Annotated in this window: 52 protein-coding genes and 1 tRNA gene (1 of these 53 cut by a window edge); 30 read left to right on the top strand and 23 right to left on the bottom strand. The window is 69.1% G+C overall.

The window, feature by feature from the left end:
• The 6 genes from AC4GYY_RS00265 to AC4GYY_RS00240 form a co-directional block, all read left to right on the top strand.
• A protein-coding gene (locus tag AC4GYY_RS00265; RefSeq protein ID WP_491117672.1) for a type II secretion system F family protein crosses the window boundary here: on the top strand, positions 1-695 show its 3' portion. It extends 280 nt beyond the left edge of the window; only the last 695 of its 975 coding nucleotides appear in the window; its start codon lies off the left edge, out of view; the stop codon is at positions 693-695.
• Positions 696-711: 16 nt separating this feature from the next.
• Positions 712-1,710 carry a type II secretion system F family protein gene (locus tag AC4GYY_RS00260; RefSeq protein ID WP_491119259.1) on the top strand — a complete coding sequence of 333 codons (999 nt, stop codon included), beginning with the start codon at positions 712-714 and terminating at the stop codon, positions 1,708-1,710.
• 73 nt (positions 1,711-1,783) lie between these two features.
• Positions 1,784-2,140, top strand: a complete 357-nt coding sequence (locus AC4GYY_RS00255; protein ID WP_491117670.1) for a hypothetical protein — start codon at positions 1,784-1,786, stop codon at positions 2,138-2,140.
• A 377-nt stretch (positions 2,141-2,517) separates the two neighbouring features.
• Positions 2,518-5,715 (top strand): efflux RND transporter permease subunit, encoded by a 3,198-nt coding sequence (locus AC4GYY_RS00250; RefSeq protein ID WP_491117668.1) that lies wholly within the window; start codon positions 2,518-2,520, stop codon positions 5,713-5,715.
• Positions 5,708-6,850 carry an efflux RND transporter periplasmic adaptor subunit gene (locus AC4GYY_RS00245; protein WP_491117666.1) on the top strand — a complete coding sequence of 381 codons (1,143 nt, stop codon included), beginning with the start codon at positions 5,708-5,710 and terminating at the stop codon, positions 6,848-6,850. The genes AC4GYY_RS00250 and AC4GYY_RS00245 overlap by 8 nt, the downstream gene beginning before the upstream one ends.
• A 1-nt stretch (position 6,851) precedes the next feature.
• Positions 6,852-8,267 carry an efflux transporter outer membrane subunit gene (locus AC4GYY_RS00240; protein WP_491117665.1) on the top strand — a complete coding sequence of 472 codons (1,416 nt, stop codon included), beginning with the start codon at positions 6,852-6,854 and terminating at the stop codon, positions 8,265-8,267.
• Positions 8,268-8,273: 6 nt separating this feature from the next.
• Here the strand turns inward: AC4GYY_RS00240 and AC4GYY_RS00235 are convergent, their stop codons facing one another.
• Entirely contained in the window at positions 8,274-10,106 is a 1,833-nt protein-coding gene (locus tag AC4GYY_RS00235; RefSeq protein ID WP_491117663.1) for a M2 family metallopeptidase, read from the bottom strand.
• A gap of 173 nt (positions 10,107-10,279) precedes the next feature.
• On the opposite strand from AC4GYY_RS00235, the gene AC4GYY_RS00230 reads away from it, so the two are divergent.
• Entirely contained in the window at positions 10,280-10,978 is a 699-nt protein-coding gene (locus AC4GYY_RS00230; RefSeq protein WP_491117661.1) for a hypothetical protein, read from the top strand.
• On the opposite strand, the gene AC4GYY_RS00225 is transcribed toward AC4GYY_RS00230, so the two are convergent.
• The 9 genes from AC4GYY_RS00225 to AC4GYY_RS00185 all read right to left on the bottom strand — a co-directional run bounded on the left by AC4GYY_RS00225 (position 10,975) and on the right by AC4GYY_RS00185 (position 20,117).
• The gene (locus AC4GYY_RS00225) at positions 10,975-11,619 is read right to left on the bottom strand and encodes a glutathione S-transferase family protein (protein WP_491117659.1); all 645 of its coding nucleotides are present in this window, start codon (positions 11,617-11,619) and stop codon (positions 10,975-10,977) included. The two genes, AC4GYY_RS00230 and AC4GYY_RS00225, sit on opposite strands and share 4 nt — an antisense overlap.
• A complete protein-coding gene (locus AC4GYY_RS00220) occupies positions 11,616-12,446 on the bottom strand; it encodes a class I SAM-dependent methyltransferase (protein WP_491117657.1) in 831 nt (276 codons plus the stop codon). Before AC4GYY_RS00220 ends, AC4GYY_RS00225 begins: the two co-directional genes overlap by 4 nt.
• Before the next feature lie 298 nt (positions 12,447-12,744).
• A complete protein-coding gene (gene recA, locus AC4GYY_RS00215; RefSeq protein WP_491117655.1) occupies positions 12,745-13,827 on the bottom strand; it encodes a recombinase RecA in 1,083 nt (360 codons plus the stop codon).
• 125 nt (positions 13,828-13,952) lie between these two features.
• Complete coding sequence (gene mltG, locus AC4GYY_RS00210; protein WP_491117653.1) at positions 13,953-14,921, bottom strand: endolytic transglycosylase MltG; 969 nt, start codon at positions 14,919-14,921, stop codon at positions 13,953-13,955.
• A complete protein-coding gene (gene fabF / locus AC4GYY_RS00205; RefSeq protein WP_491117651.1) occupies positions 14,921-16,180 on the bottom strand; it encodes a beta-ketoacyl-ACP synthase II in 1,260 nt (419 codons plus the stop codon). The genes mltG and fabF overlap by 1 nt, the downstream gene beginning before the upstream one ends.
• A gap of 121 nt (positions 16,181-16,301) precedes the next feature.
• Positions 16,302-16,538: an acyl carrier protein gene (locus AC4GYY_RS00200; RefSeq protein WP_019515010.1), complete on the bottom strand. Its 237-nt coding sequence runs from the start codon at positions 16,536-16,538 to the stop codon at positions 16,302-16,304.
• A 71-nt stretch (positions 16,539-16,609) separates the two neighbouring features.
• Complete coding sequence (gene fabG / locus AC4GYY_RS00195) at positions 16,610-17,350, bottom strand: 3-oxoacyl-[acyl-carrier-protein] reductase (protein ID WP_491117648.1); 741 nt, start codon at positions 17,348-17,350, stop codon at positions 16,610-16,612.
• A gap of 256 nt (positions 17,351-17,606) precedes the next feature.
• Positions 17,607-18,566: an ACP S-malonyltransferase gene (fabD, locus tag AC4GYY_RS00190; protein ID WP_491117646.1), complete on the bottom strand. Its 960-nt coding sequence runs from the start codon at positions 18,564-18,566 to the stop codon at positions 17,607-17,609.
• 51 nt (positions 18,567-18,617) lie between these two features.
• The gene (locus AC4GYY_RS00185) at positions 18,618-20,117 is read right to left on the bottom strand and encodes an ArnT family glycosyltransferase (protein WP_491117644.1); all 1,500 of its coding nucleotides are present in this window, start codon (positions 20,115-20,117) and stop codon (positions 18,618-18,620) included.
• 188 nt (positions 20,118-20,305) lie between these two features.
• Between AC4GYY_RS00185 and AC4GYY_RS00180 the strand changes: the two genes are divergently transcribed.
• From AC4GYY_RS00180 to AC4GYY_RS00160, 5 genes are all read left to right on the top strand, one after another.
• Entirely contained in the window at positions 20,306-20,674 is a 369-nt protein-coding gene (locus tag AC4GYY_RS00180; RefSeq protein WP_491117642.1) for an RcnB family protein, read from the top strand.
• Positions 20,675-20,835: 161 nt separating this feature from the next.
• A complete protein-coding gene (rpsF, locus tag AC4GYY_RS00175) occupies positions 20,836-21,276 on the top strand; it encodes a 30S ribosomal protein S6 (RefSeq protein ID WP_491117640.1) in 441 nt (146 codons plus the stop codon).
• On the top strand, positions 21,276-21,500 hold the full coding sequence (gene rpsR / locus AC4GYY_RS00170) for a 30S ribosomal protein S18 (RefSeq protein ID WP_491117638.1): 225 nt from the start codon (positions 21,276-21,278) through the stop codon (positions 21,498-21,500). Before rpsF ends, rpsR begins: the two co-directional genes overlap by 1 nt.
• Before the next feature lie 11 nt (positions 21,501-21,511).
• Entirely contained in the window at positions 21,512-22,108 is a 597-nt protein-coding gene (gene rplI / locus AC4GYY_RS00165) for a 50S ribosomal protein L9 (protein WP_491117637.1), read from the top strand.
• 622 nt (positions 22,109-22,730) lie between these two features.
• The gene (locus AC4GYY_RS00160; protein ID WP_491117635.1) at positions 22,731-23,087 is read left to right on the top strand and encodes a hypothetical protein; all 357 of its coding nucleotides are present in this window, start codon (positions 22,731-22,733) and stop codon (positions 23,085-23,087) included.
• A gap of 537 nt (positions 23,088-23,624) precedes the next feature.
• On the opposite strand, the gene AC4GYY_RS00155 is transcribed toward AC4GYY_RS00160, so the two are convergent.
• Together AC4GYY_RS00155 and mutL are read right to left on the bottom strand one after the other, a co-directional pair.
• On the bottom strand, positions 23,625-23,981 hold the full coding sequence (locus AC4GYY_RS00155; protein ID WP_491117634.1) for a DUF6984 family protein: 357 nt from the start codon (positions 23,979-23,981) through the stop codon (positions 23,625-23,627).
• 121 nt (positions 23,982-24,102) lie between these two features.
• Complete coding sequence (mutL, locus tag AC4GYY_RS00150; protein ID WP_491117632.1) at positions 24,103-25,938, bottom strand: DNA mismatch repair endonuclease MutL; 1,836 nt, start codon at positions 25,936-25,938, stop codon at positions 24,103-24,105.
• A gap of 141 nt (positions 25,939-26,079) precedes the next feature.
• Between mutL and AC4GYY_RS00145 the strand changes: the two genes are divergently transcribed.
• The 7 genes from AC4GYY_RS00145 to AC4GYY_RS00115 all read left to right on the top strand — a co-directional run bounded on the left by AC4GYY_RS00145 (position 26,080) and on the right by AC4GYY_RS00115 (position 32,768).
• Positions 26,080-27,126, top strand: coding sequence for a rod shape-determining protein (locus AC4GYY_RS00145; protein ID WP_491117629.1), 1,047 nt, complete (start codon positions 26,080-26,082; stop codon positions 27,124-27,126).
• Between the two features lie 53 nt (positions 27,127-27,179).
• A complete protein-coding gene (locus AC4GYY_RS00140; protein WP_491117627.1) occupies positions 27,180-28,088 on the top strand; it encodes a rod shape-determining protein MreC in 909 nt (302 codons plus the stop codon).
• Positions 28,085-28,600: a rod shape-determining protein MreD gene (gene mreD / locus AC4GYY_RS00135; protein ID WP_491117625.1), complete on the top strand. Its 516-nt coding sequence runs from the start codon at positions 28,085-28,087 to the stop codon at positions 28,598-28,600. The genes AC4GYY_RS00140 and mreD overlap by 4 nt, the downstream gene beginning before the upstream one ends.
• On the top strand, positions 28,597-30,705 hold the full coding sequence (gene mrdA / locus AC4GYY_RS00130; RefSeq protein WP_491117623.1) for a penicillin-binding protein 2: 2,109 nt from the start codon (positions 28,597-28,599) through the stop codon (positions 30,703-30,705). Before mreD ends, mrdA begins: the two co-directional genes overlap by 4 nt.
• Complete coding sequence (rodA, locus tag AC4GYY_RS00125; protein WP_491117622.1) at positions 30,702-31,814, top strand: rod shape-determining protein RodA; 1,113 nt, start codon at positions 30,702-30,704, stop codon at positions 31,812-31,814. Before mrdA ends, rodA begins: the two co-directional genes overlap by 4 nt.
• Positions 31,815-31,893: 79 nt before the next feature.
• Positions 31,894-31,969 (top strand) — tRNA-Lys (locus AC4GYY_RS00120).
• A gap of 130 nt (positions 31,970-32,099) precedes the next feature.
• Positions 32,100-32,768 (top strand): acyl-CoA dehydrogenase family protein, encoded by a 669-nt coding sequence (locus tag AC4GYY_RS00115; RefSeq protein WP_491117620.1) that lies wholly within the window; start codon positions 32,100-32,102, stop codon positions 32,766-32,768.
• Here the strand turns inward: AC4GYY_RS00115 and AC4GYY_RS00110 are convergent.
• From AC4GYY_RS00110 to AC4GYY_RS00075, 8 genes are all read right to left on the bottom strand, one after another.
• The gene (locus AC4GYY_RS00110; protein ID WP_491117618.1) at positions 32,756-33,904 is read right to left on the bottom strand and encodes an acyl-CoA dehydrogenase family protein; all 1,149 of its coding nucleotides are present in this window, start codon (positions 33,902-33,904) and stop codon (positions 32,756-32,758) included. The two genes, AC4GYY_RS00115 and AC4GYY_RS00110, sit on opposite strands and share 13 nt — an antisense overlap.
• 45 nt (positions 33,905-33,949) lie before the next feature.
• Positions 33,950-36,160 carry an aldehyde oxidoreductase molybdenum-binding subunit PaoC gene (gene paoC, locus AC4GYY_RS00105; RefSeq protein WP_491117616.1) on the bottom strand — a complete coding sequence of 737 codons (2,211 nt, stop codon included), beginning with the start codon at positions 36,158-36,160 and terminating at the stop codon, positions 33,950-33,952.
• 3 nt (positions 36,161-36,163) lie between these two features.
• On the bottom strand, positions 36,164-37,111 hold the full coding sequence (locus AC4GYY_RS00100; protein WP_491117614.1) for an FAD binding domain-containing protein: 948 nt from the start codon (positions 37,109-37,111) through the stop codon (positions 36,164-36,166).
• Complete coding sequence (gene paoA / locus AC4GYY_RS00095) at positions 37,108-37,737, bottom strand: aldehyde dehydrogenase iron-sulfur subunit PaoA (RefSeq protein ID WP_491117612.1); 630 nt, start codon at positions 37,735-37,737, stop codon at positions 37,108-37,110. Before paoA ends, AC4GYY_RS00100 begins: the two co-directional genes overlap by 4 nt.
• Positions 37,738-37,881: 144 nt before the next feature.
• Entirely contained in the window at positions 37,882-39,183 is a 1,302-nt protein-coding gene (locus tag AC4GYY_RS00090; protein ID WP_491117610.1) for a lipopolysaccharide biosynthesis protein, read from the bottom strand.
• The gene (locus AC4GYY_RS00085; RefSeq protein ID WP_491117608.1) at positions 39,180-40,019 is read right to left on the bottom strand and encodes a glycosyltransferase family 2 protein; all 840 of its coding nucleotides are present in this window, start codon (positions 40,017-40,019) and stop codon (positions 39,180-39,182) included. The genes AC4GYY_RS00090 and AC4GYY_RS00085 overlap by 4 nt, the downstream gene beginning before the upstream one ends.
• On the bottom strand, positions 40,009-41,355 hold the full coding sequence (locus AC4GYY_RS00080; protein WP_491117606.1) for an O-antigen ligase family protein: 1,347 nt from the start codon (positions 41,353-41,355) through the stop codon (positions 40,009-40,011). Before AC4GYY_RS00080 ends, AC4GYY_RS00085 begins: the two co-directional genes overlap by 11 nt.
• A gap of 115 nt (positions 41,356-41,470) precedes the next feature.
• Positions 41,471-42,574 (bottom strand): acyltransferase family protein, encoded by a 1,104-nt coding sequence (locus AC4GYY_RS00075; RefSeq protein ID WP_491117604.1) that lies wholly within the window; start codon positions 42,572-42,574, stop codon positions 41,471-41,473.
• Positions 42,575-42,622: 48 nt separating this feature from the next.
• Here AC4GYY_RS00075 and rfbB point away from each other — a divergent pair, with 48 nt between their 5' ends.
• Positions 42,623-43,681: a dTDP-glucose 4,6-dehydratase gene (gene rfbB, locus AC4GYY_RS00070; protein ID WP_491117602.1), complete on the top strand. Its 1,059-nt coding sequence runs from the start codon at positions 42,623-42,625 to the stop codon at positions 43,679-43,681.
• Between the two features lie 10 nt (positions 43,682-43,691).
• Positions 43,692-45,881, top strand: a complete 2,190-nt coding sequence (locus AC4GYY_RS00065) for a hypothetical protein (protein WP_491117600.1) — start codon at positions 43,692-43,694, stop codon at positions 45,879-45,881.
• On the opposite strand, the gene AC4GYY_RS00060 is transcribed toward AC4GYY_RS00065, so the two are convergent.
• Together AC4GYY_RS00060 and AC4GYY_RS00055 are read right to left on the bottom strand one after the other, a co-directional pair.
• Entirely contained in the window at positions 45,878-47,353 is a 1,476-nt protein-coding gene (locus AC4GYY_RS00060) for a hypothetical protein (protein ID WP_491117598.1), read from the bottom strand. The two genes, AC4GYY_RS00065 and AC4GYY_RS00060, sit on opposite strands and share 4 nt — an antisense overlap.
• The gene (locus tag AC4GYY_RS00055) at positions 47,350-47,790 is read right to left on the bottom strand and encodes a hypothetical protein (RefSeq protein ID WP_491117596.1); all 441 of its coding nucleotides are present in this window, start codon (positions 47,788-47,790) and stop codon (positions 47,350-47,352) included. The genes AC4GYY_RS00060 and AC4GYY_RS00055 overlap by 4 nt, the downstream gene beginning before the upstream one ends.
• Before the next feature lie 124 nt (positions 47,791-47,914).
• On the opposite strand from AC4GYY_RS00055, the gene AC4GYY_RS00050 reads away from it, so the two are divergent.
• From AC4GYY_RS00050 to rfbA, 4 genes are all read left to right on the top strand, one after another.
• Complete coding sequence (locus AC4GYY_RS00050; RefSeq protein ID WP_491117594.1) at positions 47,915-48,997, top strand: acyltransferase family protein; 1,083 nt, start codon at positions 47,915-47,917, stop codon at positions 48,995-48,997.
• An 86-nt stretch (positions 48,998-49,083) separates the two neighbouring features.
• Positions 49,084-49,683, top strand: a complete 600-nt coding sequence (gene rfbC / locus AC4GYY_RS00045; protein ID WP_491117592.1) for a dTDP-4-dehydrorhamnose 3,5-epimerase — start codon at positions 49,084-49,086, stop codon at positions 49,681-49,683.
• A complete protein-coding gene (rfbD, locus tag AC4GYY_RS00040; protein WP_491117590.1) occupies positions 49,652-50,572 on the top strand; it encodes a dTDP-4-dehydrorhamnose reductase in 921 nt (306 codons plus the stop codon). Before rfbC ends, rfbD begins: the two co-directional genes overlap by 32 nt.
• Complete coding sequence (gene rfbA, locus AC4GYY_RS00035) at positions 50,569-51,432, top strand: glucose-1-phosphate thymidylyltransferase RfbA (RefSeq protein WP_491117588.1); 864 nt, start codon at positions 50,569-50,571, stop codon at positions 51,430-51,432. Before rfbD ends, rfbA begins: the two co-directional genes overlap by 4 nt.
• Positions 51,433-51,435: 3 nt before the next feature.
• Here the strand turns inward: rfbA and AC4GYY_RS00030 are convergent, their stop codons facing one another.
• Positions 51,436-51,996: a YqgE/AlgH family protein gene (locus AC4GYY_RS00030; protein WP_491117586.1), complete on the bottom strand. Its 561-nt coding sequence runs from the start codon at positions 51,994-51,996 to the stop codon at positions 51,436-51,438.
• Positions 51,997-52,108: 112 nt separating this feature from the next.
• Between AC4GYY_RS00030 and AC4GYY_RS00025 the strand changes: the two genes are divergently transcribed.
• From AC4GYY_RS00025 to AC4GYY_RS00005, 5 genes are all read left to right on the top strand, one after another.
• Entirely contained in the window at positions 52,109-52,588 is a 480-nt protein-coding gene (locus AC4GYY_RS00025; protein ID WP_491117584.1) for a peroxiredoxin, read from the top strand.
• 44 nt (positions 52,589-52,632) lie between these two features.
• Positions 52,633-52,911 (top strand): hypothetical protein, encoded by a 279-nt coding sequence (locus AC4GYY_RS00020; RefSeq protein WP_491117582.1) that lies wholly within the window; start codon positions 52,633-52,635, stop codon positions 52,909-52,911.
• Between the two features lie 91 nt (positions 52,912-53,002).
• Complete coding sequence (locus tag AC4GYY_RS00015; RefSeq protein ID WP_491117580.1) at positions 53,003-54,433, top strand: AMP nucleosidase; 1,431 nt, start codon at positions 53,003-53,005, stop codon at positions 54,431-54,433.
• A 58-nt stretch (positions 54,434-54,491) separates the two neighbouring features.
• Positions 54,492-55,007, top strand: coding sequence for a hypothetical protein (locus AC4GYY_RS00010; RefSeq protein ID WP_491117578.1), 516 nt, complete (start codon positions 54,492-54,494; stop codon positions 55,005-55,007).
• A gap of 61 nt (positions 55,008-55,068) precedes the next feature.
• The gene (locus AC4GYY_RS00005; RefSeq protein ID WP_491117576.1) at positions 55,069-55,488 is read left to right on the top strand and encodes a cupin domain-containing protein; all 420 of its coding nucleotides are present in this window, start codon (positions 55,069-55,071) and stop codon (positions 55,486-55,488) included.
• Positions 55,489-55,711 lie beyond the last annotated feature (223 nt).

The raw sequence follows: 55,711 nt of genomic DNA, 5'->3' as shown, positions 1-55,711 counted from the left end.
TCGGGCAATATGGCACTGCGAGCGTCGTGCTCCTGATCGGCGTCGCGGGGATCGCCTTGCTCCTGGGCGCGCCGATCGCGCTCACCGTTTTCGCCGGTCTGCTGGTCGGCGCGGGGTTGCCGCACGCAGCCGTCGGCTACGTCATCAAGAAGCGCGTCGGCAAGTTCACCGCCAAGTTCCCCGACGCGATCGAGCTGCTGGTCCGCGGGCTGCGCTCCGGGTTGCCGATCTCCGAGACCATGGCGGTGGTCGGCACCGAGGTTCCGGGCCCGGTGGGCGAGGAGTTCCGCTCCATCTCCGACAAGATGAAGATCGGCCGCACGATGGACGTCGCGCTTCAGGAGACCGCGGACCGGCTCGGCACGCCCGAGTTCCAGTTCTTCGTCATCTCGATCGCGATCCAGCGCGAGACCGGGGGCAACCTGGCCGAAACGCTCCAGAACCTCGCGACCGTGCTGCGCCAGCGCGGCCAGATGAAGCTGAAGATCCGCGCGATGTCCTCCGAGTCGAAGGCGTCGGCCTATATCATCGGCGCGCTCCCCTTCATCGTGTTCGGGCTCATCTGGTTCATCAACGGCGCGTACATGCAGAAGTTCTTCATCGACCCGCGACTGATCGTCGCCGGGTTGGGCGGTATGGTGTGGATGGGCATCGGCGCGCTGATCATGCGCAAGATGATCAACTTCGAGATCTAAGAAGGCGCGCGCGATGATGGAGACCCACGGACCGAGGCTTCTGGGCTTTGACGTGCTGCTCGTGGCGACCGTGCTGACGGCGGTCGCGACGCTTGCGGTGCTGGTCGCGATCTACGCGGCGTTGTCGGTCCGTGATCCGATGACCAAGCGCGTCAAGGCGCTCAACGATCGTCGCGAACAGTTGAAGGCCGGCATCACCGCCTCGACCAGCAAGCGCCGGGCCAAGCTCGTCGCCAAGAACGAGACCGCCGACCGCATCCGCAACGTCCTGAGCTCGCTCAAGGTGCTTCAGGAAAGCCAGCTGATCGTCGCGCAGAAGCTGCTGATGCAGGCGGGCATCCGCAAGAAGGAATGGGCGCCGGCGATCATCTTCGGCCGCCTGGTCCTGCCGATCGTCTTCGGCGCGGTCGCGCTCTACGTCTTCTACGGCAGCGAGATGTTTCCCGCCTGGGGGCCGCTGAAGCGTTACATGGCCGTCGCGGCGTCGTTCATCATCGGCTACAAGGCGCCCGACATCTGGCTCAAGAACAAGATCACGAAGCGCAGCCACGCGATCCGCAAGGGACTGCCAGACGCGCTCGACCTGCTCGTGATCTGCGCCGAGGCCGGGCTGACGGTCGATGCCGCGTTCCACCGGGTGTCGAAGGAGCTGGGTCGCGCCTATCCCGAACTGGGCGACGAATTCGCGCTGACCGCGATCGAGCTCGGCTTCCTCACCGATCGCCGATCCGCATTCGAGAATCTGGCGACCCGAGTCGATCTGGATTCGATCCGCGGCGTCGTGACGACGATGGTACAGACCGAGAAATACGGCACGCCTCTCGCCTCGGCGTTGCGGGTGCTGTCCGCCGAGTTCCGCAACGAGCGCATGATGCGCGCCGAGGAAAAGGCGGCGCGGCTGCCGGCGATCATGACGATCCCGCTGATCCTGTTCATCTTGCCCGTGCTGTTCATCGTCATCCTCGGGCCGGCGGCCTGCTCGATCAAGGATGCGTTCATCGGCGGCTCCGCCTGAGCGCAAGGGCGGAGCGCGCCAAGGAACGCTCCGTCCGGCCTTTCGTTGAGGCTGCGTAACAGGAGCCTTGTCGATGCTATTCACGACAACCACGCAATATGTCGCACTGGCCGTCGCGCTGGTTGCGGGATGGCTGTTCGGACTGGCGAGCCATCCCGGCGGCGCACGCTGGAAGCAGCGCTACGCCGACGAGCGCGAAGCCCATGCGGCGGCGAGGCGAGAGCATGACGCGCGACTGGCGGAGTCGAGCGCGCGCAACGCGGAGCTGGAGCGTGAAAACGCGCGGCTCGCTCGTGCGGCGCCGGTTACCGCCGCGACGATCGCCCCGGCGGCGAACACGCGCGTCGAGTCCGCTCCCGTGCCGACCTATCCCGCCGCAAGCGGGCGCGGATGGTTCGACTGGCGGAACCGGGCGACGACGAACCGATAAGGCCCCGCGTCAAACGGCGCGACGGGCGACGATCACGATTCCGCCCAGTGTCGCGATCGCGCCGACTCCGCCGATCAAACCGACGACTACATTCGCTAGGTCCACCGCCACTCTCCTGTCCGCCGCCAGATCTCCGCCGGGCGTGTTTCAGCAATGATTGCTGATTGAAAACGGTGGTGCGCGCAACCCTGTTTCGTGCCGATGCCAGAACAGCTGCGATGACCGACGCTGGGGTCGCTGCGGGGCGGGACATCAGCTCATCGCTTTATGGAAGGAGCATTGTCCCTTGCATTAAGGTGTTGCGGTGCGGCAAGGGATGCGGCGGCAACGACCGACGCGACGACGCCTGGCGGCGCCCGAAACCGGAGACCAGGCCCGTGATCGGCATCGTCCGGGTCGCGCTTGCGCGGCCCCTCACCTTCGTCGTCATGGCGATCCTGATCGCGATCGTGGGCGTGCTGGCTGCGATCCGCACGCCAGTGGACATCTTCCCCGACATCCGCGTGCCGGTGATCGCCACCGCCTGGCAGTACCAGGGCCTCTCGCCCGACGACATGAGCGGGCGCATCATCACGCCGTTCGAGCGGGTGCTGACCACTACCGTCAACGACATCGAGCATATCGAGAGTCAGTCGATGCCCGGCATCGGCGTCGTCAAAATCTACTTCCAGCCCGGCGCCGACATCCGCACGGCGACCGCGCAGGTCACCTCGGTCTCGCAGAACGTGCTCAAGCAGATGCCGCCCGGGATCACTCCGCCGCTGATCCTGAACTACAATGCCTCGACCGTGCCCATCCTCCAGCTCGCGCTGTCCGGAAAGGGGCTGTCGGAGGGCAAGATGTTCGATCTGGCGGTCAACCAGATCCGCCCGGGTCTGGTCACGGTGCCGGGGGCGGCCCTGCCCTATCCGTCCGGAGGGCGCCAGCGGCAGGTGCAGATCGACCTCGATCCGCAGGCACTTCAGTCGAAGGGGTTGAGCGCGCAGGACGTTGCCAACGCGATCGCCGCGCAGAACCAGATCAACCCCGCCGGATTCGCGAAGATCGGCGGCTTTCAATACGCCGTGCGGCTGAACAACGCCCCGGACTCGATCGAGGGGCTGAACGCGCTGCCGGTCAAGGTCGTGAGCGGCGCGACGATCTACATGCGCGACGTCGCGCATGTCCGCGACGGATCGGCACCGCAGACCAACGTCGTCCACGTCGACGGCAGCCGGTCGGTGCTCATGACCATCCTGAAGAACGGATCGACGTCGACGCTGGCGATCGTCCAGGGCATCAAGGACGCGCTTCCGAAGATTCAGGAGACGCTCCCCTCGACCCTCCGGATCGTGCCGATCGGCGACCAGTCGCTGTTCGTGAAGGCGGCGGTCGAGGGCGTGGTGAAGGAGGGCGCGATCGCGGCGGTGCTGACCAGCCTGATGATCCTGCTGTTCCTCGGATCGTGGCGATCGACCGTCATCATCGCCATCTCCATCCCGCTCGCTATCCTCGCCGCGATCGTCGCGCTGGCCGCGACCGGCCAGACGCTCAACGTGATGACACTGGGCGGGCTGAGCCTCGCGGTCGGCATCCTGGTCGACGACGCGACCGTTACGATCGAGAACATCAACTGGCACCTCGAGCACGGCAAGCGCGTCCGCGAGGCGATCCTCGACGGCGCCGCCCAGATCGTGACCCCGGCATTCGTCTCGCTGCTCTGCATCTGCATCGTCTTCATCCCCATGTTCTTCCTGCCCGGGGTCGCGGGATTCCTGTTCGTGCCGCTGGCGCTGTCGGTGGTGTTCGCGATGGTCGCGAGCTTCATCCTGTCGCGCACCCTCGTCCCGACGATGGCGATGGCGCTGCTGCGCCCGCACGATACGGAGCACGCGGCGGGATCATCTGCGTCACGCAACCCGCTGGTACGGTTCCAGCGCGGGTTCGAGGCGCGGTTCGAGGCGATCCGCACCGGCTATGGTCGGCTGCTCGAGCGGGCGCTCGCGAGCGGGCGGCCGTTCGTTCTCGGCTTCCTGGCGGTGGTCGCGGCGTCGTTCCTGCTGGCGCCGGTCCTGGGCCAGAACTTCTTCCCCACGGTCGACGCAGGGCAGATCACCCTGCACGTCCGCGCACCCATCGGAAGCCGGATCGAAGACACGTCGGCGCAGTTCGACCGGATCGCGACCCGCATTCGCCAGATCATCCCGAGGGACGAGCTTGTCTCTCTGGCCGACAACATCGGTCTGCCGGTCAGCTCGATCAACACGACCTACAACAATTCCGGGACGATCGGGCCGCAGGACGGCGACATCCTGATCCAGCTTGCAAAAGGCCATGCGCCGACCGCCGACTACATCGAGCGACTGCGCGAGACGTTGCCGAAGGCGTTTCCGGGCACGACCTTCGCGTTCCTGCCCGCCGACATCACCAGCCAGATTCTGAACTTCGGCGCCCCCGCGCCGATCGACGTTCAGATCACCGGCAAGGACGCCGCCGCGAACGGGACGTTCGCACGGCGGCTGCTCCGTCGTATCGCCGTCATCCCCGGCGTTGCCGACGCGCGGATCCAGCAATCCTCGCGCTATCCCGAATTGCGCGTCGACGTGGATCGCAGCCGGATCGGACAATTGGGGCTGACCGAACGAGACGTGACCACCAGCCTGGCCGCCTCGCTCGCCGGAACGGGCCAGACCGCGCCGGTCTTCTACCTCAATCCGGAGAATGGCGTGTCCTATTCGGTCGTCGCCCAGACCCCGGAATACCGGGTCGGCTCGATCGGCGACCTCGCCAATATCCCGGTGACGGGCACGACGTCGGGCGCGAGCCAGGTGCTCGGCGGCGTCGGCCGGATCGGTCGTGGAGGTGCCGCCGCGGTAGTGTCGCACTACAACATCCAGCCCGCGATCGACCTTTACGCGACCCCGAACGGGCGAGACCTGGGCGCCATCTCGGGCGACATCTTGCGGGCGATCTCCGACCTGAAGTTACAGACTCCGAAAGGGGTGACGGTGACGCTGCGCGGTCAGTATCAGACGATGCGCACCGCCTTCTCCGGCTTGTTGCTCGGGCTGATCGGCGCGGTCGTGCTGATCTACCTCTTGATCGTCGTCAATTTTCAGAGCTGGCTCGACCCGTTCGTGATCGTCACCGCGCTGCCCGCCGCGATCGCGGGAATCATCTGGATGCTGTTCCTGACGGGTACGACACTGTCGGTGCCCGCGCTGACCGGCGCGATCATGTGCATGGGCGTCGCGACCGCCAACTCGATCCTGGTCGTCAGCTTCGCCCGCGAGCGGCTGGCGGAGCACGGCGACGCGGTGAAGGCGGCGCTGGAGGCCGGGATGACGCGGTTCCGCCCGGTGCTGATGACCGCCCTGGCCATGATCATCGGCATGCTGCCGATGGCGCTGAGCCTGGGCGAGGGCGGCGAGCAGAACGCGCCGCTCGGCCGCGCCGTGATCGGCGGGCTGATCGTGGCGACCATCGCCACGCTGATGTTCGTCCCCGTCATCTTCAGCCGCGCGCACGCCCGCGACCTCGCAAGGGCGCGCCGCCGAGACGACCGCGTGCACGAACTGGAGGAAGCGCATGTCTGAGCCTCGCCGCTGGTCGCTCAAGACCGCGGGCATCGTCCTCGCCGCCGTCGCGATCGTGCTGGTCGCGATCGGGCTCATGACCCGCATGCGACACGAGCGTTCGCTCGCGTCCTGGACACAGGCGAACGCGACCCCGGTCGTCTCAGTGATCCGCCCCACCCGCGTCGGCAGGAGCGGCGACGGCCTGACCCTCCCGGGGAACCTCCAGGCGTACAATAGCGCTGCGATCTACGCGCGAACCACGGGCTATATCCGCCGCTGGCTCGTCGACATCGGCGATCCGGTCCGCAGCGGCCAGACGCTGGCATTGCTCGATGCTCCCGAGGTCGAACAGCAGGTCGCGCAGGCGCGCGCGCAGCTTCAGACCGCGCGCGCCAACCGCGCCCTCGCCGCATCAACCGCGACCCGTTGGCGCGACCTGCTGGCGAAGGATGCCGTGTCGAAGCAGGAGACCGACGAGAAGATCGGCGACCTCGCCGCCAAGAGCGCGATCGCCGACGCCGCTGCGGCAGAGCTGCGTCGCTTGGGCGCTCTCCAGGGCTTCACCCGGCTCGACGCGCCGTTCGCGGGCGTGGTCACGAGCCGTTCGGCGCAGATCGGCGCGCTGGTGACGGCGGGGACGAGCGCGTCGACGCCGCTGTTCACCGTCGCCGACCTCGCCCGCATCCGCGTCTATGTGCGCGTGCCACAGGCCTCTGTCGGCGAGGTTCGCGACGGAATGCACGCTTCGCTGACGGTCCCCGAACACCCCGGCCGCAAGTTCGACGTGGTGCTGGTCCGCTCGGCGGGCGCGGTCGATCCGCAATCGGGGACGATGCTGGTCGAACTCCAGACCGACAATCCCGACCGGGCGCTGAAGCCCGGCGGCTACGCGCAGGTGACCTTCCCGGTCGGGAACGCCGGTTCCGGCATCCGGCTGCCGGCGAGCGCGCTGATCGTCGGGTCGGACGGCACGCGGGTGGCGACGCTCGGCGCCGGGAACAGGGTCGTGATGAAGACGGTGACGATCGGCCGCGACGAAGGTGAGACGGTGACGATCAGCGCGGGCCTGTCGCCCCGCGACCGGGTGATCGACAACCCGCCGGATTCGCTCGACAGCGGCGACACGGTTCGTCTGGCCGCGGGTGGGAAGTAACGTGCGCCGCTCGCGTCCCGTCCTCAGTGGCGTGCTGATCGCGGCGCTCGCGGGCTGCTCGCTCGCGCCGCCCTATGCCGCGCCGCCGCCGGTGCCGACGGCCGCAGCGTACAAGGAGCTCGGCCCGTGGCAGCCGGCGATGGCGAACGTCGCCCCGCGCGGCGAGTGGTGGATGGCGTTCGACGACGCGACGCTGACCGACCTGGAGAACCGGATCGAGCGGGCCAATCCCGATCTCGCCGCGGCGGTCGCGCGCTACGACGCGGCGCGCGCGGCGATCGGCGAGGCGCGGGCGGCGCGCTATCCGCAACTTGATCTGGGCGCGAGCGTCAGCCGCGAGCGGGTGTCGGCCGACCGCCCGCTCGCGCAGGGCAAGGCCGCGACCTACACCGACTACGCGGTCGGTCCGTCGCTCGCCTACGAACTCGACCTGTTTGGTCGCGTCCGCAACTCGGTCCGGGCGAGCGCGGCCGAGGCCGAGGCGAGCGCGGGCGATCTGAACGCGGTGCGGCTGTCGCTGCAGGCGAACCTCGCCGACACCTATTTCCAGATGCGGGGACTCGACGCGCGGATCGTGCTGCTGCGCCAGACCGTCGCCGCGTTCCAGCGCGCCTACGACCTCACCGACACGCGGCATACCGGCGGGATCGCCAGCGGGATCGACGTCAGCCGCGCCGCCGCCCAGCTCGGCAGCGCGCGCGCCGAGCTGGAGGGCGTGGCGGGCGACCGCGCCGCGTTGGAGCACGCGATTGCCGCGCTGGTCGGAGAGTCGCCGTCGACCTTTGCGCTGCCGGTCGCGAGCGCGCTGCCCGCCCCGCCGCAGGTACCGGTCGGCGTCCCCTCCGAACTGCTCCAGCGCCGGCCCGACGTGGTCGCCGCCGAGCGCCGCATCGCCGCCGCCAACGCACGGATCGGCGTGACGCGCGCGGCGCTCTACCCGTCGCTGACGCTCGGCGGCACGGTCGGCGTCGAAGCGACCGGCGGCAGCATCTTCAGCGCGTCCAACCTGTTCTGGGCGCTCGGGCCGGTGCAGGCGGCGCTCTCGGTCTTCGACGGCGGCGCGCGGCGCGCGCGGGTGAAGATCAGCCGCGCGCAGTATGAGGAGGCGGCGGCCAACTACCGCTCGACGGTGCTGGCGGCGTTCCGCGAGGTCGAGGACGACCTCGCCCGCTCGCGCGCGGCGCTCGCGCAGGAGCGCGAGCAACGGGCGGCCACCCGCGCCGCCGAAAGGACCCGCGACCTCGCGCTGATCCGCTACCGCGACGGCGCATCGGACTATCTCGAGGTCACCACCGCCCAGGCGGCGGCGCTCGATGCGGAGCGCGCGTTGCTGGAGGTCGGGACGCGGCGGCTCCAACTGGCGGCAGACACGGCGCGGGCGGTGGGGGGAAGCGCGCCGACCTCTCCCCTGCCCTGACACCCCTCACCAGCCCGTCGGCTTGCCCTTGTTCTGCCGGTCGAGCCAGGTCTTGAGCGGCGCGAAGTAGGCGACGAGCGCCGCACCCGACATCTCGCGGCTGCCGGTGAACGCCTGCAGCGCGTCGGGCCAGGGCTTCGACTGCCCCATCTTGAGCATCGCGTTCAGCTTCTCGCCCACCGCCTTGTTCCCGTAGAAGGAGCAGCGGTGGAGCGGGCCCTTCCAGCCGGACTGCTTGCACGCCGCCTGGTAGAACTGGAACTGGAGGAGCCGGGCGAGGAAGTAGCGGGTGTAGGGCACGCCCGCCGCGACGTGATACTTCGCGCCCGCATCGAACTTGGTCTCGTCGCGCGCGACCGGCGCGACGATGCCCTGATACCGGAGCCGAAGCTTGTCCCAGCCCGCCTGCAGGTGACCTTCGGGGATCGCGCCCGAATAGACACTCCAGCGGTACTTATCGACCAGCAGGCCGAACGGCAGGAACGCCACCTTGTCCATCGCCTGGCGGAGCAGCAGTCCGATGTCCTTGTCGGCGGCGGGGACTTTCGCCGGATCGAGCAGGTTGATCTTCACGAGATAGTCGGGCGTGATCGACAGCGCGACGAAATCGCCGATCGCCTCGTGGAAGCCGTCGTTGGCGCCGTTCTTGTAAAGGAACGGCTGAGTGTTGTAGGCGCGCTGATAATAATTGTGACCCATCTCGTGATGGATGGTAACGAAATCGTCGCTGTTGACCTTGGTGCACATCTTGATGCGCAGGTCGTTCATGTTGTCGACGTCCCAAGCCGAGGCGTGGCACACGACCTCGCGGTCGGCGGGCTTGACGATCTGCGAGCGCGTCCAGAACGTGTCCGGCAGGGGAGCGAAGCCCAGCGAGGAGTAGAACCCCTCGCCGGTCCTGAACATCTTTACCGGATCATAGCCCTTGGTCTTGAGCAGATCGCCGATGTCGTAGCCGAGGTCGCCAGCACCCGCCGGCGCGACGAGATCGTAGATGTTGCCCCATTCCTGCGCCCACATGTTGCCGAGCAGATCGGCGCGGATCGGGCCGGTCTTGGGCTGGACGGCGTCGCCGTACTTCGCGTTGAGCTTCCAGCGGACATAGGTGTGGAGCGCGAGGTAGAGCGGCTCGACCTGCTTCCAGAGCGTGTCCGTCAGCGCGGCGAATTGCTCCGGCGGCATGTCGTAGCCAGCGCGCCAGAGCGCGCCAGTGTCGGCGAAGCCCAGTTCCTTCGCGCCCTCGTTCTCGATCCGGACCGACTTCAGGAAATCCGCGCGCATGGGCGCGCCGACCTGGTCGTGCCAGCTGACCCACATCTCCTGCGATTTGGCGGGATCGCGGACGCTCCCCATCGCCGCCTCGATGTCGCTGCCGTTGATCGGCTTGCCGTCCAGCATGCCGCGCCCCTTGCCGTAGGACGAGGACATCTTGGTCACGAGCGTCGCGACCTCGTCCGCCGCCCCTGGGCGGCTGGGCGCCGGAAGCGTGATGCCGCCGAGCAGCAGGTCGAGCTTGCGCCGGGTGTCGAACGAGAGGCCGGGGACGCTGCGGTACTTCGCCGCCTCGACCGCGAGCTTGACCGCGAGTTCGGTCGCTTTCGCCCCCGCCGCGGCGGCGAGCGCATCGGTATCGTCGGTGATATAGGTCGCGTTCACCCAGCTGATCTGCGCGGTCGGGACCGAGATCGCCTCGATCTGCCGCTCGGCATCGGCGACGAAGGCGTCCGCCTGCGCCGCCGTCGCGGGGGCGGCCTGCGCCGGGGCGGGGCGAGTCTGCGCGGCGGCGGGAACGGCGGCGAGCGTCGCCGCGAGCGCGGCGAGCGAGGTGAAGCGGATCATGCGGAGCCCTTTTGCGCACATCGAGGGGGAGAGAATGAAACCGGGTCGCGGACCGGTCAAGCCGACCGTCCGCTCGCGAAGCTGCGGCGAGCCGTTCGGCGGACATGGTAAAAACCTGTTGGGAGACGATTCGAAAAGGTCTAGAATCCGGCGAGTTGCGTGGGGATAGGGTGATGATCAAGGTGTGGCGGGCCGGCGTGGCGGCTCTGACGTTGGCGGGAGCGGCGGTCGCGGCGACGCCCGCTTCGGCGCAGTTCTTCCTCAAATCCAAGGACCTGTCCGGCGCGCCGGTGGTCGGCGACGAGCCGGGGATCGCCCAGCCGATGCCGGGCGCCACGCGCGCCGAGATCGACGCCGCGCTGGTCTGGAACATGCGCGCGGCGCTGAACGTCGCCGCGCTCCAGTGCCAATTCGAACCGACGATGGTGACGGTGTCGAACTACAATGCGATCCTCACCGATCACAAGGACGAACTCAAGAAGTCGTTCGACACGCTCACCAAGTATTTCGTCCGTGTCAACAAGTCTCCAAAGGGTGGACAGTCGGCGCTGGATCAGTTCGGGACTCGGACCTACGCCGGCTTCTCGGCGGTGGAATCGCAGTTGAACTTCTGCGAGGTAGCCAATTCGATCGGACGCGACGCGGTGTTTACGTCGAAGGGGAAGTTCGTCGAGGTGTCGCGAGCACGGATGCGCGAACTGCGCAACGCGCTGACGCCTTGGGGAGACCAGGTGGCGGTCTATGCCTTCCAGCCCAAGCTGGCGATGCCGCGGCTCGATGCGGTTTGCTGGTCGAAGAAGGGCGAGTGGGTCGCAAAGGCGTGCGGCGTGCTGGAATGGCCGCCGGCGGGCATCGCGACCGCGCAGCGTTAAGCGAAGTCGTAAGGCCCGCCCGCGGTCAGCGCACGCCGGAAGGCGGGGCGGGCGTGAACCTTCGCCAGCCAGGCGATCGTATGCGGGCGCGAGGCGTCCAGCCCGCCGCGGCTGCGCGCCGCCTCGACCGGGAAACTCATCATCACGTCCGCGGCGGTGATTTCGTCGCCCGCGAACCAGGGCCGCCTGGCGAGCTCCGCCTCGACGTAATCGAGATGGACGTCGATCATCGGTTGAATGCGCTTCTGCGCCATCCCGCCGAGCAGCGGCACGCGGCCGAGCACCAGCTTGACGAGCAGCGGCGGCATCAGCGAGCCTTCCGCATAGTGAAGCCAGAACCGGTAGCGGAGCGTCGCGTCGCGATTGGCGGGCGGGCCGAGGCGACCATCGGCCTTGTCGACCAGATATTCTACGATGGCGCCGGTCTCCGCGACGACCCGCCCTTGTCCGCTCGTGCCGTCGGCGGTGTCGACGATGACGGGGGACTTGCCCAGCGGGTGGACCTGCTTGAGCTCGGGCGGCGCGAGCATCGTCGTCCTGTTCCGCTCGTAGCGCCGGACTTCATAGGGCAAATCGAGCTCCTCCAGCATCCACAGCACCCGCTGCGACCGGGAGTTCTCGAGGTGGTGGACGACGATCATGCGCGCGCGCTCCAGATCCAGGCGGCGGCGGAGAACGCGACCAGATCGCCCGCGACATGGCGGGCCAGAAGTCCGTGCAACCGCTCGCGGGCGGAGGGCCGGTCGGACGCGGGCAGGGTCGCGAGCGCGCGCGCCGCAGGCCCGATCCGCGAAAGGAACGAGAGCGCGTCGCCGACAGGATCCCGGCCTTGCCCGGCGACGTAGCTGTAGTCGAGATCGCGCACCCGCGGGTCGCTCCACCCCGTATCGGTCAGCAGCGCCCGGACAAGGTCCGGGTCGGCAAAGGCGAACGGACCCGGCATGTCGCCGGTCTGCGCCATCGGCTCCCCGGTGATCGCCTCCACCACGTCGCTCACCCAGGGATTGCGCCCGACCGACTGGAAGCAGGAGAAGACGAACGGCGCCCCGGGCTTGAGCAACGTGCGGATCGTCTCGAACGCGGCCACGGGATGAGCGAAGAACATCACGCCGTGGCGCGAGACGGCGATGTCGTGCGCGCCGCCGAGGATGGGCGGCGCGGGGTCGGCTGCGTCGGCAACCTGGAAGCGGACGTTGTCGACGCCCACGGCGCGCGCCTGCGCGACCGCGACCAGATCGGGGGAAAGGTCGATCCCGACCACTGCGAGCGCGGCGTGCGCGCGGGCGAGCGCCAGGCTCGTCCCGCCCGCCCCGCAGCCGATGTCGAGTGCGACTCCTGTCGTCGGGGAGACGTCGAGGATCGCGGCGTCGAGCGCGGCGGAGACTCCCGCGAAGCTGCGGTCGGTGCGCCGCCATTCCTCCGCCCAGACGGTTCCGACGTCGGTGCGCCATTGTGCGGCTTCGGTCATCTGCGGGAACTCCAGCGGTTTATTCAGCGAGGCTTGCTACCCCCCGAGCGAGTTTGCTGAGAGAGGTCGACGCGGTTTAGGCGCCGACCCGCGTCTTCGGGTAGATGCGGCTGAAACGCCCCTGCCAAGCGACGGCTCCGCGACACCGGCGCGACGCGAACGGGACAGGAGCGCGGCACCGGCGCTCGGTCGCGCGCGCCGAGAGAGGGTCCTCGCGACGGTGACGCGACACCAAAAAGCGACGGCCCGCCCCCGATGTTCGGGAGCGGGCCGCGGCGGCGTCATCGCGAAAGATCCCTCAGGCGTCGTCTTCGCCCGACGGTCCGACCATCATCTCCTCGGCGACCGCATCGGTGCGCGCTCGGATCGCCTTTTCCAGGCGCTCGGCCATTTCCGGATTCTCGCGCAGGAAGTTCTTGGCGTTCTCGCGCCCCTGGCCGATGCGGACGCTGTCGTAGCTGAACCACGATCCCGACTTCTCGACCAGCCCCGCCTTGACCCCCAGGTCGATGATCTCGCCGAGCTTCGACACGCCCTCGCCGAACATGATGTCGAACTCGACCTGCTTGAACGGCGGCGCGACCTTGTTCTTCACGACCTTGACGCGAGTGGTGTTGCCCGTCGCCTCGTCGCGGTCCTTCACCGAGCCGGTGCGGCGGATGTCGAGCCGGACCGAGGCATAGAACTTGAGCGCGTTGCCGCCGGTGGTCGTCTCGGGCGAACCGTACATCACCCCGATCTTCATGCGGATCTGGTTGATGAAGATGACCAGGCAGCGCGAGCGGCTGATCGTGCCGGTGAGCTTGCGGAGCGCCTGCGACATCAGTCGCGCCTGAAGGCCGACGTGGCTGTCGCCCATCTCGCCCTCGATCTCGGCGCGGGGGACGAGCGCGGCGACCGAGTCGATCACCAGCACGTCCACCGCGTTCGAGCGGACGAGGGTGTCGACGATCTCGAGCGCCTGTTCGCCGGTATCGGGCTGCGAGACGATCAGCTCGTCGATGTCGACGCCCAGCTTCTTGGCATAGACCGGATCGAGCGCATGCTCGGCGTCGACGAACGCTGCGGTGCCGCCACGCTTCTGCGCCTCGGCGACCGCGTGGAGCGCCAGCGTGGTCTTGCCCGAGCTTTCGGGTCCGAAGATCTCGACGATGCGGCCGCGCGGCAGCCCGCCGACGCCCAGCGCGATGTCGAGCCCGAGGCTGCCGGTCGAGATCACGTCGACCTTCATCGCCTCCTTCGAGCCGAGCTTCATCGCCGAGCCCTTGCCGAAGGCGCGGTCGATCTGCGCCAATGCGGCGTCCAGCGCCTTTTGGCGATCGGTGTTGTTCGAAAGGGAGGAGGCCATGCCGGAGTCGATCACCTTCAGGTTCGCAGCCATATCGCTTCCCTCACACCGCTAGACCATGCGCATCGACCGTTCAACGCGCGGGACGTTGTGTACCGTCTTCGTTCCTGTAGAACAAGAGGGAAACACCGGATTTCGTCGGACGGTGGTCGCGTTGTCTACATCTCTCCCCGCGCCCTCCGGATGGCATACCATTTCTGGACGTTGGCATTGTGCTGGTCCAGCGTGTTCGCGAAGACGTGCCCGCCCGTCCCGTCGGCGACGAAGTAAAGCGCGGGGCTGTCGGCGGGGTTCAGGACCGCGTCGATCGACGCCTTGCCCGGATTGGCGATCGGGCCCTTGGGTAGCCCTGCCTCGGCATAGGTGTTGTAGCCGTTCTTCGCCTTCAGCTCGGATTCGAGGATCCGCCTGCCGAGCGGGCGGCCGCGGGTGAGCGGGTAGATCACGGTCGGATCGGCCTGGAGTGGCATCCCCTGCCGCAGCCGGTTCTCATACACCGCGGCGACGACGCGGCGCTCGGCGGGCTTGCCGGTTTCCTTCTCGACGATCGAGGCGAGCGTGATCGCCTCCGCCGGGGTCTTGACCGCGATGCCGGGTTTGCGCTTCGCCCAGGCGGCGGCGAGATAGTCGCGCATCGCCTTCTGCATCCGCAGAACGACGGAGACGCGGGTGTCGCCGCGTTCGTAGGCGTAGCTGTCCGGGAGGATCGAGCCCTCGCGCGGAATGCCGACCCCGCCGGTGAGCCCGTCGGCGCGGAGCAAGGCGTCGTGGACCAGGACGGACGGATAGCCCTCCGGCACGACGACGAAGCGCTGGCGGACCTTGCCCTCCTGGAGGAGCTTCAGGACCAGCGAAGGGCTCGCCCCCGCGGGCACCTGATACTCGCCAGCCCGGATCGGGGCGCCGGTGCCGAACAGGCGGGCGTAGATGCGGAAGCGCGTCGCCGATTCGATTGCGCCTGCCTTCTCCAGTTCGGCCGCGGCGCGCGCGAGGGTGGCCCCGCGCGAGATCTGCGCGGTGACGGGCGCGTTCGCAGGCCCCGCCCCGCGCCAATCCTGCGCCACCAGCAACGCCGCGACGATCAGCAGCAGGCCGGCGAGCAGGCCGAAGCAGCCGATCGGGCGCACTAGACCGCCTTCATCACCAGCGAGGCGTTGGTGCCGCCGAAGCCGAAGCTGTTGTTCAGCACCGCGCGAACCTTGCGCTGCTTGGCCGTGTGCGGGACCAGGTCGACGCCCGCGCAATTCTCGCTGGGATTGTCGAGGTTGAGCGTCGGCGGGACGACCTGATCGCGCAGCGCCAGCATGCAGAAGATGCTTTCGACTGCTCCCGCGCCTCCAAGCAGGTGCCCGATCGCCGACTTGGTCGACGACATCGACAGCCCGCCGATCGCGTCGCCGAACAGCCGCCGGACCGCGCCCAGCTCCAGTTCATCGCCGAGCGGGGTCGAGGTGCCGTGCGCGTTGATGTAGTCGATGTCGTCGAGCGCGAGGCCGGACTTCTTCACCGCCATCTGCATCGAGCGGAACGCGCCCGAGCCCTCGGGGTGCGGGGCGGTGACGTGATAGGCGTCGCCCGACAGGCCGTAGCCGATCACCTCGGCGTAGATCTTCGCGCCGCGCGCCTTCGCCCGCTCATATTCCTCGAGCACGACGACGCCCGCGCCCTCGCCCATGACGAAGCCGTCGCGCGCTTGGTCCCACGGGCGGCTGGCCTTGGTGGGATCGTCGCGAAAGCCGGTCGAGAGCGCGCGCGCCTGACCGAAGCCGGCGATGCCGATCGGGCAGACGGTCGATTCGGCCCCGCCCGCGAGCATCACGTCGGCGTCGTCCATCGCGATCATCCGCGCCGCGTCGCCGATCGAATGCGCGCCGGTCGAGCAAGCCGTGACCACCGCGTGGTTGGGACCCATCAGCCCGTATTTGATGCTGACCTGACCCGAGATCAGATTGATCAGCCGGCCGTGGACGAAATGCGGCGAGACCCGCTTGGGGCCCTTCTCGGCCAGCACCAGCGACTCACTCTCGATTCCCGGCAGGCCGCCGATGCCCGAGCCGATCGAGCAGCCGGCGCGAAAGCGCTCCTCCTCGGTCATGTCGAGGAGCCCGGCGTCCTCGATCGCCTGGCCGGCGGCGTCGATGCCGTAGACGATGAACGGATCGACCTGGCGCTGGACCTTGTGGTCGACGCGCTTGCCCGGATCGAAGCCGAATTCGTGATCCGGCGCTTTCACCTCGCAGGCGTAGTTCGAATGGTAATCGGTGGCGTCGAAGCGGGTGATCGTCGCCGCGCCCGAGCGGGCGGCGACGATGTTCTTCCAGACGGTCTCGACGTCCGCCCCGAGCGGGGTAACGAGACCGAGGCCGGTGACGACGACGCGACGCATAGGCTTCCTTCCAGCGTCGTCCCCGGCGCGCGCCCGGGACGACGGATCAACATAACGAAACGGCTCCCCGCCCTCTAGCGGAGGACGGAGAGCCGCTCAAATCCGGCTTGGGGGCGTACGATCAGCCCTTGTGCTCGTCGATGTAGGTGATCGCGTCCTTGACGGTCGTGATCTTCTCGGCGGCGTCGTCGGGAATCTCGACCCCGAACTCCTCCTCGAACGCCATCACCAGCTCGACGATGTCGAGGCTGTCCGCGCCCAGATCGTCGATGAAGCTGGCGTCCTCGGTCACCTTGTCGGCTTCGACGCCGAGATGCTCGACGACGATCTTCTTCACGCGGTCGGCGGTCTCGCTCATGAACTTGGTCCCTCTCGCTGGGGGGTGATGATTCCTGAACGCAGCTAGAACGGCTGCGAGTTCGGCGCAAGTCAGACCATCGCCATCCCACCGTTGACGTGGAGCGTCTGGCCCGTGACGTACCCTGCTTCCTTCGACGCCAGATACACCACCGCGGCGGCGATGTCTTCTCCCGCACCGAGGTCGCCCGCCGGAATCCGCGCGCTCAGCGCGGCCTTCTGCGCATCGGGCAACCCGTCGGTCATCGCCGAGCGGATGAAGCCCGGCGCGACGCAGTTGACCGTGATGTTGCGGCTGGCGAGCTCCTGCGCCACCGCCTTCGACATGCCGACCAGCCCCGCCTTGGAGGCCGCGTAATTCGCCTGCCCGGGGTTGCCCGTCTGGCCCACCACCGACGTGACCGAGACGATGCGGCCGTAGCGCTGCTTCATCATCGGCTTGGCCGCGGCGCGGATCAGCCGGAAGGCGGCCTCGAGATTGACGCGGATCACCGTGTCCCACTCCTCGTCCTTCATCCGCATCGTCAGATTGTCGCGGGTGACGCCGGCGTTGTTGACGAGGATGTCGAGCCGGCCGCCGAGCGCCGCGACGGCGGCGGGAACGAGCGCGTCGACCGCGATCGGGTCGGCGAGGTTCGCAGGGACGGCGACGTGATCGCCGCCGAGCTCGTTTCGGAAGGCGGTGAGCTTCTCGGCGTTGGAGCCGGACACCGCGACGCGCGCGCCTTGCTTCGCAAGCGCGCCGGCGATGGCCGAGCCGATCCCGCCCGAGGCTCCGGTGACGAGGGCGGTCGCGCCGGTAAGATCGAACATGGTGTGATCCTTCATTGGTGTCTGCAGCGGGCACAGAAGAGAAGAAGGTGCTTCACGCGATGGACGCGAAGGTCCGCGAAGGACATGAAGAGAAGACGAGGAAGATGGTTCTCGGCGGCGCATTCTTCTTCGCCGCGACGCAGCAATACCAGATCTTGCCCTCGCGCGGCCTGGGTCCGGGCCTTCTCCCTTCCTCATCGCGCCCTTCGCGGACCTTTGCGTCCCTTGCGTGAACCCCTTTCTTCCTTCTTGAATCCTACATTCGTTTCAACAACGCCTCGATGTCGTCCATCGTCAGCACGCTCGTCGCGGTCGCGTCGGGGGCGGTGCGCTTGACCATCGGGGCCAGCACCTTCGCGCCGAACTCGACGAAGTCCGACACACCCTCCCCCGCCATCGCCGCCACCGAGGCGCGCCAGCGGACCATGCCGGTGACCTGCTCGACGAGCGCGAACCGGAGGCGATTGGGGTCGGCGACGGAGGCGGCGTCGACGTTGGTGTAGACGGGCACGACCGGCGCGGAGAGGCGGGTGTCGCGCAGGGCGTTCTCCATCGCGTCCGCGGCGTCCTGCATCAACGGGCAATGGAACGGCGCCGAAACCGGCAGCAACACCGCCCGCTTTGCGCCCAGATCCTTGGCGAGCGCGACGGCGCGCTCGATCGCGGCCCTGTGACCGGAGATCACGACCTGCGAGGGATCGTTGTCGTTCGCGATGGTGCAGACCAGCGCATCGCCGCCCTCCGCCAGGATCTGGTCGACCGCGGTGCCGGCGATCAGTTCGGCCGTGTCGAGATCCGCGCCGAGCAGCGCCGCCATCGCCCCCTCGCCGACCGGCACCGCCGCCTGCATCGCCTGTCCGCGCAGCTTCAGCAGGCGCGCGGTCGTCGCGAGATCGAGCGCGCCCGCGGCGCACAGCGCGGTATATTCGCCGAGCGAGTGGCCGGCGACGTAATCAGCCTTGTCCGCGACCGAGACGCCGCCTTCCTTTTCGAGCACCCGCAGCACGGCGACCGCGCCGGCCATGATGGCGGGCTGCGCGTTCTCGGTCAGCGTCAGCAGATCGATCGGGCCGTCCGCCATCAGCGCGGACAGGTTCTGGCCGAGCGCCTCGTCGACCTCCTGGAACACCTCGCGCGCATGCGGACTCGCGTCCGCGAGCGCCTTGCCCATGCCGACCGCCTGGCTCCCCTGCCCGGGGAAGATGAACGCGCGCATTGTGACCTCTCCTTGACAAGAGAGGCGGTTAGGCGTGCCGGCGCGCGGGGGTCAACCTTTGGGGCCGGTGCGGACCAGCACATAGGCCGGGTTCGGCGCGAACATGCGACGGGCGACCCCAGCCGGCACGACCCTTTCGAGACCGGCCGCGCCAAGGATGGCGCCGAGCCGGGTCGGCGGCGACGGATAGCGGGCGATCACCTCGCCGGGTGGCGCATCCGCTTCGCGCGCGACGACCAGTCCGCCGAGCCGCGGCGCGCCGGCGATCACCCGGCCCCGCCCGGCGAGTGCGAGCGGCAGCGCGGCGCGGCGGGCCTCGTCGGGCGTGCCGGCGACCGGCTCGTCGGGATGCGCCTGGGCGGCGGCGACCAGCGCCTCCATCTCCCAGCGCGGGTGCGCGTTGCCGACGCTCGCGAGCAGCAGCCCGCTCCCGACCAGCGCCCCGAGCCCGAACAGGCGCGCGCGCGGGCCGGCGCGATCGAGCCAGAGCGCGACCACGATCACGGCCGTGAGCGCGGGTAGCGTGAAATAGCGCGGGTTGAGGACCAGCTTGGTCGTCAGCACCGCCACCAACAGGAACGCCGCGAGGGCCATCGCCGCCACGATCGCCAGCCGCGCGCGGCCGTCCGCGCCGACGCGGCCGAGCGTCCCGCCCGCGAGCGCCGCCCCCGCGGCCCAGAACAGCAGCCCGAAATCGTCGTTGATCAGCAGCACCAGCAAGGGGTCGATCGGCGGCCAGAGCAGGACATTGCCCTCCAGATTGGCGGCACGGTCGATATGCTCGTCGTGGTGGAAGGCGATCGAGTAGCGGCGCAGCGGATCGCCGGTCAGCGCCCATTGGAACACCGCCTCCGCGCCGATCACCGCGACGAAGCCGAGTGCCGCGGCGACCAGAACGCGGCGCGGGACGGGGCGGCCCAGGAGGAACAGCGGCACCAGGCCCACTAGCGGCAGCGCGGTCGTCTCGCGGCACAGCATCGCGACGCCGAACGCGATTCCGGCGGCGAGGCCCTTGCCTTCGCCGCGCCGATCATCCTCGGCGTCGCCGAGGAGCATCGCGCCGAGCATCAGCGCCGAGGCCTCCACCAGGTCGACGCTCACCGTGGTCGCGTGGCTGACGATCACCGGCAGCGTGGCGGTCAGCAGCGCGGCGATCCAGCCGCTCCGCTCGCCCCCGATCCGTGCCGCCGCGGCTCCGGTGACCGCGATCACCGCGGCGTAGAATACCAGCGCGGTCCCCGCGAACGCGCCATAGCCCTTGCCCAGCACGGCCAGGAATGCGGCGAAGGTGAGCGTCAGCGGGAAGCGGGTCGCCCAATGATTGTCGCCCGCGAACGGCGGGTCCGTCAGCCAGCGCAGCGCGCCCTGATAATAGAGCGAATCGTCGGAGGCGATGAAGCCGATCCAGCCGAGCCAGAGCGCGAGCGTGACGCCGCTCGCGAGCGCCGCGATCCAGAACCGGCGCTCGCCAGCCGCAAGGGCGAGATCGCCCCGCGGGCGGGTTCGCCGGACGGTGTGGGCGAGTTCGGCAGGGCTGAACGGCGCGTTCATCCGCGGTCGATTAGGCCGCCATTGGTGTAGATTTCGTCGCCGGCCTGAACAGGCGTTCAGAAGCCTCGGAAAACTGCGACAATTCGCGAATATTTCGGCTTCGTATCGACAGCGGAGGGATACAACCGCCGCCTAGATAGGTTTCCGACGCCGAACAGGGCGCCAACAATTCGAGAAGGAGACAAGGCATGTTCAGGAAAATTGTCCAGGCGACGGTCGCCGCGGCACTGGTCGCCACCCCGATGATCGCGAGCGTCGCCGAGGCGCAGGCGCAGCGCACCACGACCATCCACGAGAAGCGCAACGGCACCGTGGTCAAGAAGACCACCGTCACGCGCGCCCCGGCCCGGGTCACCTACCGCAAGTGGGCGAAGGGTCAGCGGTTCGATCGCCGCTACGCGCCGAACTATGGGGTGATCGACTATCGCAAGTACCGGGCACGCCGCCTGTATGCGCCGCCCCGCGGCTATCACTGGGTGCGCTCGGGCAATGACGCGGTCCTGGTCGGCGTCACCACCGGCCTGATCGCGGCGACGCTGGCCGGCGCGCTCAACTAAGAGTTGATTTTTCGCGGCGTTCCGTTAGGGGCGCTTCGGATCGGGGCGGGAAGCGCGTCTTCCCGCCCCGATGCCGTTTGAGACGACGGCCTTATCGAGACGACAGCCGGAGGGGCATGGCACGGGGCCATGTCAGCGATCGGCCAACACGAAGGAAAGACATGGCTCTGTACGAGCACGTGTTCCTTGCGCGCCAGGACCTGGCGCAGGCGCAAGTGGACGCGCTGGCGGAAGCCGCCACCAAGATCGTTCAGGACGGGCAGGGTCGGGTCGTCAAGACCGAGACCTGGGGGCTGCGCAGCCTCGCCTACCGGATCGCGAAGAACCGCAAGGCGCATTACGTCATGCTCGAGATCGACGCGCCGGGCGCGGTGGTCGCCGAGTTGGAGCGCCAGACCCAGATCAACGAGGACGTGATCCGCTACATGACCGTCAAGGTCGACGAGCATGAGGCGGGCCCGAGCGTGATGATGCGCAAGCAGGAGCGCGACCGCGAGCGCCGCGCCGACCGCGAAGGCGGGCGTGACGGTGGTCGCGACGGAGGCCCGCGCGGTGATCGTCCCGACCGTCCGCGCCGCGACCGTGAAGAGGAGGCCGCATAATGGCTCGTCCGTTTTTCCGCCGCCGCAAGTCGTGCCCGTTCAGCGCCAAGGACGCGCCGCGGATCGACTATAAGGACGTGCGCCTGCTCCAGGGCTTCGTGTCCGAGCGCGGCAAGATCGTGCCGTCGCGCATCACCAGCGTGTCGGCCAAGAAGCAGCGTGAGCTCGCCGCCGCGATCAAGCGCGCGCGGCATCTGGGCCTCCTGCCCTACATCGTGAAGTGAGGGAGTAGGACATGGACGTCATTCTGCTCGAGCGCGTCGAGAAGCTCGGCGCCATCGGCGACGTGGTGAAGGTGAAAGACGGCTTCGCCCGCAACTTCCTGCTGCCGAACAAGAAGGCGCTTCGCGCCAACGACGCGAACCGCAAGGTGTTCGAGGCGAACCGCGCACGGATCGAATCGGACAACGCCAGCCGTCGCGCCGATGCCGAGAAGGACGCCAAGTCCTTCAAGGACGCGAGCGTCACGCTGATCCGTCAGGCGTCGAACGTCGGCCAGCTCTACGGCTCGGTCGCGGTCCGCGATCTGGTCGAGGCGCTGGAGGCGGCGGGCCACAAGGTCGTCAAGTCGCAGGTCGTGCTCGACAAGCCGATCAAGGCGATCGGCGTGTACGACGTAAAGGTCGCGCTGCACCCCGAGGTGTCGGTGACGGTCAAGGTCAACGTCGCCCGCTCGCCGGAAGAGGCCGAGATGCAGGCGTCGGGTGTCGACGTGATGGCGCAGATGTTCGAGGAAGGCCGCGACCAGGGCGGCTTCGTCGAGGATTACGACCCCAATGCCGAGCCCGGCGCCACCGCCGACGCTCCGGCGCAGGAGACCGCGGAGGGCTGATGCCGTCCGGACTGCCTGCACCAAAAAGGCCCGGCCGGAGCGATCCGACCGGGCCTTTCGTTTGCGCCGGCGCCTGAGGCCCGGGGACGGACCACGCCGGCACGGGGGGAACGATCACCTCACGGTGCGACGACGCACGCGCCCAGAACGGCGGCAAGCGGGATCAGCGCAAGGAAGACTGGGACGATCTTGTTCATGACGGCTCTCGCGTTGGCGGGTGCAAGGACTTGCCCGCTCCAATGCGCACGGTGGCGAAAGGTTTCCGGCAGATGAACGAAGGCGCGACCAGCGTGCGACGAGCACGTCGCGCCGCCCCAGTCGACGAACGAGGATGTAGTCCCCACGCGGTGGCAGCAATGCCGGGCGTCGATCGCGCAGGCCGGCGCGCGACCCGCAAGACCGGCGAAGCGAGGGCCGGCTACCGCCGCCCGAACAGCGTCTCGATATCGGCGTGCGCCAGCTTCACCAAGCTTGGCGCACAATCCCTGTCATACCGTCAGTCTGCCTCTGCCGCCTGCTGAATGTCCGCTACGGCGACTCGCGGCTCCAGAGCGGGCGGGAACGACCGGCTCTGGGGGAAAGGCGACATTGCTCCTGATCCGCGCGAGCGCGATAGAGGGGTATGCACCCGTTTCCGCCCGCATCGCATTTGCAGTTCCTTGTCGGAAAGCAACTTGAGAGCGTCTGCCTCGGCTACTGGCAGTTTCACTTCGCTTTCGATGTCGGCAGCATAAGCGTCGAGGGAGACCTTGAGCATGTAAACAGCGAGGGAACGGTCCGACGCCACAATACCGACGAGGACAGGTTGAAACCTATCCTCATCCATCATCTGATCGGACAAAAGATCACGGACTTAGCGGTTGAACCGTTCTGCCTTACGCTGACCTTCGAGCGCGACACCTTGCGCATCTACAGCGACGATGGGCCGCATGAGTGCGGCCAAATCTACAATGATACGAACCAGCTAACGATCTTTTGAGGTCCGCTTTTGGAGCGACTCGCGCCCGTCCGCTTTCCCGCCCAAAAGCCGCCGATCCGCTTTCAGGCAATTCGCGCCCGCCGAACGGGTGAAGAACGGCCGGGTCTGGGGGTAAGCGGACGTTGGATTGCGGCCACACACGAGAGGACGTATAAACTCGGTGTGCGCGTTGGAGTCTGGGATGTTGCAACTTCTTATCGCTGCCTCATTGATATCGCTAAGCTTTGCGGACGTGCATGCGCATCCGGAAAAGTACCAAGGCAAAAGAATGCGCCTGTGTGGAAGTGGGACGCTGATCTCATCAGACCATCTCACCGGCGAGCTCGTAGGCCGAGCTTATAAAGTTATCTGGGTGAAAGGGCATTCAGTTAAGAGAGGCTGCGCCATAGGTCATCTCGTGCGCGAGAACTACTACGATCCGAGTATCATCATCAGTGATGACGCCAGCCTACGTGGATGGGTCTTCGTCAGCGGGTCTCTGACCCACAAACGGTAACCCTCCGTCGCCGAGCGGGCGCGACCGTCTGCTTCTGGGGGTTAGCTGCCGTTCGGCCGCTCGCTCCGCGGAGAAAAGAATGCCGGATCAGGTATCCGGATCAGGGGTGAGAAATTGACCTTCCACAGGTCGAGTTCGAGTAGGTCACCCTCCTTATCCAGAATGAGGGCGGCGTCTACCAACACTCCATCCGCGTCGTAAAAGGAGCACTCACCTGCCACCTTGCCCATTGAGCGATGCGGTTTTGATGAGGCGAACGAGAGGCTGCCCATGCCCCCGTCCGCCATCTCCGTGACTCGCAGTTCCTCTGGCAAAGCGTTGCTCTGGTCCTCTAAGCCCCAGAGATAGGCGACGAGAGCGCGTTCCTGAGCTTGCAGTGACCGGTCCGAGATCGCCATCCCCAGCGTCGTAGCGACGCCGTGCGAACGGCGGCAAGTGGGCGATTTTAGACCGTCCGCTTTCTTGCCCGAATTATGCACGACCGACCTACAGCGTCATCAGTGACCTTGGCTAAGTCGTTCATTTTCTGCCGAAAAGCTTCTCGATGTCGCGATGGTGTAATTTCACCCACGTCGGCCGACCGTGGTTGCACTGGCCCGAATGCGGCGTCGCCTCCATCTCGCGCAGCAGGGCATTCATCTCCGCGACGCTCAGCACCCGGCCGGCGCGGACCGAGCCGTGGCAGGCCATCGTGCCGGCGATCGCGTCGAGCCGCTCGCGCAGGGACAGCGCCTCGTCGTACGCCGCGAGTTCGTCCGCGAGGTCGGTGACGAGGCCGGTCGGGTCGGCGGTGCCGAGCAAAGCGGGGGTGGCGCGGACCAGCACCGCGCGCGGGCCGAAACGCTCCACGTCCAGCCCGAAATCGGCGAGCTCCCCCGCCCTCGCCTCCAGCCGGTCGCAGGCGGGCTCGTCGAGTTCGACCACTTCGGGGATCAGCAGCGACTGGCTGGCGACGCGCCCGGTCGCGAGCGCGCGGCGCATCCGTTCGAGGACGAGCCGCTCGTGCGCGGCATGCTGGTCGACCAGAATCAGCGCGCCTTCGGATTCGGCGACGATATAGGTCTTGGCCACTTGCCCGCGCGCGACGCCGAGCGGGTGGTCGCGCGCGTCGGGCGGGGCCGAAAAGGCGGCTTCGGCGCGGGCGGCGGGGGGCGGGGCGAAGAAGGTGGCGCGGGGATCGTGGAGCGTGCGTCGATGCGCCTCCCCGGCCAGGACCGCGTCCCAATCGCGAGCGGCTCCTTGATAAGGGCTTCCCGCCACCGTGCCGACCTGCGCGACGGGGCCAGGGCCCTCGCCGGAGAAGCGCTCGCCACCCGGAGACTCGCTCGTCCACAGCGCCATGACGTCGGCGGCGACGGGCTGCGACACCCGGTGCCCCGCCTCGTCGAGCGCGCGCCGCAGCCCGGAGACGATCAGCCCGCGGACCAGCGCCGCATCGCGGAAGCGGACCTCGGTCTTGGCGGGGTGGACGTTGACGTCGACCTCCCCGGCGGGGACGTCGAGGAACAGCGCGACCACGGCGTGGCGGTCGCGCGGCATCATCTCGGCATAGGCGCCGCGGATCGCGCCCATCAGCATCCGGTCGCGCACCGGGCGGCCATTGACGAACAGATATTGATGGTCGGCGACGCCGCGGTGGTAGGTCGGCAGCCCCGCCACGCCGCCGAGCCGATACTCGCCGCGCACGAAGTCGATCGCGACCGACGAGTCCGCCAGCGCCCGGTCGGTCAGCGCGGCCACCCGCGCGGGATGATCCTCGGGCTGGAGCGCGGCGAGCGCGCGGCGGCCGTCATGCTCGACGGTGAACACCACCTCGGGCCGCGCCATCGCCAGCCGGCGGACGACGTCGAGGCATTGGGCATATTCGGCGCGCGGGGTGCGCAGGAACTTGCGGCGCGCGGGGACGCGCGCGAACAGATGTTCGACCAGCACGCGGGTGCCGGGCGGCGCCGCGGCGGGCTCGTCGGCGACCAGCACGCCGTTGTCGACCACGCGCCGCCACCCCTCCCCGACGGCGGTCCGGCTCTCGAGCGTCAACCGCGCGACGCTCGCGATCGAGGGCAGCGCCTCGCCGCGAAAGCCGAGCGTCTCGACCGATTCGATCTCCTCGTCGGGCAGCTTGGAGGTGGCGTGGCGTTCGAGCGCGAGCGCGAGGTCGTCGCGGGCCATCCCGCAGCCGTCGTCGACCACCTCGATCCGGTCCGTCCCGCCGGCGGACAGCCGGACCGCGACCCGAGTCGCGCCGGCGTCGAGCGCGTTCTCGACGAGCTCCTTCAGCGCGCTGGCCGGTCTTTCCACCACTTCACCGGCGGCGATCCGGTTGACGAGGTTGGCGGGCAGGCGGCGTATTGACACGCCCCCAGCCCTAGCCCAAGCGGCGGCGTCCCGCGAGCCTGTCAGTCCCGATCCCGTGACCCCGGACGACGACCGGCGGCCCCGAGGGACACAAGCGTACACGCGCGCTTCCAAGCGCCATCGGGACACTTCAGGACGAGCATGGTTTTCTCGCGTTTCTTCAAGCTCATGTCGCACGACATGGCGATCGACCTCGGCACCGCGAACACCGTGGTCTACGTCCGCGGCCGCGGCATCGTCCTCAACGAGCCCTCGGTGGTGGCGATCGAGACCATCGACGGCGTCAAGCGCGTGGTCGCGGTCGGCGACGACGCCAAGCTGATGATGGGCAAGACGCCGGGCACGATCGAGGCGATCCGCCCGCTTCGCGACGGCGTGATCGCCGACATCGACGTCGCCGAGGACATGATCAAACACTTCATCCACAAGGTCCACGGCGGCGGCAAGACGATGCCGTGGCGCCGGCCCGAGATCGTGATCTGCGTGCCCTCGGGCTCGACCAAGGTGGAGCGCCGCGCGATCCGCGACGCCGCCTCGAACGCCGGCGCGTCGAAGGTCTATCTGATCGAGGAGCCGATGGCGGCGGCGATCGGCGCGGACATGCCGGTGACCGAGCCGATCGGCTCCATGGTGGTCGACATCGGCGGCGGCACCACCGAGGTCGCGGTGCTGTCGCTACGCGGCCTCGCCTACACCACGAGCGTGCGCGTCGGCGGCGACAAGATGGACGAGGCGATCGTCAGCTACGTGCGTCGCAACCACAATCTGCTGATCGGCGAGGCGACCGCCGAGCGGATCAAGCAGGAGGTGGGGATCGCCCGCGCCCCCGCCGACGGCGTGGGCCTGACGATCCACGTCAAGGGCCGCGATCTCGTCAACGGCGTCCCCAAGGAGATCCAGATCAGCCAGGCGCAGATCGCCGAGGCGCTGTCGGAGCCGGTCGCGACGATCGTCGAGGGCGTCCGCGTCGCGCTGGAGAATACCGCGCCCGAGCTCGCCGCCGACATCGTCGACCAGGGCATCGTCCTGACCGGCGGCGGCGCGCTGCTCGAGGGGCTGGACGAGGTGCTGCGCGACGAGACCGGGTTGCCGGTGACGGTGGCGGAGGACCCCCTCACCTGCGTCGCGCTCGGCACCGGGCGCGCGCTGGAGGATCCGATGTACCGCGGCGTGCTGATGAACGGGTGAGCAATCCGCGCGATCGGATGACGAGCGCGCGGCGTTAGAACGAACGGAGTGCGATGGCGGCGCTCAAGGACCGGCGTCCGGGATTCTCGCGCCGGGCGCAATATTCCCTGTTCTTCACTTCTATCCTCGCGATCGCCGGCGCGGTGGTGGGGGCGGTGCTGCTCGTCCTGTCGCGCTGGGATCCGCCCGCGTTCGCGGCGCTGCGCTCGACCGTGTCCGAGGCGACCGCGCCGATCTCGACCGCACTGGCGGTGACCGTCGACGGAATCGCCGCGATCCCGGCCGATGTCGGCGCCTATTTCGGCGTCCACGACGAGAATGCCCGGCTCCGCGCCGAGCTGGACCGCAACCGGGCGCTCGTCCTTAGCGCCCGCGCCGTCGCGTACGAGAATCTGCGCCTGCGCCGCATCGTCGCCTTGCGCGACGGCGACGCGAGCGTGGTCGTGACGGCGCGGATCGTCAGCTCCTCGCCGGAAAGCGCCCGACGCTTCGGGCTGCTCAACGCCGGCCTGTGGCAGGGCGTGCGCCGCGGCCAGCCGGTGCGCGGACCCAATGGGCTGATCGGGCGCGTCGTCGAGGTCGGTCCGAACACCGCGCGCGTGCTGCTGCTGACCGATGCCGAAAGTGTGATCCCCGTCCGCCGGACGCGCGACGGTCGCGCCGCGCTCGCGAGCGGACGCGGCGACGCGCTGCTCGACGTCCGTGGGGTCGATTCGGGCGATCCGCAGTTCCGCCCCGGCGATCTGTTCGTCACCTCGGGCACCGGCGGCCTCTACGCGCCCGGCGTCCCCGTCGCGCTGATCGCGCAACACACCCGCGAAGGCGGCCTGGGCCGGCCGATCGCGAATCCGAGCGCGCTCGATCTCGCAGTGGTGACTCACGCCTTTCTGCCGCCGCCGCCGCCTTCGGCCGCCCAGCTGCCGCCCCCCGCCCCTGCGCCGACCGCGCCTTCGCCCCGATGACACCGCGCGTCGAACCGCCATTGCTGGACGAGGTCGTCGCGGTCCAGCGCGCGCGCGCGATCCCATGGGTGACGGTGATGGCGGGTTCGCTGGTGACCGCGCTTCCGGTCGTCGCGACGGCGCCGCTGATGCCGCCGTGCGGGCTGCTGATGCTACTCGCCTGGCGACTGCTCGCGCCGCTTGCGTTGCGGGTCTGGGCGCCGGCGCTGCTCGGCCTGTTCGACGATCTGGTGAGCGGCCAGCCGTTGGGGAGCGCGATGCTGTTCTGGCAGCTCGGCGCGTTCCTCGTCGCGCTGGCGGAGCGGCGTAGCCTGTTCCGCAGTTTCCGCCAGGACTGGCTGATCGCGGCGGGGGTGATCGCGGTCTGCCTCGTCGGCGGGCGGCTGGTCGCGGTCCCGTTCTCGGCACGGGTCGATCCCGTGCTAGGGGCGCAGATCGTGATCTCGGTGCTCGCCTTCCCGCTCGCGGCGCGGATCGTCGCGTTCATCGACCGCAAGCGGGGCGTCGCATGAAGTCGCCGCCGCGGCCGGTCACCGAGGCGCAGCAGGCGTTCAGCTTCACGCGGCGCGCGGCCGTGCTCGGCCTCGGCCAGGCGGGGGTGGCGGCGGCGCTCGGCGTCCGCATGGGCTGGCTCGCGATCGCCGAGAACGAGCATTACACCGACCTGTCCGAGAGCAACCGAGTCAACATGACGATGATCCCGCCCCGGCGGGGCTGGATCGTCGATCGTCACGGCCACCCCGTCGCGAACAATCGCACCGACTTCCGCGTCGACATCATCCCCGATCGGCTGGAGAACGGCGACCGCGTGCTGGAGATGCTCAGGTCCATCCTCCAGCTCAGCCCCGAGGACATGCTGCGCATCCGCGCGGACCTTAAGAACGCGCCCGGCTTCCAGCCCGTCCAGGTCGCCGAGAACCTGGACTGGGCGCGGTTCGCGGCGGTCAGCGTCCGGCTGCCGGAACTGCCCGGGGTCGCGCCGACCAGCGGCTTCGCCCGCTATTACCCCGCCGGCGCCGCGGTCGCGCATCTGACCGGCTATGTCGGGGCGGCGAGTGCCGAGCAGTTCAAGGCGACCCGCGACCAGTTGCTCGTCACGCCCGGCTTCAAGCTCGGCAAGGACGGGCTGGAGAAGATGCTCGAGCCGCGGCTGCGCGGCAAACCCGGCGCGAAGCGGGTCGAGGTGACCGCGCGCGGCAAGCTGGTGAAGGAGCTGCCGACGCGCCGCGACGTCCCCGGCGCGACCGAGCGGCTGACGATCGACGCGGGCTTGCAGGACTATGCGGCGCGGCGGCTCGGCACCAACTCCGGCTCGGCGGTCGTGTTCGACTGCCGGACGGGCGAGATGCTGGCGATGGTGTCGATGCCCGCCTACGATCCGAACAGCTTCTCCGACGGGATCAGCCATCTCGAATGGCGGATGCTGAGCGACAACGACCACGTGCCGCTGATGAACAAGGTCACGCAGGGGCTGTATCCGCCGGGCTCGACGGTCAAGCCGATGAACGGGCTGGCGCTACTGACGGCTGGGGTCGGCGCCGACGAGCGCGTGTCCTGTTCGGGCGCGCTCCGCGTCGGCACCGGGGTGTTCCATTGTCACAAGCGCGGCGGCCATGGCTCGCTCGATCTCAGGAACGCGATCGCGCAGAGCTGCGACATCTATTTCTACGAAATGGTTCGCCGGCTCGGCTATGATCACGTCGCCCCGATCGCACGCACGGTCGGCCTGGGGCAGAAGTTCGATCTGCCCTTCTCGACCCAGCGCTACGGCACCGTCCCCGACAGCGCCTGGAAGCGACGCAAGTACAAGGACGAATGGAAGGTCGCGGATTCGCTCAACGCCTCGATCGGCCAGGGCTATGTGCTCGCGAACCCGCTCCAGCTCGCGGTGATGGCGGCGCGGATCGCGAGCGGGCGCCACCTCCAGCCAAGCCTGCTCGCGCGGCACGTCGTCCGCGACGCCCCGCCGCTCCCCTTCTCCCCCGAGCATCTCGCGATCGTGCGCGAGGCGATGTGGAAGGTCGTCAACGGCGGCGGCACCGGCGGCGCGGCGCGGATGCTGACTCCCGGCATCGCGCTGGCGGGCAAGACCGGCACCGCGCAGGTCCGCCGCATCACCATGGCGGAGCGCGCCTCCGGGGTGCTCAAGAACGGGTCGCTGCCGTTCAAGATGCGCGACCATGCGCTCTTCGTCGGCTTCGCCCCCGCCGACGCCCCACAATATGCGATCGCGGTCGTGCTCGAGCATAACGGCCATACCGTGCGCAACCTCGACACGCCGATGATCGGTCGCGACATCATGACCTATCTGTTCGACCGCGACCGCGCGCTGAAGAGCCTGGCCGAGGTCGAGCCGACCTGGGGCGGCGACATCCGCACCCGGATGGCGGCGCAGCAGGCCGCCTACCGCGCCGCCGCCAATGCCCCCCCCCCGGCGCAGGCGGTCGCGACCGAGACCGACAGCCCAGCCCCGACCGCCGCGCCCGCGGTCGAGGCGGCGACCGACGCCTCGAACGCGAGCGCGGAGGCGGTCGCGCGCGACGTCCTGAACGGTCAGGGTCCGGCCGAAGTCGGCTCGCCCGAGCCCGACACCTCGAACACGCAAGGGTTGCAGTGACCCGCGCCGGCTTCGTCCCCGCCCCGCTCGCGGCGCTGCCGTGGCGTGTGATCCTGCTGGTCGCCGCGATCGGCGGGTTCGGGCTGGTGGTGCTCTATTCGGCGGCGGGAGGATCGATCCGCCCCTGGGCGCTGCCGCAGACCGTGCGCTTCACCGTGTTCCTCGGCGGCGCGCTCGTGCTCAGCCGGGTGCCCGAGGACTGGTGGCGGCGCGGCGCGTTTCCGGCCTATGGCGTGCTCCTGGTGATGCTGGTGCTGGTGGAGCTGCTCGGCGCGGTGCGCGGCGGCAGCCAGCGCTGGCTCGACCTCGGCATCATCCGATTGCAGCCGAGCGAGCTGATGAAGGTCGCGATCGTCCTCGCCTGCGCCCGCTTCTACGAGCTGCTGCCGGGGGCGGAGACACGACGCCTCGCCGGCTTGTGGCCGACCGGCATCCTCATCGCGCTGCCCGCCGCGCTGGTGATGCTCCAACCCGATCTGGGCACCGCGCTGATGATCTGCATGGGCGGCGTGGTAGTCATGTTCCTCGCCGGCGTGCCGCTGCGGCTGTTCGCGGGCGGGCTGCTGCTCGTCTCGATCGCCGCGCCGCTGGCATACAATTTCGTGCTCCACGATTATCAGCGCAACCGCGTGCTGATCTTCCTCGATCCGGAGAGCGATCCACTCGGCAAGGGATATCACATCACCCAGTCCAAGATCGCGATCGGATCGGGCGGGATCTTCGGCAAGGGCTTCCTCAACGGCACCCAGAGCCACCTCGACTATCTGCCCGAGGGGCAGACCGATTTCGTCTTCGCGACGATGGCGGAGGAGTGGGGATTGATGGGCGGGCTGTTCCTGATCGTCGCTTTCACGCTGGTGATCCGCTGGGGCCTCGGCGTCGGCATCCGCGCCCAAACCCGCTTCGCCCGGCTGACCGCGGCGGGGCTGGCGACGACGATCTTCATCTACGTCTCGATCAACCTGGCGATGGTGATGGGGCTGGCGCCCGTCGTGGGCATCCCGTTGCCGCTCGTCAGCTTCGGCGGATCGGCGCAGATGACGGTGCTCCTGTGCCTCGGCATCCTCCTCTCGATCGACCGCGCCAACCGCAAACTGCAACGCCGGTAGAAAAAGGGTTTGCATCGCCGGCCGTGCCTGCTAACCGCGCGCTTCCGATCGCGGGGGCCACGCCCCCGCCGTGATCGACGGACGCATAGCTCAGTTGGTAGAGCAGCTGACTCTTAATCAGCGGGTCCTTGGTTCGAGCCCAAGTGCGTCCACCATTCCCTGTCCCGAACGATCCAGCGGTCAGCGTGGCATGGACTGCCGCGAGCCCTACCAATTTCCGAAGGGTGGCATTACGCCGGCCGACAGACCCGCTGCGGCGGGCGGGCGTAGGCGGAGGGTGAGGTCATGGCGTTCATCGACACCGACGAGCAGCGGATGCTCGCGGATACGATCGCGGCCAGGTTGGCGACCAACCCGTCCTGGGATGCGCTGGAGGAGACCGGCGCCACGCTGCTCGGCACGTGCGAAGAGGATGGCGGGCTCGGAACCGACGCCCGCGACGCGGCGGTGGTGTCAGCGGCGCTGGGCCGGGCCGGCGCGGCGCTGCCCTGGGCCGAGCATTGGCTCGGCGCGCGCGGCGGCGACGCCGGTTGGGCCGACGACGCGCGCGCGGTCCTCCATTCGGCGGAGATCGTCGGCCTGTGCCGGACGATGATGACGGACACCGCCGCCTACCTCAAGGAGCGCCGCCAGTTCGGCGTCGCGATCGCGGCCTTCCAGGCGCTGCGGCACCGGATGGCGGACATGGCGATGGCGCTCGAGCTCGCCGAAGCGGCGACCGATGCGGCGGTGACCGCGCTCGACGGACCGGCGGACGCACGGATGCGGGCGGTCAGCGCGGCGCGTGTGTTGGCGGAGGACGCTGGGCGGATCGTCGGCGAGGGCGCCGTCCAGCTCCACGGCGCGATGGGGCTGACCGCGGAGATGCGCGTCAGTGGCTATTTCCGCCGGGTCCGCACATTGATGCAGCGCGACGGCACCGCGCGGGTACATCTGCGGCGTTACGCCGCCTGATCGACGACCACCTTCGCGATCAGGTCGCGCTGGATCTCGTTCGAGCCGGCGTAGATGCTCGACGCGCGATTGTTGAGGTAGCGGGGCATCGCCGTCGCGATCGCGTCGGGAGCGTTGTCGAGGTCGCCGTCCCAGCCCGCGGCGAGTTCGAGCGCGAGCTGGTCGATCCGCTGCGACGCCTCGGTGCCCAGCACCTTCAGCATCGACGGGCGGACCGCATCGGCGGGGCCGCCGCCGGCAAGGGCGGCTAGCTCGATCGCGCGTAGCCCCTCGACCGCGATTTCTTCGCGCGCCAGCCGCTCACGATTGCCCTCATGCTCCAGCCAGCCGATCGCCTCGGCGGCCTCGCGGACGAGCGCGAGATGCGCGGCGAGGCCGGGGGCGTAACGGCCGCCGCGCTCGAAGGTGAGCAGGTGCTTCGCGACCGTCCAGCCGTCGTTCTCCGCGCCGAGCCGTCCCGAGACCGGGACGCGCACGTCGTCGAAGAACACCTGGTTGAACTCGTGCTCCCCCGCGAGCGTCAGGATCGGCGCGACGGTGATGCCGGGCGCATCCATGTCGAGCAGCAGGAAGGTGATGCCGGTCTGCGGCCGGCCCTCGGTGCTGGTGCGGACGAGCGCGAACATCTTGTTCGCGAATTGGGCGTGCGTCGTCCAGATCTTCGAGCCGCTCAGGACGTAATCGTCGCCGTCGCGAACCGCGCGGAGCTGAAGCGAGGCGAGGTCCGATCCCGACCCCGGCTCCGAATAGCCCTGGCACCAGTAATCCGAGCCGTCGAGGATGCGGGGCAGCAGTGTCGCCTTCTGCTCGGGCGTGCCGTAATGCATGATCACCGGCGCGACCATCTTGAGGCCCTGGGGGATCAGCGACGGGGCGTGCGCGGCGGCGCTCTCCTCGGCGAAGATGTAGCGCTCGACGTCGCTCCAGCCCGGACCGCCATGTTCCTCGGGCCAATCCGGAGCGACCCAGCCGCGCTCGTTCAGGGTCCGCTGCCAGGCGAGCGACACGTCGGGGTGGAAGAACACGCTGGTCGTACGGCGCGTCGCGCGGACGAGATCGGGGGTGAGCCGGTCGGCGAAGAAGGCGCGAACCTCCTCGCGGAAGGCGAGCGCTTCGGGGGTGGTCAGCAGCGACATGGCGGCATCATGCCCGACGCGCGCGCGCTGTCCACCCCTGCGACGTCAAGCGACCGCCGGCAGCTTTTCCAGATGCTTGTCCAGGGTGATCGGATAGTCGCGGACGCGCACGCCGGTGGCGTTGTAGATCGCGTTGGCGACCGCCGCGCCGACGCCGCACAGCCCCAACTCGCCCACGCCCTTCGCCTTCATCGGCGAGGATTTGTCGTCGGGATGGTCAAGGAAGATCACGTCCTGGTGCGGGATGTCGGCGTGGACCGGAACCTCGTAGCCGGCGAGGTCGTGGTTGACGAAGAAGCCGAAGCGGGTGTCGACCGCCAGCTCCTCCATCAGCGCCGCGCCGACCCCCATCGTCATCGCCCCGATCACCTGGCTGCGCGCCGACTTGGGGTTGAGGATGCGCCCGGCGTCGCACACCGCCAGCATCCGGCGGACGCGGACCTCGCCGGTGTAGGAGTCGACGGCGACCTCGACGAAATGGCCGGCGAAGGTCGACTGCTGCCACCGCTTGCCCATGTCGGTTGGGTCGAAGCCGTCCTCGCCGACGAGCGGCCCCGCCTTGGCGGCGTCGCGGAGCGCGGCGCTGCGGCCGCCGGCCGAGACCTTGCCGTCGGCGAAGGTCACGTCGGACGAGTTGAAGCCGAGCTGCTGCGCCACCGCCTCGCGCAGCTTGAGACAGGCGGCGTAGAGGCCCGAGGTGGAGTTGTTCGCCCCCCACTGCCCGCCCGAGCCGGCGGAAGCCGGGAAGTCGCTGTCGCCGAGGCTGACGGTCACGTCGTCGATCGCGACGCCCATCATCTCCGCCGCGGTCTGCGCCAGGATGGTATAGCTGCCGGTGCCGATGTCGGTCATGTCGGTCTCGACCGTCAGCCGCCCGTTCTTTTCCAATCGGATCCGCGCCGCCGACTTGGTCAGCATGTTGTTGCGGAAGCCGCCGCCTACGCCCATCCCGATCAGCCAGCGCCCCTCGCGGACCTGGGCCGGTCTCGGATCGCGCTTCGACCAGCCGAACTTTTCGGCGCCGGTGCGCAGGCATTCGACGAAATGGCGTTCGGAGAAGGGATGATCGGGTTTCTCCGGATCGACCTGGGTGTCGTTCAGGATGCGGAACTCGACCGGGTCGATCCCCAGCCGCTCCGCCATCTCGTCCATCGCGATCTCGAGCGCCATCAGCCCCGGCGCTTCGCCCGGCGCGCGCATCGCATTGCCCTCGGGCAGATCGAGCACCGCGAGCTTCATCGCGGTCATCCGCGCCGCGCCGGCGTAGAACAGCCGGGTCTGGTTGACTGCGGTCTCCGGCCCGCCGCCGGGGAGGTCGCCGGACCAGCTCTCGTGCCCGATCGCCAGGATCTTGCCCGCCTTGTCGCAGCCGATCCGCAGCCGCTGGATCGTCGCGGGGCGATGGGTGGTGTTGTTGATCATCAATGGGCGCTGGAGCGCGACCTTGACCGCGCGCCCGCTCGCCTTTGCGCCCAGTGCCGCCAGGATCGCCTCGGCGCGGACGAACAGCTTGCCGCCGAACCCGCCGCCGACATAGGGCGACACCAGCCGCACCTTGTCCTGCGGGATGCCGAGCGTCTTCGCGACGTCGCCCTTGCCCCAGGCGATCATCTGGTTCGAGGTCCAGAGCGTCAGCCGATCGCCGTCCCAGCGCGCCATGCTGGCGTGCGGCTCCATCATGGCGTGGCTGTGATCGGGCGTGGTGTAGGTCCGGTCAATGCGGACCGGGGCCTTCGCGAAGGCGGCGGCGAAATCGCCCTCGCGCGATGCGCCCGGGCTCCCTTGCCCGTCGTCCTTGGGGACGGTGGCGTTGCCTTTCTCGGCCGCCAGATCGAACGCGCCCTTCGCACGCGCGTAATCGACGCGGATCAGCGCGGCGGCGGCGCGCGCCTGTTCGAAGGTCCCGGCCACGACAAGCGCGATCGCCTGATGGTAATGTTCGATCGCCGGGCCGCCGAGCAGATGGGCGGTGTTGAAGTCGCCCTTGGTCAGCGGGCCCGAATTGGCGTGGGTCACGACCGCGAGCACGCCCGGCGCCGCTTCCGCGGCGCTGGTGTCGAGCGAGGTGATCCGCCCCTTGGCGATCCCCGCCCCGAGGACATAGCCGTAGGCGGGGTCCTTCACGACATCGTGGCGCTCGTAAGCATAGGGTGCGCGGCCGGTGGTCTTGAGCGGACCATCGATCCGATCGTGCGGACGGCCGACGACCTTCAGCTGGTCGATCGGGTTGGTGGTGGCGGGCTGTTCGAACTTCATGGCTCAGGCCCTCGATTCGGCGATGACGGAGGCGAGCGCGCGGGTCGCCAGCGGCAGCTTGAAGGCGTTGTCCTTGGTCGGCGTCGCGCCCTGGAACGCGCGCGCGGTCACCGCCGCTGCCCCTTGCGGCAGCAAAGCCTCCGCTTCCGCGACGCGCCACGGTTTGGGCGCGACGCCGCCGAAGGCGACGCGGCCGGAGCCGTCGGGCCGGATCACCGCCGCCACCGAGACGAGCGCATAGGCGTAGGAGGCACGGTCGCGGACCTTCTGGTAGAAATGCTTGCCGCCGAGCGGCTCGGGCAGCGTGACCGCGGTGATCAACTCGCCGGGCCTCAGCACCGTATCCTGCTCGGGATGGTCGCCCCACAGGCGGTGGAAGTCGGCGATCGGGATGGCGCGGCGCTGGCCTTCCGCGTCGACCGTCTCGATCACGGCGTCGAGCACGCGCATGGCGACCGCCATGTCGCCCGGGAAGGTCGCGATGCACTGGTCCGACACGCCGATGACGCCGAGTTGCCGGGAGACGCCGCCGATCGCGGCGCAGCCCGATCCCGGCTTGCGCTTGTTGCAAGCCATGTTGGTGTCGTAAAAATAGGGGCAGCGTGTGCGCTGGAGCAGGTTGCCCGCGGTCGTCGCCTTGTTGCGCAGCTGGCCGCTCGCGCCCGCGACGATGGCGCGGGTCAGCACCGCATAATCGCGCCGGACGCGCTCGTCGGCGGCGAGATCGGTATTCGTGACCAGCGCGCCGATCCTGAGCCCGCCGTCCGCCGTCTTCTCGATCGTGTCGAAGCCGAGATCCTGGACGTCGACCAGATGCGTCGGCGTCTCGACCTCGATCTTCATCAGGTCGAGCAGGTTGGTCCCGCCCGCAAGGAACTTCGCGCCCGGCCGCGCGGCGGCACGCGCCGCCTCGACCGGGTCCTTGGCGCGCTCGTAGGTAAAGGCTCTCATGCGCGCTCTCCGGCGACTTCGGCCATCGCCTCGGCGATGTTCGAATAAGCGCCGCAGCGACAGATGTTGCCGCTCATCCGTTCGCGGAACTCCAGGTTGGTCAAGCCCGGCTTGTCGGCGACGTCGGCCTGAACATGGCTCGGGACGCCGCGCTTGATCTCGTCGAGCACCGCGACGGCGGAGCAGATCTGCCCCGGCGTGCAATAGCCGCACTGGTAGCCGTCGTGTTTCACGAACGCGGCCTGCATCGGATGAAGCTTGTCGGGCGAACCCAGCCCTTCGATCGTCGTCACCGCGTCGCCCTCGTGCTGGACGGCGAGGCTGAGGCACGAGTTGATCCGCTTGCCGTCGACGATGACGGTGCAGGCGCCGCACTGCCCGTGGTCGCAGCCCTTCTTGGTGCCGGTCAGGTGCAGATGTTCGCGCAGCAGATCGAGCAGCGTCGTGCGCGGGTCGACGGTGAGCGACCGGCGCTCGCGGTTGACCGTGAGGCTGACGGGCATCATCGCCGCGGCTCCACCGCGACGAGGCGCCGGCGGGGCCGCAAGGGCGGGCACAGCCGCGAGCGCCGCGCTCCCGGCGCCGCCGGCCAACACCCCGCGCCGCGACACTCCCGGATCGGACATAGCGTCATTCCTTCTTGAATCCCGATTCGCCGCGCGCGGCCGATCGCCGCCGCCAAAGCCCCCGAGCGAGGGCGTCGTGTCATCAACGCCGCAACGCACAAGACGCTCCCTGCTTCGATCATGCCGGCTGCGCGAGAGCCCTCGTCAGCCTGCCCGGCCACGCCGCTTGACGACGAACAGCCAGACGATCGCGGCCAGCTCCGCGACGAAGATCGCGACCTCGCCGAACAAGGCGCCGAACAGCGTATCGGTCACCTCGCCGCGCCCGGCGAGCATCACCGCCAGCATCACGGCGAGCGGCGCGACCACCGCCATCACCGCGGCCGAATAGGCGAAGACGTTGAACGCATTGAGGAGCACCGAGCCGGGAAAGCGCATCGTGTTCACCCCGGCGATCGCGATCGAAATCAGCGTCGCGCGGCGGATCTGCTCGTAGTCGTACCCGTGCGAGAACAGCAGATGGTAGAGCGGGTCCCAGCCGAGCCAGGCCGCCAGCGCCACGCCGAGCGCCATCGCCCCTCCCGCCACGGTCGCAGCGACGTACAGCAGCAACGCCGACCGCACCGACCCGGCATGGAGCAGCGCCGAAAACTCCGCGCGCAGACTCGTCTGGAAGGTCACCGTGACGATCCGGATCGGCGCGAGCACCGAGCCCGGCGCGGTGATCACCGCCAGCGATACGAGCGACCCCGTCGCCATCACCGCCAGATTGGGCGACAGGAAGGACAATGTCGACAGCAGCACGGTCGCGAACGACCAGAACGCGCGCCCGGCGTGGCGGCGATACGCGCGCAGCTGCCTGGCGAGCAGGCGGCGGCTCCCCGCGGGGCGGGGCGCGTCCGACAGCGCCACCGAGCAGAGCAGGTTGGCAAGCGCCATCACCGCGAGCACCCCCGCCAGCCGGTCGCGCAGGCCCCAGCCGAGCGCGATAACGGCAATCCCGGCCACGCTGATGCCGACGAACAGCAGGTCCTGCCGCATCGCCTGCTGCGGCGCGCGCAGCGAGAAGAAGTAGAATCGCGCATAGACGCGGTACATGTTCGACGCGACGTAGAGCGTCCCCACCGCCATCAGCACGGCGTCCACCTCATGGTGGAACAGCACCAGCAGGGTGCACGGAATGGTGGCGAGGATGCACAGCGCGGCGACCGAGCCGAACATCCGCCCGGCCGAACGCTGCATCGCCGGATGCGTCGTGCGCGGGAGCGTGAAGCCCATCTGCTGCGCGACCAGCGCGCTCAGCAGGACGCCCGCGACCGACAGCACGGTGACCAGCATCGTATAGACGCCGAACTGCTCCGGCCGCAGCCCGCGCACCAGCACCAGCCCGAGCGCGAACATGAAGCCGTTCTGGAGCAGGGTGGACGCCCCCACCACCGCGACCCGCCGGGCGAGCGCGAGCAGGCGGCTGGGCGGCGGCTCGGCCCCGGCTTCGGGACCCGTCATGCCGAGGACGAGCCGCGGACCAGCCCGATCGCCCGGTCCACCGCGCGACGGACCTCGCGCCAGCCGACGACGCCCGCGGCGACCGCCTGGAGCGTCAGCAGCGCCGCGGCCGCCGGCTGGGTGCGGCGCAGGATGCGGATGTGGTTGCGATAGCGGAAGCCGATCGCGGCGCGGCGGCTCATCAGCGGCCGGTACCGTTCGAACCAGGCGAGCGAGGAGTCGAGGTTGGCGGTGGTGCTGAGCCGCTTGGCCCCGGTCTGCGACCGCCAGATCGACAGCGCCTCGGGACGCTGCACGATCTCGCCGCCGCCGCGGGCGAGCCGCAGCAGGAAGGCGAGATCGCTGTGCCGCCGGGTCGACTCGTCGAACCGCACTGCGGCGGCGAGCGAGCGGGACATCAGGAGCGTGCTCGACTGCACCAGCCCGCACCGGACGAACAGATAATCGTCCACCGCCTCCCCCGGTGCGATCACCGCCTCGGGCGCGATCCCGGTGACCCGACCGTCGACCTCGACCTGCACCCGCGCGGCGAACAGCGTCTCGTCGCGGCGGGGGTGCGCGGACCAGGCGGCGAGCTGGCGTTCGGTCTTCTCCGGCAGCCAGACGTCGTCGCTGTCGAGCAGCGCGACCACGTCGCCCGTCGCCGCGTCGATGCCGATGTTGGTCGCGCCCGATTGGCCGACGTTGGCGGCGAGCGCGATCAGGCGGACGCGCGGATCGGCGATGCCGCGCACCGCGTCGGGCGTGCCGTCGCCGGAAGCATCGTCGACGACGATCACCTCGTGGACCGGATGCGTCTGCGCGAGCGCGGAGGCGATCGCCTCCCTAACGGCCACCGGCCGGCGATAGGCCGGGATGACGACGGACACTCGAATCCCTTGCACGTGTTCCCCCCGACGACCGCCCGCGACTCGCCCCCTCCGTCACCCGTGTTGGCGCGCTCCTGTCAGCAATCGCCGCCGTCGCCAAGCTCTTCAGCCGCGCCCGGCGCAGCCCGAAATAGGCGGCTGCCACCGCCAGCCCGATCGCGCGCTGCGGCTGGAAGTAGGAGATGCTGGTGACGTTCGTCACCGCCGTCAGGATCAAGAGCCCCAGCCACACCCGCGCCTCCGGCTGGCCCAGCGCGCGGTAGCTGGTGACGATCGGCACGATCAGGAAGGCGAGCACGGCGAGGATCAGCCCGGGCCAGCCGATCGTCACCAGCATGTCGAGATAGCTGTTGTGGGCGTTGCCGATGTTCATCAGGAAGGGGTCGCCCGTCTGGAAGAGGGGGCCGTCCTCGCCGATGAAGAACGAGGAGAAGCCGCTGCCGAACCACGGATGGCGGCCCGCATAGTCCCAGAGGAAGGCCCAGGTCTTCGTCCGGCCGGCAAGGGTGAGGTCGCCGGTGGTGACCTCCAGCACGAGCGGCACGACCACCGTCGTCGTCAGCGCCACCGCGACCAGGACGGGGGCCACCAGAGTCACCGCGACGAAGCCGTGAACGCGACGTGCGAACCAGATCAACGCCTCGGCGATCGCGAGCGAGACGAGGACACCCGCCGAGGAGACCTTCGAGGCCGCTGGAAAGGTCAGGACGTAACACGCAAGCGCTATGCCCAACGGCCACCAGGTCAGCCGATTGCGCCATTCCATGTAATTGAGGACGCAAGTGACGGCGAGAAGCTCGCCGAACTTCCCCTTGTGCTCATGCAGCCCGCGCCAGGCGCCGGCGAGGTTGACCTCGGTCGCGTCGTTCATCTGGTGGATCGCCAGCCGCGGAACAGCAAGCACCGCGACCAGATCGGCGGCGATGATGATCAGCAGGCACCAGTTCAACGCCGTGAGGAATCGTCGACTGCTCCCATAAAGCACCAGAAACGACGCGGTGCCGAGCAAGAAGACGGCCTGCTTGATCAGGTCGGCGCCGGCGGCGATCGGCCGGACCGAGACGACCAGCGTCACCGCAGCCCAGCCCAGCAGCAATAAGACCGCCGGATCGAACAGGCGTAACGCCGCGAGGCGCCTCCGGATCAGCGCGGTTGCTGAAACGGCGAGAAGGCCGACATAGAGCCATAGATACTGCTGGGATCCGACATTCGCATATTGGTCGAACGCTCCGGTCGACCGATCTTCGAGCGGGTTCAGTCCGACCACCACCACCCAGACGAACGCGAAGAACGTCGCGTGCAAGATGGGGGTCGGGCGAGCGCGGCTGGTCGGTTTTCGGCTTGAAAACGCTGGCGCAATCGTCATCGTTCCAGCCTCGACCCCTTCGATCGCAATGCGACAGATGCTCGCACGCGCCTTAGCCGGCCTTCGAGGATAAGGCGAGCCGCGGCCAGCGATCCACGAACCCGTCGTAGGCTCGTTGTCCCAAGATCCCGAACAACACCGCGACCGGGAAACCGACAAGGTAAAGCGCGGTCAGTTCAGCCCCGGGTCCGCCAAGACCGAGGTGCCGCAAAGCCTTGATCAGAAGAAGGTAAATCGGCCGGTGAAAAAGGTAGAGAAAGAAGCTGCCCGCACTCAACGTCGTGATGACGCGGCTCTCGGGCATGCGGCCGTTCACCGTCAAGAACACGAAAACGGATCCGCACCAGGCGACCGGCGCAAGCCAGATCGACTGATCCGCCGGGAACGGCGCGCGTAGCGACAGCACGTAGGTGACAGCCGTCAACGCCGCCAACGTCGCGAGCAACACCGGTCGGGGTGCCACGGGGTAGCGCGCGAGCAGCAGGCCCGTGACGAACACCGGAAAGTACATCAACAGGCGGACATCGAGGCCGCCCGTCGCTCGCCAGAGCGCGAACAAGATGAGCCATGCGACGACGCAACCGACAGCCAGGATGAAGGGTCGCGCGATCATCGCGATCATGAACGGCGCCACGAGGTAAAGCAGCACAATCATCGTCACGAACCATAAGGTGAATGGCGGCGGCGGAGACACCATCGAGACGAGCAGCGCCGCCTTGATGGGCGACGCGCCGAGGATCCCGGCTGCAGCGAAGATCGCGAGGGCAACAACATAGGGCGGGTAGATTCGGAGCAGGCGCTTTCGGTAGAAGCGCCACAATGAAGTAAACTCGAGCGCGATCTTCACGCGACCAAGCAGATGTCCGGAAATCAACACGAACAGCGCTAGGACAACCGTCGTCAAACGGTAGAAGAACGGATAGCGCTCAGGGTTCCATGGCGGGTTCGTCACGTACCCGAATAGGTGCCAGAACCCGACGATGTACCAGATACTGACGGCTCTAAGCCAATCCAACGAAGGGTTTCGAACAAGCCGTGCCGCTGAACCGACAGCCGGCAGTGCCGATCCGGGTCGATCGGCGAAACGTTCGTTCGATGCTGCCCCCTGCTCGCTCACCGTCCACCCCGAACCGCTCAGCCGGTCGGCATGTTGCATCCGCGAAGGGATTAGGCAAGAAGCGCAGCGGCTGCCGGAAGGACGGACATGCGGGTGCTGGTGACGGGCGGTGCGGGGTTCATCGGGTCGGCGGTGTGCCGGCACCTGGTGCGCGATCTGGGCCACGAGGTCGTGAACGTCGACGCGCTGACCTATGCCGCCAGCCTCGCCTCGCTCGATCCGATCGCTTCGTCGAACCTCTACACCTTCGTGCGCGCTGACATCCGCGATCGGGCGGCGATGGACCGGGTGCTCGCCGATCATCGCCCGGACGCGGTGATGCACCTGGCGGCGGAGAGCCATGTCGATCGCTCGATCGCGGGCGCGGGCGTGTTCCTAGAGACCAACATCATGGGCACCGCGACGCTGCTGGAGGCGGTGCGCGCGTGGCGCGACACCCTGCCCGCCGAGCGGCGGGACGGCTTCCGGATGCTCCATATCTCGACCGACGAGGTCTATGGCTCGCTGGGGCCGGACGGGCTGTTCACCGAGGAGACGCCCTACGATCCCTCCTCGCCCTATTCGGCGTCGAAGGCCGCGTCCGACCATCTGGTGCGCGCCTGGGTCAGGACCTACGGGCTGCCGTGCGTGATCTCGAACTGCTCGAACAACTACGGGCCGTATCATTTCCCGGAGAAGCTGATCCCGCTCGTCATCCTCAATGCGATGACGGGCCAGCCGCTGCCGGTGTACGGCGACGGGCAGAACATCCGCGATTGGCTCTATGTCGAGGATCACGCCCGCGCGCTGGTGACGGTGCTGGAGAAGGGCCGGATCGGCGAGAAGTACAACATCGGCGGCCGTAACGAGCGCACCAACCTCCAGGTGGTCGAGCGGATCTGCGACCTCATGGACCAGATGGCCCCCAAGGACCGGCCCCACCGCGACCTCATCACCTTCGTCACCGATCGCCCCGGCCACGACCACCGCTATGCGATCGACGCCTCGAAGACCGAAGGCGAACTCGGCTGGCGCGCGCGGGAGACGTTCGAGACCGGGATCGCGCGCACCGTGCGCTGGTACCTCGACAACGAGGCGTGGTGGGCGCCGCTGCGCAAGGGCTATGCCGGCGAGCGGCTCGGCGTGCTGAACCAGGCCGCGGCGTGAGGTCGGCGATGTGCGCCTGCCCCGCCTGATGCGCCACCGGGGCTGGCCGCTCCGCGCCGCGCCCGCGCTGCTGCTGCTCGGCCTGCCCGCCGCGGTCCCCTCCCCGGATGCGGTCGCCGACGGGCAGACCTGGCTGACCGTCCCCGAGCAATCGCTGGAGATCGAGCCCGGCAGCCCGCTCGACTTCTCGCAGATCATCCCCGCGCCCGGCTTCCGCGGGCCGATCGTGACGCGCGGCGAGCGCCTCGTGTTCGCCGATGGCGCTCCGGCGCGCTTCAACTGCGCGATGATGAACGCGGCGCCGCTCTCGCGCCCCGAGCTCCCGACCCATGCCGAATCCGATGCGCTGGCGGTCCAGCTGCGCCGCCACGGCTATACGCTCGTCCGCCAGCAATATGTCGACTTCCGCCTGACCCGGAACGCGACCGCCGACGTCCAGATCGGTCCCGAGCAGCTCGACCGCTTCTTCTACCTGCTTTCGGCGCTGAAGAAGAACGGCATCGCCTGGGCGCTCGACATCGTTGCGGCGCAGGGCAAGGGGGTGCGCGGCGGCGGCTGGGGGCCGGTGTCGCCCGACGACCTGCGCGTGCGGATGATGTTCGATCCCGCGCCGCGCGCGTTGTGGCTGAAGCTGGTCGACGCGGTGTTCGCGCGGACCAACCCGTACACCGGGGCGACGACGCTCGCCGATCCGACGCTCGCCTTCGTCGTCGGCGCGAACGAGAACAGCTTCGCCTTCTCCGCGACCGCGGCGCAGCCGTTCCCGACCGGGCTCGACGCCGTCTTCGACCGCTGGCTCCGCGCGCGCTTTCCCGGCCCCGACGCTCTGGCGCAGGCGTTGCCCGATCTCACCGCCGCCGAGCGGGCGGGAGCGCCGGTCGCTCTGCCGATGGGCTGGCGCGCGAGCGGCCCGCGCAGCGTGCTGCTCCGCCGCTTCGCGAGCGAGCGCGAGGTGGCGACGCAGCGCTGGATGGCGCGGATGCTCGCCGATCGCGGCTTCCGCGGGCCGACGCTCGGCGCCAACGACACCAACGCCGCGCTCGACAATCAGACGCGCGCGGCGCTGCCGGTGGTCGACGTCCACACCTATGGCGGGATGATCCAGTTTCGGACTGGCGGCACGTTCGACTTGCCGAGCGCGACCACCGATGCCGGGCTCGCGCGCTGGCTCGAAGGGCCGGGCGCGCGCTGGTTTGACAAGCCGATCGTCGCCACCGAGTATGACGCGCCCTTCCCCGGACGCTTCCGGTTCGAAGGCGGGCTGCTGTTCTCCACGCTGGCGGCGATCCAGGGCTTCCAGCTTATCTGCCGGACGACGAACAGCCCGATCGAGGCCGCCGTCCCCGCGCCGGCGGGCGTTCGGCCGCTCCGCGCCTATACGGGCGGGCTCGATCCGAACCTGCGCGCGCAGGAGACGCTGGCGACGATGCTGTTCGCGCGCGGCGACGTCTCCCCGGCGCGGGCGTCGGCGGCGCTGCCGTTCGGCGCGGAGCAGTTCGCGCAGGCCGGATCGGGGCTGCTGCCGCTCGCCGTCACGCACGCCGCGCTGCTCGTCCGCTTCGGCCTGGTCCCGCCCGACGCGCCGCTTCGACCGGCGACCGTTCCGATGCGGGCGTCGGGCGAGCCCTTCGCCGCCTTCGCCTCGCGCCTGCGGGCGAGCGGCGCGCTGCCGCGGGGCAACCGCACCGATCCCGCTGCGGGCGTGTTCCAGAGCGCGACGGGCGAGCTCACGCTCGATCAGCGCGCGGGCCGGATCGCCGTCGTCACCCCGCGCACCGAGGCGGCGAGCACGATCGCGCCGGCGCAGGATCTCGCGCTCGGCGCGCTACGAGTGGCGAGCGTCGACGCGCCCGCGCTCCTCGGCGCGACCTCGCTCGACGGCGCGCCGCTCGCGCAGAGCCGCCGCGTGCTGCTTGTGATGACCGGCGACGTGCGCAACACGGCGATGCAGCTGACTCCGCTGGGCGGCGAGCGGTCGCTGTTCTCCGACTGGGGTCGGCTGCCGATGCTGATGCGGCGGGTTCGCGCCACCGTGACGTTGCGCCACGAGGGGAGCGGCCCCGCGAGGCTTAGCGTGCTGAGCCTGCGCGGAACCGCCCTGGCCACGCGCGACCTCGCGGCCGGCGCCCCGATCGAGCTCGACACCGCCGCGCAGCCGGGCATGCCGACGACCTTCTTCCTCCTCGAATACGCGCGTTAGCCGACGATCTGCCCCGCACCGAAGCTCCGCCGCGCACCGTGGAGCATCGTGTCGGACGAGATCGAGAGCCAGCCGTTCCCCTCGGCGCGCGCCGCCAGGTCCGCACTCGAGGGCGGCCGGGCGGTGCACAGCCGCAGCCGCATCTGCGTATCGTCGGCGACGCGGAACTCGCGCGGCCCGGTGGCGCCGCCATTGACCACGTCGCCCAGCGACAGCTCCGCCGTCGTCCCGACAATCAGCGCGCGCGAACTGCCGATGATGTGAACGGTCGACCCTCGCGACATGGCGTAGCGGCCGGCGACATCCACCCCGCGGCAGTCCTCGTGCAGGGTCCAGCCGTTGTTCGACACCGATTGCCCCCGACCGTTGTCGAACGCGGTGCAGCCGACGGTCAGCAGCGCCGGCTCCGCGCCGAAGGCGTCGGGCCCGCTCTGGTTGTGGACGTTGAAGCCGTCCGCGCTCGCCTTGCTCGCGTCGCAGCGCTCGAACGCCGCGAGCCCGTGCAGCCCCAGCACCGCCACCGCGTTGCACTCGCTGCCGCCGGTACCGCCGGCATAGCGGAAGGTGCACCCGACCGCCGCCACCATGACCTTCGCCGGGGGCAATCCGGACGCGGCGTTGTACGCCAGATACAGGCACCCGCCGCTCGCGCCGCTGACATAGCCGCCCTCGAAATCAAAGCCGTCTGCCTTGGTCTCGCCGCCGAAGAACAGCGACCGCTGCGCGGCGAAGCTGTGGCGGACGTTGGCCACCGTCATAAAGACGCGGGTGTTCGCCTCGCTGGGCGTCACCCCGTCGGCGCGGTGGACGAAGACGGTCGAGCCGACCAGCGCCCAGCTGCCCGGCATGCGACCGACCGCGGCGGCGTCCTGAACCTTCGTCAGCTCGGGATAATGGCCGAACCGGTCGTGCCCTTTCAGGTCGACGATCCGGAGCGCGCCCGCGCGCGGCGTCGTGGCGACCCAGGGATAGGTCGCGTCCGCCGTCCAGGTCTGGACGTCCGCCGCGGCGCAGACGACGCGCCCGGCATAAGCGAAGGCGGCGACGGGCACGTTCGGCTGGGTCGTCCCGCCCGCGCCGGAGAACCCCTGCTGCCGCGGATAATAGCCGCTCTTGACCATGATCCGCGTCGGCACGCCGCTCGCGTTCGCGACCTGGACCGCCTTTTCGATCGTGAAGAACGCCTGCGCTTCGGTCAACCCGGAGTTGGCGTTCGATCCGTCCGCGCGAACCCAATAGGTCGGCCACGCGGCCGGATCGCCCGCGACCGCGCGCCACATCGCGGCGACGTCGACCCCGCCCGAGCAGCGCACCGCGCCGCCCTGCTCGGCGAGCGCGAGCGGGCCGATCGGGAACCGGGCGACGTCCCAGCCGATCGCTTCAAGGTCCGCCGCGATCGCGAGGGTCGTCGCGCGCGGCGCCGGGCGGAGCGCACGGAGCGCCAGCGCCTGGGCCTCCGGATCGACGCTCATTGTTCCACCCGGTAGGTCAGCGTGCCCGAGGTCAGCGCGATGTCCAGGAACCATAGCGCGCCGGCGACGCTCTCCTCGCCGATCGCGGCATTGACGTTCGCGCTCCACACGCCCTTGGCCGAGCCGTCGATGAACGTCAGCGGCACTTTGGTGCCGCCGCCGTCGGTCGAGCGTCGGGCCGAGACGGTCCCGACCCAGGTTCCGCCGAGGGTCGCCCAAATCGGTCGCCCGAGATCGGGGACGAACGGCCCCGCGACGGTGCTCGCCGAGGTCGAACCCGCCAAGGGCGCGCTCGTCGCCGCGGCCTGATCCGCGCGAATCGCGACCGGCAGCGGATGCCCCGCGTCGACCGGGGTCGCGGTGCCCCCGGTTGTCCCGAAGCTGATCGACGCCTGGGGCACGTAGCCGCCCGGCGCCTGCACCGACAATGTCGTCATCCTAGCCTCCTTGTTTCTGCTTTGTTCTTGTAGGCACAGATAGGCGGCTGTAGGAAAGAGCGTTTCGCTTGATCGCCTCTCGGCTCGCTGCCACGAAGCGGTGGGCAGGTGGGGAAGACCAACGATGTCGGAGCGGCCGGCCGGGCGCCTCGGTCATATCGACGCGCTGCGCGGTGTCGCCGCGCTCAGCGTCTGCGTGGCGCATTGCGCCGAATCGATGATCGCCGGGCTGGGCGCGGGCTCTGCGAGCACCACGATCCGCGAGACGATGATCGACGGCTTCGATCTCGGCCGGTTCGGCGTCGTCTTGTTCTTCCTCATCAGCGGGCTGGTGATCCCCTTCAGTCTCGGCGGCCCGCGTCCGCTGGAGCGATTCGCCGTCAGCCGGGTCTTCCGGCTCTACCCGGCGTACTGGCTGTCGATGCTGGTCACGATCGTCGTCGCCGTCGCCGTCGACCACCGCGCGTTCTCACCAGTCCAGGTGGCGGCCAACGCCACGATGGTGCCGGGGCTGCTCCGCCAGCCGTACGTCTCGGGAGTCTATTGGACGCTCTTCATCGAATTGATCTTCTACGTCTCCTGCGCACTGCTGTTCGCGACCCGGCTGCTGCACCGTCCGCTCGCGATCCTCCTGGTGACGCTCGGCTGCGTCGCGCTGCCGCTCGCGGGGATCGCCGCGCGGTCGCTCGGCCATCCCTTGCCCATCCTCTACGTTACCGCGCATCTCTCCTTCCTGTTTGCCGGCGCCCTGGTCCGCATGGCGGTGATCGAGCGGCGGCCGCGCGCGAACCTCTACGCGGCGGTGGCGCTGATCGCGGCGCTCGCGATCCTGCCGCTGCTCGGGTCGCAGCCGGATCGCGCCTTCACGGTTTCGACTCCGTTCGGGGTGACCGCGGCGGCCGCGTTGGCCGCGGCGATCTTCGTGCTCGCCGTTTGGCGACCCTTCGCGCCCGGACGCGCGCTCGTCTGGGCCGGGGCGATCAGCTATTCGGTCTATCTGTTCCACATCCCGGCGACCCATCTCGTTCGCGCCGCATTGCCCGATCATGGCGGCGGCGCGATGACGGCGCTGCTCGTGCTGACGCTCGTGCTGACGATCGCCTTCTCCTCGCTCGTGTACGTCGCGGTCGAGCGACCCTGCATCGAGATCGGGCGCCGGCTGGTCCACGCGCGCCGCCGCTCGCTGGCACTCGAAGTCGCGCCTTAACCTTGATATGCTGCGCGTGCGAAGATTCCCCCTCGCCAAATCGCTCCGAGTTTGACAGGGCCGCGGGCGGACCACGGGGGATGACGATGGTTGACCAACTCGGCGAGGCGACGACCGGGCCGGGGCCCGTCCAGCTGATCGAGCCCAGACGCTTCGGCGACGCACGCGGCTGGTTCACCGAAACCTATTCGAAGCGGACCTTCGCCGAACGCGGGATCGACTGCGCCTTCGTCCAGGACAATCACTCGCTGTCACGCCCCGCCTTCACGCTGCGCGGTCTCCACTTCCAGACGCCGCCGCATGGGCAGGACAAGCTCGTGCGCTGCATCCGTGGGCGGATCTTCGACGTCGCGGTCGATCTGCGACGCGGCTCGCCGACCTATGGCCAGTGGGTCGGAACCGAGCTGAGCGAGGAGAACGGCCATCAGCTGTTCATCCCGATCGGCTTCGCGCACGGCTTCCTGACGCTCGAGCCCGACTGCGAGGTCGTCTACAAATGCTCGGACCTTTACGCTCCGGCGAACGACGGCGGCATCGTCTGGAACGATCCCGATCTCGCCATAGCCTGGCCGCTTCCCGCCGGCGCGACGCCCGAGCTGAGCGCGAAGGACGAGGTCCAGCCGAGCTTCGCGGCGTTCAACTCGCCGTTCGCCTATGACGGCCGCCCCCTCGCCCCGCTCGGCTGACGTGCGCCAGATCCTCGTCACCGGCGCGAACGGCCAGCTCGGCCTCGCCCTCCAGAAGCACCTCTGGCCCGAGGGCTATGAGGCGGTCGCGCTTGATCGCACCGCGCTCGACCTCGCCGACCCGGAGGCGATCGCCGCGATGGTCGCCAGCCGTGCCTGGGCCGCGGTGATCAACGGCGCGGCCTATACCGCCGTCGACAAGGCCGAGAGCGACGTCGTGACCGCATGGCGGATCAACGCCCTCGCCCCCGCCGCCTTTGCCGCGGCATGCGAGGCGGCAGGCGTACCGCTGGTCCAGGTCTCGACCGATTACGTGTTCGACGGCGCGAAACAAGGCGCTTGGGAAATCGACGACCCCGTCGCTCCGCTCGGCGTCTACGGCGCGTCGAAGCTCGGCGGGGAACTGGCGGTCCGCACCGCCTGCCGCCGCCACGCGATCGTCCGCACCGCCTGGGTGGTGAGCGCGACCGGTGCCAATTTCGTCAGGACGATGCTCCGCGTCGGCGCGGATCGACCGGCGCTGAACGTCGTCGCCGACCAGCACGGCAGCCCGACCAGCGCCGCCGACCTCGCCGCCGCGCTCGCGGGCGTCGCGGTGCGGATGGCCGAGGATGCCGACGCGCCGACCGGGACCTTCCACTTCGCCAACGCCGGCGCGACGACTTGGCACGGCTTCGCCGAGGCGATCTTCGCCGGATCGGCGGCGCGCGGCGGCCCGTCGCCGAGCGTCAACGCGATCACCACCGCCGACTATCCCACCCCGGCCCGGCGCCCCTCCAACTCGCTCCTCTCGACCGCAGCGCTCACCCGCGCCTACGGCATCACGCCCCGCCACTGGCGCGAGGCGCTCGACGACATCCTCGACGATCTGATCGGAGCAAGGCCATGAAGGGCATCATCCTCGCGGGCGGATCGGGCACGCGGCTCCATCCGGCGACGCTGGCGGTGAACAAGCAGCTGCTGCCGATCTACGACAAGCCGATGATCTATTATCCGCTGTCGGTGCTGATGCTCGCCGGCATCCGCGAGGTGCTGATCATCTCCTCGCCCGAGTTCCTCCCCAATTACCGCAACCTGTTCGGCGACGGATCGTGGTGCGGGCTGCGGATCGAGTATGCCGAACAGCCGCGCCCCGATGGGCTGGCGCAGGCGTTCACGATCGGCGCGGGCTTCATCGGCGACGACAACGTCGCGCTGGTGCTGGGCGACAACATCTTCTTCGGCGCGGGCCTGATCGAACTGCTGGCGAGCGCGACCGCGCGGACCGAGGGCGCGACCGTCTTCGCCTACCGCGTCGAGGACCCCGAACGCTACGGCGTGGTCGAGCTCGACGCGACCGGCCGCGCGCTGAGCCTCGAAGAGAAGCCCGCGCAGCCCAAGTCGAATCATGCGGTGACCGGCCTCTATTTCTACGACAACCGGGTGGTCGACTTTGCGCGCAACCTGAAGCCCTCAGCGCGCGGCGAGTATGAGATCACCGACATCAACCGGCTCTACATGGAGCAGGGCGCGTTGTTCGTCGAACAGATGGGCCGCGGCTACGCCTGGCTCGACACCGGCACCCACGACAGCCTGCTCGAAGCGAGCGAGTTCGTCCGCACGATCCAGCACCGCCAGGGCATTCAGATCGCCTGTCTCGAGGAGATCGCCTACATGCAGGGCATGATCACCCGTGAGGAGGCGGAGGTGCGCGGCCGGCTGTTCAGCAAGACCGCCTATGGCCGCGCGATCCTGGCGGCACTGGATTAGGGACTAGGCCCGCCCGATGTCGGTGGCGAGCAGCCGCGCGTCGACACCTGCCTGCTCGTAAGCCCGCGCCCAGCGTTCGGCCGCGGGGACGTCGTAGATCAGCGAGGGATCGCCGGACACGTTGATCCAGCCCGGGCGGGTCAGCTCGCCCTCCATCTGCCCCGCGCCCCAGCCTGCATAGCCGAGCGCGACGGTCCACCGCGCCGGCCCGGTCCCGGCGGCGATCGCACGCAGGATGTCGACCGTGCCGCTCAGCGCCCACCGGCCGGCGACGTCGATCGTGTCCTGTCCCGACCAGTCGGTCGAATGCAGCACGAAGCCGCGCCGCGTCTCGACCGGTCCGCCGAAATGGATCGGCGCGTCGGGCGCGGTGCCCGGCGCGATCTCAAACTGCTCGAGCACGTCGTGAAGCCCCAGCCCCGCGACGATCTCGCCGAGCCCCACTCCGACCGCGCCGTTCGCATCGTGCGCGCAGATAGCGATCACCGCATGGGCGAAGCGCGGATCGCTCATCCCCGGCGTCGCCAGCAGAAATTGTCCGGTAAGAAAACGCGCCGAATCCATCCCCTTGCTGATAGCGCGCGGGAGCACGGCTCGTCACGCTTGAAATCCCGCGGTTCGGCTGCGACGGAGCGCACGACTCCGCGCAAGCGCGCGGCCCCGAGGAGATAATTCCATGACGATCAGCGTCGGCGACACCCTGCCCCAGACCACTCTGGTCAAGGCGACCGAGAACGGACCCGAGGCGATCGACTCGGCCGAGTTCTTCCGCGGCCGCAAGGTCGCGCTCTTCGCGGTACCGGGCGCCTTCACCCCCACCTGCTCGGCCAAGCACCTGCCCGGCTTCGTCGACAAGGCGGACGACCTGCGCGCCAAGGGCATCGACGAGGTCGCCTGCACCGCGGTCAACGACGCCTTCGTGATGGGCGCCTGGGCCAAGCAGGCCGGTGCGGCCAACGTCACCATGCTGGCCGACGGCAACGGCGAGTTCGCCGAGGCGCTGGGCCTGACGATGGACGGGTCGAAGTTCGGGATGGGCAAGCGCAGCCAGCGCTATGCCATGGTCGTCGAGGATGGCGTCGTCACCCAGCTCAACGTCGAGGGACCGGGCGAGTTCAAGGTCAGCTCCGCCGAGTACATGCTCGGCAACCTCTGAGGCGCGTCGGCGTTCGTCATGACGCTATCGTAAGGAGTCCCGTCATGACCGAAGCCAAACCGAACGACCACGCCGCCCAGGACGCGAGCCTCGCCGACAAGGCGAAGGCCGCCGCCGCCAGCGCCGGGGAGACCGTCTCGTCCGCCGCATCCACCGCAAGCGGCAAGGTGAGCTCGGCCGCGAGCGCCACCGTGGAAGCGGTGAAGGCGCACCCGGCCGCCGCCGCGGGGATCGTCGCGGGCGTCGCCGCCGCCGTCGCAGGGGGCGTGTACGCCGCCACCAAGAGCGACGACGACACGACTCCGGCGTCGAAGAAGAAGTGACGCGCGCGGCGGGAGCGACCACCGCTCCCGCCGTCGCACCCGTCCCCGCCATCGTCTTGCCAGCCTCCCTGGTCCGCCGTAACCGCTGCGGATGACCGCCCAAGCCATCGTCGCCGAACTCGACCGGCTTTACGCCGCCTCGGTGGCGCGCCTGCAGACGGCGCTGACCACCTATCTCGAGACCGGCACGCCGCCGTCGTCCGAGGCGCGGCGCGACGGCGCGTTCGCCTATCCCGAGATCCACCTGCGCTTTCGCGGCGGCGAGGCGGGGCCGTCCCCGATCCGATCGTTCGGTCGCCTCGTCACCCCCGGCGAGTACCGCATCAGCATCACTAAACCGGCGATCTTCGCCGACTATCTGGTCGAGCAGCTGACGCTCCTGATCGAGGATTACGATGTCGAGGTCGCGGCGCACCCCGGCACGACCGAGATCCCGTTTCCTTATGTCCTCGATCCCGGCCACGCGCTGCGGCTGGACGAGGTCTCCGCCGCGGAGCTGGCGCGCCACTTTCCCGCGACCGAGCTGGCCCACATCGGCGACGAGATCGCCGACGGCCTGTGGGCGTCGGTCGACGGTACGCGGCCGCTGGCGCTGTTCGACGGCCTGCGCACGGATTTCAGCCTGGCGCGCCTGCGCCATTACACCGGCACCCCGCCGGAACATGTCCAGCGCTACGTCCTGTTCACCAACTACCATCGCTACGTCGACGAGTTCGTCCGCTGGGGCGCGGCGCAGGTCGGCAACGACTCGCGCTTCACCGCGCTGTCGGGTCCCGGCGGGATGCTGTTCCGTGCCGGCGACGACGTTGCCGTGCTGGAGGACACCGCCTGGCGGCGGCTCCAGATGCCCGCCTATCACCTGATGGCGGAGGACCGGACCGGCATCACCCTCGTCAACATCGGCGTCGGGCCGTCGAACGCGAAGACGATCACCGATCACCTTGCGGTGCTGCGGCCCGAGGCGTGGCTGATGATCGGGCATTGCGGCGGGCTGCGGCCGTCGCAGCGGATCGGCGACTATGTCCTCGCCCATGCCTATCTGCGCGACGACCATGTCCTCGACGACGTGCTGCCGCCCGAGATCCCGGTGCCCGCCATCGCCGAGGTCCAGCAGGCGCTCGCCCGCGCCGCGGAGACCGTGAGCGGCCAATCGGGCGAAGACTTGAAGCGCCGCCTGCGCACCGGCACGATCGTCACCACCGACGACCGCAACTGGGAGCTGCGGTACTCGCGGTCGGCGCTGCGGTTCTCGCTGTCGCGGGCGGTCGGGATCGACATGGAATCGGCGACGATCGCCGCACAGGGCTACCGCTTCCGCGTCCCCTACGGGACGCTGCTCTGCGTTTCCGACAAGCCGCTGCACGGCGAGCTCAAGCTGCCGGGCCAGGCGAACCGCTTCTACGAACGCGCGATCGCCGAGCATATGACGATCGGGATCGAGACCTGCGAGGAGCTGCGCCGCGAAGGCGCGAAGCTGCACAGTCGCAAGCTGCGCGCGTTCAACGAGCCGCCCTTCCGCTGATCCGGAAACCTCCACGCCGCCGTGCGTTACGGCTGCGCAATCATCAGGGAGCGACGTGATGGCCGACGAGACCGAGACCCCGACCCCGACGCCGGCTCCCGCGCCGCCGCGACGCCGCACCCGCGCGACCAAGCCCGCCGCCGCGAAGACCACCGCGGCTCAGGAGGACGGCGCCTCGTCCGCGCCGAAGCGCGCCCGTACCCCGCGCAAGCCAGCCGCCCAGGCGTCCTCCACCGCGTCGGAGCCGGCGAAGGCCGATGCCAAGCCGAAGCGCGCGCCCGCCAAGCCTCGCGCCGCCAAACGCGCGACCCCCGCTCCGAAGCGGCGCAAGGCCGCATCGCTGACGTCGGTCGGCAAGGCGACCGACAAGGTCGGAGGGAAGTGGAGCGCAGCCGCGATCGCGACCGGAGTGGCCGCGGTCGGCGCGGCGGCGGCGCTGCTCTCGCTGCGCGGTTCGGCCAAGAAGCCGGACCCCGTGAAGCCGAGCGGCGGCGCGCACACCCCCGACGGGACCGACGCCTCGAAGTCGTTCGAGGCCGGGATCGCCGACCAGAACAGCATTCCCGACGCCTGATCCGGCGACGCACACCCAGCCGGGCCGTCGCAGTCGCGACGGCCGCTTCCAGGACATTGGCATGGCGATCTTCAACAAGGACATGGTCGATCTCGCGACCAGGAACGAATTCTGGCAGAAGGAGGTCTACCTCGACAAGAAGGTGCAGGTGGTGCTGATGAGCATCCCCGCGGGCGAGGAGATCGGGATGGAGACCCACCCCGCCGACCAGACGACCTTCATCGTCGCCGGCGAGGCGCAGGTGACGATCGACGGGCACAACACCAAGGCGGGGCCGAACCACATGGTGGTCGTCCCCAAGGGGTCGCAGCACAATATCGTCAACAAGGGCTCGGGCGAGCTCAAGCTGTTCTCGGTCTACGCGCCGCCCGCGGAACCCGAGGGCGCGGCCTTCAAGACCAAGGAAGACGCCGAGGAAGCCGAGAAGGGTCTGCTCGCCAAAGCGGCGGACAAGGTGAAGGACATGGTGGGGAAGGGTTAGGCGACGGCCATCCTCACCCTTCCCGCGGCCTTTAGCGGCGGGCACGTCCCTCTCCCATCGGGAGAGGGAAGGAATTAGCCGCGCAAAGGTAAGCGGGATGGGTCAGTGATTGTCCCGGGGCAGGCCCTGGGTCTGGGCGATGCGCTGGTATTTTTCGGCACCCTCCAGGATGGCGCCGGTGTTCATTTGGCCGACGAGCGCGCGCTGGATCTCCTGCCAGGGG

Source organism: Sphingomonas sp. SP6, assembly GCF_058313435.1.
This window is presented reverse-complemented; position numbering and strand designations above follow the sequence as displayed.

Excerpts from the sequence above, each read along its gene's own strand:
- AC4GYY_RS00160 (WP_491117635.1), top strand. The coding sequence starts at position 22,731 with ATGCACCCGTTTCCGCCCGCATCGCATTTGCAGTTCCTTGTCGGAAAG.
- AC4GYY_RS00115 (WP_491117620.1), top strand. The coding sequence starts at position 32,100 with ATGGCGTTCATCGACACCGACGAGCAGCGGATGCTCGCGGATACGATC.
- paoA (WP_491117612.1), bottom strand. The coding sequence starts at position 37,737 with ATGTCCGATCCGGGAGTGTCGCGGCGCGGGGTGTTGGCCGGCGGCGCC.
- AC4GYY_RS00010 (WP_491117578.1), top strand. The coding sequence starts at position 54,492 with ATGGCCGACGAGACCGAGACCCCGACCCCGACGCCGGCTCCCGCGCCG.
- AC4GYY_RS00220 (WP_491117657.1), bottom strand. The coding sequence starts at position 12,446 with ATGACCGAAGCCGCACAATGGCGCACCGACGTCGGAACCGTCTGGGCG.
- AC4GYY_RS00225 (WP_491117659.1), bottom strand. The coding sequence starts at position 11,619 with ATGATCGTCGTCCACCACCTCGAGAACTCCCGGTCGCAGCGGGTGCTG.
- AC4GYY_RS00110 (WP_491117618.1), bottom strand. The coding sequence starts at position 33,904 with ATGTCGCTGCTGACCACCCCCGAAGCGCTCGCCTTCCGCGAGGAGGTT.
- AC4GYY_RS00235 (WP_491117663.1), bottom strand. The coding sequence starts at position 10,106 with ATGATCCGCTTCACCTCGCTCGCCGCGCTCGCGGCGACGCTCGCCGCC.
- AC4GYY_RS00020 (WP_491117582.1), top strand. The coding sequence starts at position 52,633 with ATGACCGAAGCCAAACCGAACGACCACGCCGCCCAGGACGCGAGCCTC.
- AC4GYY_RS00060 (WP_491117598.1), bottom strand. The coding sequence starts at position 47,353 with ATGAGCGTCGATCCGGAGGCCCAGGCGCTGGCGCTCCGTGCGCTCCGC.
- rfbC (WP_491117592.1), top strand. The coding sequence starts at position 49,084 with ATGGTTGACCAACTCGGCGAGGCGACGACCGGGCCGGGGCCCGTCCAG.
- AC4GYY_RS00255 (WP_491117670.1), top strand. The coding sequence starts at position 1,784 with ATGCTATTCACGACAACCACGCAATATGTCGCACTGGCCGTCGCGCTG.
- AC4GYY_RS00050 (WP_491117594.1), top strand. The coding sequence starts at position 47,915 with ATGTCGGAGCGGCCGGCCGGGCGCCTCGGTCATATCGACGCGCTGCGC.
- fabD (WP_491117646.1), bottom strand. The coding sequence starts at position 18,566 with ATGCGCGCGTTCATCTTCCCCGGGCAGGGGAGCCAGGCGGTCGGCATG.
- rpsF (WP_491117640.1), top strand. The coding sequence starts at position 20,836 with ATGGCTCTGTACGAGCACGTGTTCCTTGCGCGCCAGGACCTGGCGCAG.
- AC4GYY_RS00180 (WP_491117642.1), top strand. The coding sequence starts at position 20,306 with ATGTTCAGGAAAATTGTCCAGGCGACGGTCGCCGCGGCACTGGTCGCC.
- AC4GYY_RS00155 (WP_491117634.1), bottom strand. The coding sequence starts at position 23,981 with ATGGCGATCTCGGACCGGTCACTGCAAGCTCAGGAACGCGCTCTCGTC.
- AC4GYY_RS00245 (WP_491117666.1), top strand. The coding sequence starts at position 5,708 with ATGTCTGAGCCTCGCCGCTGGTCGCTCAAGACCGCGGGCATCGTCCTC.
- AC4GYY_RS00055 (WP_491117596.1), bottom strand. The coding sequence starts at position 47,790 with ATGACGACATTGTCGGTGCAGGCGCCGGGCGGCTACGTGCCCCAGGCG.
- AC4GYY_RS00090 (WP_491117610.1), bottom strand. The coding sequence starts at position 39,183 with ATGACGGGTCCCGAAGCCGGGGCCGAGCCGCCGCCCAGCCGCCTGCTC.
- rpsR (WP_491117638.1), top strand. The coding sequence starts at position 21,276 with ATGGCTCGTCCGTTTTTCCGCCGCCGCAAGTCGTGCCCGTTCAGCGCC.
- fabF (WP_491117651.1), bottom strand. The coding sequence starts at position 16,180 with ATGCGTCGCGTCGTCGTCACCGGCCTCGGTCTCGTTACCCCGCTCGGG.
- AC4GYY_RS00230 (WP_491117661.1), top strand. The coding sequence starts at position 10,280 with ATGATCAAGGTGTGGCGGGCCGGCGTGGCGGCTCTGACGTTGGCGGGA.
- AC4GYY_RS00140 (WP_491117627.1), top strand. The coding sequence starts at position 27,180 with ATGGCGGCGCTCAAGGACCGGCGTCCGGGATTCTCGCGCCGGGCGCAA.
- rfbA (WP_491117588.1), top strand. The coding sequence starts at position 50,569 with ATGAAGGGCATCATCCTCGCGGGCGGATCGGGCACGCGGCTCCATCCG.
- mrdA (WP_491117623.1), top strand. The coding sequence starts at position 28,597 with ATGAAGTCGCCGCCGCGGCCGGTCACCGAGGCGCAGCAGGCGTTCAGC.
- AC4GYY_RS00015 (WP_491117580.1), top strand. The coding sequence starts at position 53,003 with ATGACCGCCCAAGCCATCGTCGCCGAACTCGACCGGCTTTACGCCGCC.
- AC4GYY_RS00200 (WP_019515010.1), bottom strand. The coding sequence starts at position 16,538 with ATGAGCGAGACCGCCGACCGCGTGAAGAAGATCGTCGTCGAGCATCTC.
- AC4GYY_RS00145 (WP_491117629.1), top strand. The coding sequence starts at position 26,080 with ATGGTTTTCTCGCGTTTCTTCAAGCTCATGTCGCACGACATGGCGATC.
- AC4GYY_RS00025 (WP_491117584.1), top strand. The coding sequence starts at position 52,109 with ATGACGATCAGCGTCGGCGACACCCTGCCCCAGACCACTCTGGTCAAG.
- rfbB (WP_491117602.1), top strand. The coding sequence starts at position 42,623 with ATGCGGGTGCTGGTGACGGGCGGTGCGGGGTTCATCGGGTCGGCGGTG.
- mreD (WP_491117625.1), top strand. The coding sequence starts at position 28,085 with ATGACACCGCGCGTCGAACCGCCATTGCTGGACGAGGTCGTCGCGGTC.
- recA (WP_491117655.1), bottom strand. The coding sequence starts at position 13,827 with ATGGCTGCGAACCTGAAGGTGATCGACTCCGGCATGGCCTCCTCCCTT.
- rplI (WP_491117637.1), top strand. The coding sequence starts at position 21,512 with ATGGACGTCATTCTGCTCGAGCGCGTCGAGAAGCTCGGCGCCATCGGC.
- AC4GYY_RS00185 (WP_491117644.1), bottom strand. The coding sequence starts at position 20,117 with ATGAACGCGCCGTTCAGCCCTGCCGAACTCGCCCACACCGTCCGGCGA.
- AC4GYY_RS00005 (WP_491117576.1), top strand. The coding sequence starts at position 55,069 with ATGGCGATCTTCAACAAGGACATGGTCGATCTCGCGACCAGGAACGAA.
- AC4GYY_RS00100 (WP_491117614.1), bottom strand. The coding sequence starts at position 37,111 with ATGAGAGCCTTTACCTACGAGCGCGCCAAGGACCCGGTCGAGGCGGCG.
- paoC (WP_491117616.1), bottom strand. The coding sequence starts at position 36,160 with ATGAAGTTCGAACAGCCCGCCACCACCAACCCGATCGACCAGCTGAAG.
- AC4GYY_RS00030 (WP_491117586.1), bottom strand. The coding sequence starts at position 51,996 with ATGGATTCGGCGCGTTTTCTTACCGGACAATTTCTGCTGGCGACGCCG.
- rfbD (WP_491117590.1), top strand. The coding sequence starts at position 49,652 with ATGACGGCCGCCCCCTCGCCCCGCTCGGCTGACGTGCGCCAGATCCTC.
- fabG (WP_491117648.1), bottom strand. The coding sequence starts at position 17,350 with ATGTTCGATCTTACCGGCGCGACCGCCCTCGTCACCGGAGCCTCGGGC.
- AC4GYY_RS00260 (WP_491119259.1), top strand. The coding sequence starts at position 712 with ATGGAGACCCACGGACCGAGGCTTCTGGGCTTTGACGTGCTGCTCGTG.
- AC4GYY_RS00075 (WP_491117604.1), bottom strand. The coding sequence starts at position 42,574 with ATGCAACATGCCGACCGGCTGAGCGGTTCGGGGTGGACGGTGAGCGAG.